This is a genomic window from Lactobacillus sp. YT155 (assembly GCF_030504545.1).
Lineage (GTDB): Bacteria > Bacillota > Bacilli > Lactobacillales > Lactobacillaceae > BQUT01.
Map to the genome: position 1 here is coordinate 173,014 of NZ_JAUKWP010000003.1, position 57,671 is coordinate 230,684.

51 protein-coding genes and 1 other RNA gene (2 of these 52 only partly in view) are annotated in these 57,671 nt (G+C 33.7%); 26 read left to right on the forward strand and 26 right to left on the reverse strand.

The window, feature by feature from the left end; translation table 11 throughout:
- From topA to Q2T76_RS04940, 5 genes are all read left to right on the forward strand, one after another.
- A protein-coding gene (topA, locus tag Q2T76_RS04920; RefSeq protein WP_302084415.1) for a type I DNA topoisomerase crosses the window boundary here: on the forward strand, positions 1-52 show its 3' end. Its footprint begins 2,027 nt before the window's first position; only the last 52 of its 2,079 coding nucleotides appear in the window; its start codon lies beyond the left edge, outside the window; the stop codon is at positions 50-52.
- Between the two features lie 79 nt (positions 53-131).
- Positions 132-1,019 (forward strand): tyrosine recombinase XerC, encoded by an 888-nt coding sequence (xerC, locus tag Q2T76_RS04925; RefSeq protein ID WP_302084483.1) that lies wholly within the window; start codon positions 132-134, stop codon positions 1,017-1,019.
- 17 nt (positions 1,020-1,036) lie between these two features.
- A complete protein-coding gene (gene hslV / locus Q2T76_RS04930) occupies positions 1,037-1,558 on the forward strand; it encodes an ATP-dependent protease subunit HslV (RefSeq protein WP_302084416.1) in 522 nt (173 codons plus the stop codon).
- Between the two features lie 14 nt (positions 1,559-1,572).
- Entirely contained in the window at positions 1,573-2,976 is a 1,404-nt protein-coding gene (hslU, locus tag Q2T76_RS04935; RefSeq protein WP_302084417.1) for an ATP-dependent protease ATPase subunit HslU, read from the forward strand.
- A gap of 9 nt (positions 2,977-2,985) precedes the next feature.
- Positions 2,986-3,867, forward strand: coding sequence for an aldose 1-epimerase family protein (locus Q2T76_RS04940; protein ID WP_302084418.1), 882 nt, complete (start codon positions 2,986-2,988; stop codon positions 3,865-3,867).
- A gap of 26 nt (positions 3,868-3,893) precedes the next feature.
- Here Q2T76_RS04940 and Q2T76_RS04945 read toward each other — a convergent pair whose 3' ends face one another.
- On the reverse strand, positions 3,894-4,625 hold the full coding sequence (locus Q2T76_RS04945) for an SDR family oxidoreductase (RefSeq protein WP_302084419.1): 732 nt from the start codon (positions 4,623-4,625) through the stop codon (positions 3,894-3,896).
- Between the two features lie 70 nt (positions 4,626-4,695).
- Between Q2T76_RS04945 and Q2T76_RS04950 the strand changes: the two genes are divergently transcribed.
- Complete coding sequence (locus Q2T76_RS04950; protein WP_302084420.1) at positions 4,696-5,160, forward strand: MerR family transcriptional regulator; 465 nt, start codon at positions 4,696-4,698, stop codon at positions 5,158-5,160.
- A 1-nt stretch (position 5,161) separates the two neighbouring features.
- On the opposite strand, the gene plsY is transcribed toward Q2T76_RS04950, so the two are convergent.
- Positions 5,162-5,788 (reverse strand): glycerol-3-phosphate 1-O-acyltransferase PlsY, encoded by a 627-nt coding sequence (gene plsY, locus Q2T76_RS04955; RefSeq protein WP_302084421.1) that lies wholly within the window; start codon positions 5,786-5,788, stop codon positions 5,162-5,164.
- A 112-nt stretch (positions 5,789-5,900) separates the two neighbouring features.
- Here plsY and parE point away from each other — a divergent pair, with 112 nt between their 5' ends.
- The 4 genes from parE to Q2T76_RS04975 all read left to right on the forward strand — a co-directional run bounded on the left by parE (position 5,901) and on the right by Q2T76_RS04975 (position 12,480).
- Positions 5,901-7,940: a DNA topoisomerase IV subunit B gene (gene parE / locus Q2T76_RS04960; protein ID WP_302084422.1), complete on the forward strand. Its 2,040-nt coding sequence runs from the start codon at positions 5,901-5,903 to the stop codon at positions 7,938-7,940.
- Between the two features lie 14 nt (positions 7,941-7,954).
- Positions 7,955-10,405 (forward strand): DNA topoisomerase IV subunit A, encoded by a 2,451-nt coding sequence (gene parC / locus Q2T76_RS04965; RefSeq protein WP_302084423.1) that lies wholly within the window; start codon positions 7,955-7,957, stop codon positions 10,403-10,405.
- 140 nt (positions 10,406-10,545) lie between these two features.
- Entirely contained in the window at positions 10,546-11,520 is a 975-nt protein-coding gene (locus tag Q2T76_RS04970) for a LysR family transcriptional regulator (RefSeq protein WP_302084424.1), read from the forward strand.
- Between the two features lie 36 nt (positions 11,521-11,556).
- The gene (locus Q2T76_RS04975) at positions 11,557-12,480 is read left to right on the forward strand and encodes a manganese-dependent inorganic pyrophosphatase (protein ID WP_302084425.1); all 924 of its coding nucleotides are present in this window, start codon (positions 11,557-11,559) and stop codon (positions 12,478-12,480) included.
- Between the two features lie 34 nt (positions 12,481-12,514).
- Here the strand turns inward: Q2T76_RS04975 and Q2T76_RS04980 are convergent, their stop codons facing one another.
- Positions 12,515-14,185: a DUF6792 domain-containing protein gene (locus Q2T76_RS04980; RefSeq protein ID WP_302084426.1), complete on the reverse strand. Its 1,671-nt coding sequence runs from the start codon at positions 14,183-14,185 to the stop codon at positions 12,515-12,517.
- Between the two features lie 126 nt (positions 14,186-14,311).
- On the opposite strand from Q2T76_RS04980, the gene Q2T76_RS04985 reads away from it, so the two are divergent.
- The 4 genes from Q2T76_RS04985 to Q2T76_RS05000 all read left to right on the forward strand — a co-directional run bounded on the left by Q2T76_RS04985 (position 14,312) and on the right by Q2T76_RS05000 (position 16,326).
- Positions 14,312-14,650 (forward strand): toxin-antitoxin system HicB family antitoxin, encoded by a 339-nt coding sequence (locus Q2T76_RS04985; protein WP_302084427.1) that lies wholly within the window; start codon positions 14,312-14,314, stop codon positions 14,648-14,650.
- Positions 14,651-15,481, forward strand: a complete 831-nt coding sequence (locus tag Q2T76_RS04990) for an SPFH domain-containing protein (protein WP_302084428.1) — start codon at positions 14,651-14,653, stop codon at positions 15,479-15,481.
- Between the two features lie 168 nt (positions 15,482-15,649).
- Positions 15,650-15,856, forward strand: coding sequence for a helix-turn-helix transcriptional regulator (locus Q2T76_RS04995; protein ID WP_302084429.1), 207 nt, complete (start codon positions 15,650-15,652; stop codon positions 15,854-15,856).
- 2 nt (positions 15,857-15,858) lie between these two features.
- Complete coding sequence (locus Q2T76_RS05000) at positions 15,859-16,326, forward strand: hypothetical protein (protein WP_302084430.1); 468 nt, start codon at positions 15,859-15,861, stop codon at positions 16,324-16,326.
- A 182-nt stretch (positions 16,327-16,508) separates the two neighbouring features.
- On the opposite strand, the gene Q2T76_RS05005 is transcribed toward Q2T76_RS05000, so the two are convergent.
- Complete coding sequence (locus Q2T76_RS05005; RefSeq protein WP_302084431.1) at positions 16,509-16,937, reverse strand: Fur family transcriptional regulator; 429 nt, start codon at positions 16,935-16,937, stop codon at positions 16,509-16,511.
- Between the two features lie 349 nt (positions 16,938-17,286).
- Here Q2T76_RS05005 and Q2T76_RS05010 point away from each other — a divergent pair, with 349 nt between their 5' ends.
- Positions 17,287-18,609 (forward strand): APC family permease, encoded by a 1,323-nt coding sequence (locus Q2T76_RS05010; RefSeq protein ID WP_302084432.1) that lies wholly within the window; start codon positions 17,287-17,289, stop codon positions 18,607-18,609.
- Between the two features lie 17 nt (positions 18,610-18,626).
- Here the strand turns inward: Q2T76_RS05010 and Q2T76_RS05015 are convergent, their stop codons facing one another.
- Positions 18,627-19,490 (reverse strand): DegV family protein, encoded by an 864-nt coding sequence (locus tag Q2T76_RS05015; protein WP_302084433.1) that lies wholly within the window; start codon positions 19,488-19,490, stop codon positions 18,627-18,629.
- Between the two features lie 115 nt (positions 19,491-19,605).
- Here Q2T76_RS05015 and Q2T76_RS05020 point away from each other — a divergent pair, with 115 nt between their 5' ends.
- Positions 19,606-21,285, forward strand: coding sequence for an NFACT family protein (locus tag Q2T76_RS05020; RefSeq protein ID WP_302084434.1), 1,680 nt, complete (start codon positions 19,606-19,608; stop codon positions 21,283-21,285).
- Here the strand turns inward: Q2T76_RS05020 and Q2T76_RS05025 are convergent.
- The 7 genes from Q2T76_RS05025 to Q2T76_RS05055 form a co-directional block, all read right to left on the reverse strand.
- Complete coding sequence (locus Q2T76_RS05025; protein ID WP_302084435.1) at positions 21,265-23,640, reverse strand: ATP-grasp domain-containing protein; 2,376 nt, start codon at positions 23,638-23,640, stop codon at positions 21,265-21,267. The two genes, Q2T76_RS05020 and Q2T76_RS05025, sit on opposite strands and share 21 nt — an antisense overlap.
- Before the next feature lie 13 nt (positions 23,641-23,653).
- Positions 23,654-24,721 (reverse strand): carbamoyl phosphate synthase small subunit, encoded by a 1,068-nt coding sequence (locus Q2T76_RS05030; protein ID WP_302084436.1) that lies wholly within the window; start codon positions 24,719-24,721, stop codon positions 23,654-23,656.
- Between the two features lie 7 nt (positions 24,722-24,728).
- Positions 24,729-25,238: a bifunctional pyr operon transcriptional regulator/uracil phosphoribosyltransferase PyrR gene (pyrR, locus tag Q2T76_RS05035; RefSeq protein WP_302084437.1), complete on the reverse strand. Its 510-nt coding sequence runs from the start codon at positions 25,236-25,238 to the stop codon at positions 24,729-24,731.
- 98 nt (positions 25,239-25,336) lie between these two features.
- Positions 25,337-26,248 (reverse strand): RluA family pseudouridine synthase, encoded by a 912-nt coding sequence (locus tag Q2T76_RS05040; protein WP_302084438.1) that lies wholly within the window; start codon positions 26,246-26,248, stop codon positions 25,337-25,339.
- Positions 26,248-26,703, reverse strand: a complete 456-nt coding sequence (gene lspA / locus Q2T76_RS05045; protein WP_302084439.1) for a signal peptidase II — start codon at positions 26,701-26,703, stop codon at positions 26,248-26,250. The genes Q2T76_RS05040 and lspA overlap by 1 nt, the downstream gene beginning before the upstream one ends.
- Positions 26,704-28,380: a formate--tetrahydrofolate ligase gene (locus Q2T76_RS05050; RefSeq protein ID WP_302084440.1), complete on the reverse strand. Its 1,677-nt coding sequence runs from the start codon at positions 28,378-28,380 to the stop codon at positions 26,704-26,706.
- A gap of 15 nt (positions 28,381-28,395) precedes the next feature.
- On the reverse strand, positions 28,396-28,773 hold the full coding sequence (locus Q2T76_RS05055; RefSeq protein WP_302084441.1) for an EbsA family protein: 378 nt from the start codon (positions 28,771-28,773) through the stop codon (positions 28,396-28,398).
- A 150-nt stretch (positions 28,774-28,923) separates the two neighbouring features.
- Here Q2T76_RS05055 and Q2T76_RS05060 point away from each other — a divergent pair, with 150 nt between their 5' ends.
- Positions 28,924-29,937 (forward strand): lipoate--protein ligase, encoded by a 1,014-nt coding sequence (locus tag Q2T76_RS05060; RefSeq protein WP_302084442.1) that lies wholly within the window; start codon positions 28,924-28,926, stop codon positions 29,935-29,937.
- A gap of 62 nt (positions 29,938-29,999) precedes the next feature.
- On the forward strand, positions 30,000-30,920 hold the full coding sequence (locus tag Q2T76_RS05065) for a CorA family divalent cation transporter (RefSeq protein WP_302084443.1): 921 nt from the start codon (positions 30,000-30,002) through the stop codon (positions 30,918-30,920).
- Positions 30,921-30,934: 14 nt separating this feature from the next.
- On the opposite strand, the gene Q2T76_RS05070 is transcribed toward Q2T76_RS05065, so the two are convergent.
- The 4 genes from Q2T76_RS05070 to Q2T76_RS05085 all read right to left on the reverse strand — a co-directional run bounded on the left by Q2T76_RS05070 (position 30,935) and on the right by Q2T76_RS05085 (position 33,660).
- Positions 30,935-32,047, reverse strand: a complete 1,113-nt coding sequence (locus Q2T76_RS05070; protein ID WP_302084444.1) for a class I SAM-dependent RNA methyltransferase — start codon at positions 32,045-32,047, stop codon at positions 30,935-30,937.
- Positions 32,048-32,133: 86 nt separating this feature from the next.
- Positions 32,134-32,491, reverse strand: an RNA gene (gene rnpB / locus Q2T76_RS05075) — RNase P RNA component class B.
- 63 nt (positions 32,492-32,554) lie between these two features.
- The gene (locus tag Q2T76_RS05080; protein ID WP_302084445.1) at positions 32,555-33,004 is read right to left on the reverse strand and encodes a DivIVA domain-containing protein; all 450 of its coding nucleotides are present in this window, start codon (positions 33,002-33,004) and stop codon (positions 32,555-32,557) included.
- Between the two features lie 98 nt (positions 33,005-33,102).
- A complete protein-coding gene (locus Q2T76_RS05085) occupies positions 33,103-33,660 on the reverse strand; it encodes a DUF1273 domain-containing protein (RefSeq protein ID WP_302084446.1) in 558 nt (185 codons plus the stop codon).
- 70 nt (positions 33,661-33,730) lie between these two features.
- Here Q2T76_RS05085 and recU point away from each other — a divergent pair, with 70 nt between their 5' ends.
- Both recU and Q2T76_RS05095 read left to right on the forward strand, forming a co-directional pair.
- Positions 33,731-34,351 carry a Holliday junction resolvase RecU gene (gene recU, locus Q2T76_RS05090; protein ID WP_302084447.1) on the forward strand — a complete coding sequence of 207 codons (621 nt, stop codon included), beginning with the start codon at positions 33,731-33,733 and terminating at the stop codon, positions 34,349-34,351.
- Between the two features lie 15 nt (positions 34,352-34,366).
- Entirely contained in the window at positions 34,367-36,523 is a 2,157-nt protein-coding gene (locus tag Q2T76_RS05095) for a transglycosylase domain-containing protein (RefSeq protein WP_302084448.1), read from the forward strand.
- 24 nt (positions 36,524-36,547) lie between these two features.
- On the opposite strand, the gene nth is transcribed toward Q2T76_RS05095, so the two are convergent.
- From nth to Q2T76_RS05130, 7 genes are read right to left on the reverse strand one after another with little or no spacing between them, the layout of a single operon-like run.
- Positions 36,548-37,183 carry an endonuclease III gene (nth, locus tag Q2T76_RS05100; RefSeq protein WP_302084449.1) on the reverse strand — a complete coding sequence of 212 codons (636 nt, stop codon included), beginning with the start codon at positions 37,181-37,183 and terminating at the stop codon, positions 36,548-36,550.
- Complete coding sequence (locus tag Q2T76_RS05105; protein ID WP_302084450.1) at positions 37,183-37,809, reverse strand: DnaD domain-containing protein; 627 nt, start codon at positions 37,807-37,809, stop codon at positions 37,183-37,185. Before Q2T76_RS05105 ends, nth begins: the two co-directional genes overlap by 1 nt.
- Before the next feature lie 52 nt (positions 37,810-37,861).
- The gene (gene asnS, locus Q2T76_RS05110) at positions 37,862-39,160 is read right to left on the reverse strand and encodes an asparagine--tRNA ligase (RefSeq protein ID WP_302084451.1); all 1,299 of its coding nucleotides are present in this window, start codon (positions 39,158-39,160) and stop codon (positions 37,862-37,864) included.
- Positions 39,161-39,174: 14 nt separating this feature from the next.
- On the reverse strand, positions 39,175-39,651 hold the full coding sequence (locus tag Q2T76_RS05115; protein WP_302084452.1) for a DUF5590 domain-containing protein: 477 nt from the start codon (positions 39,649-39,651) through the stop codon (positions 39,175-39,177).
- A gap of 42 nt (positions 39,652-39,693) precedes the next feature.
- Positions 39,694-42,492 carry a helicase C-terminal domain-containing protein gene (locus Q2T76_RS05120; protein WP_302084453.1) on the reverse strand — a complete coding sequence of 933 codons (2,799 nt, stop codon included), beginning with the start codon at positions 42,490-42,492 and terminating at the stop codon, positions 39,694-39,696.
- Positions 42,493-42,507: 15 nt separating this feature from the next.
- Complete coding sequence (gene addA, locus Q2T76_RS05125) at positions 42,508-46,107, reverse strand: helicase-exonuclease AddAB subunit AddA (RefSeq protein WP_302084454.1); 3,600 nt, start codon at positions 46,105-46,107, stop codon at positions 42,508-42,510.
- Positions 46,100-49,567, reverse strand: coding sequence for a PD-(D/E)XK nuclease family protein (locus tag Q2T76_RS05130; protein WP_302084455.1), 3,468 nt, complete (start codon positions 49,565-49,567; stop codon positions 46,100-46,102). The genes addA and Q2T76_RS05130 overlap by 8 nt, the downstream gene beginning before the upstream one ends.
- A gap of 130 nt (positions 49,568-49,697) precedes the next feature.
- On the opposite strand from Q2T76_RS05130, the gene mvk reads away from it, so the two are divergent.
- Genes mvk through fni form a run of 4 tightly spaced genes read left to right on the forward strand, consistent with a single transcriptional unit; the run spans position 49,698 to position 53,754 of the window.
- Positions 49,698-50,630 carry a mevalonate kinase gene (gene mvk, locus Q2T76_RS05135; protein WP_302084456.1) on the forward strand — a complete coding sequence of 311 codons (933 nt, stop codon included), beginning with the start codon at positions 49,698-49,700 and terminating at the stop codon, positions 50,628-50,630.
- A gap of 9 nt (positions 50,631-50,639) precedes the next feature.
- Positions 50,640-51,611, forward strand: coding sequence for a diphosphomevalonate decarboxylase (gene mvaD / locus Q2T76_RS05140; protein WP_302084457.1), 972 nt, complete (start codon positions 50,640-50,642; stop codon positions 51,609-51,611).
- A gap of 21 nt (positions 51,612-51,632) precedes the next feature.
- Positions 51,633-52,706, forward strand: coding sequence for a phosphomevalonate kinase (locus Q2T76_RS05145; RefSeq protein WP_302084458.1), 1,074 nt, complete (start codon positions 51,633-51,635; stop codon positions 52,704-52,706).
- Between the two features lies 1 nt (position 52,707).
- Positions 52,708-53,754 carry a type 2 isopentenyl-diphosphate Delta-isomerase gene (gene fni / locus Q2T76_RS05150; protein WP_302084459.1) on the forward strand — a complete coding sequence of 349 codons (1,047 nt, stop codon included), beginning with the start codon at positions 52,708-52,710 and terminating at the stop codon, positions 53,752-53,754.
- An 11-nt stretch (positions 53,755-53,765) separates the two neighbouring features.
- Here the strand turns inward: fni and Q2T76_RS05155 are convergent, their stop codons facing one another.
- The 3 genes from Q2T76_RS05155 to Q2T76_RS05165 are packed head-to-tail and all read right to left on the reverse strand — an operon-like array spanning position 53,766 to position 56,848.
- Positions 53,766-55,103: an RsmB/NOP family class I SAM-dependent RNA methyltransferase gene (locus Q2T76_RS05155; RefSeq protein ID WP_302084460.1), complete on the reverse strand. Its 1,338-nt coding sequence runs from the start codon at positions 55,101-55,103 to the stop codon at positions 53,766-53,768.
- Positions 55,100-56,083 (reverse strand): hypothetical protein, encoded by a 984-nt coding sequence (locus Q2T76_RS05160; protein ID WP_302084461.1) that lies wholly within the window; start codon positions 56,081-56,083, stop codon positions 55,100-55,102. Before Q2T76_RS05160 ends, Q2T76_RS05155 begins: the two co-directional genes overlap by 4 nt.
- Positions 56,084-56,092: 9 nt before the next feature.
- Positions 56,093-56,848 carry a hypothetical protein gene (locus Q2T76_RS05165; protein ID WP_302084462.1) on the reverse strand — a complete coding sequence of 252 codons (756 nt, stop codon included), beginning with the start codon at positions 56,846-56,848 and terminating at the stop codon, positions 56,093-56,095.
- Positions 56,849-56,938: 90 nt separating this feature from the next.
- Here Q2T76_RS05165 and lepB point away from each other — a divergent pair, with 90 nt between their 5' ends.
- Entirely contained in the window at positions 56,939-57,586 is a 648-nt protein-coding gene (gene lepB, locus Q2T76_RS05170) for a signal peptidase I (protein WP_302084463.1), read from the forward strand.
- 41 nt (positions 57,587-57,627) lie between these two features.
- Positions 57,628-57,671, forward strand: the beginning of a protein-coding gene (locus Q2T76_RS05175) for an LBP_cg2779 family protein (RefSeq protein WP_302084464.1). It continues 133 nt past the right edge of the window; 44 of the gene's 177 nt are visible here — the first part of the coding sequence; it begins with the start codon at positions 57,628-57,630; its stop codon lies beyond the right edge, outside the window.

Genomic DNA, 57,671 nt, shown 5'->3' on the forward strand with positions numbered 1-57,671 from the left:
CCGCCAAGTTATTTGTCCAAATGGTGACTATGAAGAAACAGTTCAAAAATAAAAATATTTAATAATCCATGAAACCTCTTGATACTTGTGGTAATCTAACAAGTAATCGGAGGTTTTTTATTTTGCAAAATATGATTGCCGAATTTTTAACTTACTTGGCGGCGGATCGTAATTATTCGCCAGAAACAATTAAAGCCTACCAAGAAGACATAAATATTTTCGTTGAGTTTTTAAAAAATAACGGAAACATTCAAGAATTAAAAGACGTGTCAAATATTGAAATTGATGATTACTTGGAATATATGGATCAAAAAAATTATTCAATTGACACTGTTCAAAGACGAATCTCGTCACTTAGATCGCTGTTTAAGTATCTACAACGAAATAATCAAATAACTAGTGATCCTTTTGATTTAGTCCAACTAAAACGAAAAGGACGAAAATTACCACGATTTTTTTATCAAAAAGAAATCGATATTTTATTCAAAGCAGTTGAAGGAGAGGATCCTTTGACATTAAGAAATTCTGTCATTCTGGAATTACTCTATGGAACGGGAATGCGTGTTAGCGAATTATCTAACTTAACAATCGAACAAATTGACTTAGATATGAACGTCATTCTGGTCCATGGTAAAGGGAATAAAGACCGTTACGTTCCGTTTGGTGAATACGCAAAAAAAGCAATTATTAAGTATTTACAAAATGGTAGAGGGTTTTTAGTTGAAAAAAGCGAAAAAAGTAGTAATTTCTTACTTATCAACAATAAGGGAACGCAGTTGAGTTCCCGAGGAATTGAATATGTGCTTGATCAGCTAATTAAAAAAACTAGTTTGACAGCCGATATTCATCCTCATATGTTGAGACATTCTTTTGCAACTCACATGCTAGATAATGGGGCCGATTTACGAACTGTTCAAGAATTGCTGGGGCACAGTAGTTTATCGACAACTCAGATCTATACGCATGTAACCATGGAACATCTGCAAAAGGATTACCGAAACTTTTTTCCAAGATCTTAAAAATAGGAGAGAATTAAATGACTACAATTTGTGCAGTTAAAAAGAATAATAAGACCGCAATTGCCGGTGATGGACAAGTTACGATGAGCGAAAAATTCATTATGAAAGGTTCAGCTCAAAAGGTCAGAAGAATTTATGATGACCAAGTAATTATTGGTTTTGCCGGTGGCGTTGCTGATGCCTTTACACTTCAAGAATGGCTTGAAGAAAAATTAAAAAGCTATTCCGGAAATCTCAAAAGAGCAGCAGTAGAATTAGCTCAAGATTGGCGTAAAGATCCTACTTTACAAAAACTTGAGGCACTATTAATTGCAATGGATAAAGACAATATCTTATTGATTTCTGGAAATGGTGAAGTGATTGAACCAGATGAAGATGTTATTGCCATTGGTTCAGGTGGCAATTTTGCTCAAGCAGCCGCCACTGCTATGATTAGACATACAGAAATGTCAGCTGAAGAAATTGCTAAAGAAGCAATTGAAGTTGCTTCAGGGATTGACGTTTATACAAATCAAAATATTATTACAGACAAATTTTAATAAAGGTGGAATAAATGAACGAACAAAAAACCCCCAAACAGATTGTTTCAGAATTAGATGAATATATTATTGGTCAAAAAGAGGCCAAAAAAGCCGTAGCGGTTGCTCTATATAACCGTTATCGTCGGACTGAATTACCAGTTAGTCAACAACAAGATATTACGCCTAAGAATCTGATGATGATTGGGCCAACTGGTGTTGGTAAGACAGAAATTGCTCGTCGTTTAGCAAAAATCGTCAAAGCTCCTTTTATTAAGGTTGAGGCAACTAAGTTTACCGAAGTTGGATATGTTGGGCGTGATGTTGAATCAATGATTCGTGATTTAACTGATGTGGCTGTGCAGATGCAAGAAAGTGAAGAATTCAAGCTAGTTCGCTCGGAAGCAACACAACAAGCGGATAAGAAACTAGTGAAAATTTTGGCACCTGGAATTAAAAAAGAAGTTCGTCAGAACAATATGGCCGATATGATGAGTATGTTAAATAACTTGTCTAGCGGTCAGATGGGTGAAAATAACGAACCTGAAGAAGAAGTAACTCCAGAAATTGAAGATAAAAGAATCACTGTTAGTGAACAATTAAAAAAAGGTTTACTTGATGACCATGAAGTAACAATTCAATTGGAAGAGTCTTCCAAAGTCGGCCCTATGAATGACACCATGGGAACTATGGGTGTGGATATGAGCTCGATGTTAAGTAATATCATGCCTAAAAAGAAAGTTACTCGGACTCTGCCTGTTAAGGAAGCTAGAGAGCTATTAATCACTGAAGAATCTAACAAAATCGTTAACCACGACAAGATTTATCAAAACGCCATTGATTTAGTTCAAAACAAGGGAATTATTTTCATTGATGAGTTTGATAAAATTGCCGCTGGGAACAAAAAGAATAGTGGCGAAGTATCTCGTGAAGGTGTTCAAAGAGATATTCTACCAATTGTTGAGGGTTCACAAGTTAATACTAAGTACGGTCCAGTCAATACTGATCATATTTTGTTTGTTGCTTCTGGTGCTTTTTCTGAAAGTAAACCAAGTGACTTAATAGCTGAACTTCAGGGACGTTTTCCAATTCGTGTCGAACTTGAAGAATTAAGTGAAGAAGATTTTGTCAATATTTTAACTGTTCCAAATAATGCCCTCGTTAAACAATATATGGCATTAATTAAAACTGACGGCATTAAATTAACTTTCACCAAAGAAGCTATTGAGGAGATTGCTAAGATTTCCTTTAGTTTAAACCGTGAAAATGAAAATATTGGTGCTCGTCGTCTTCACACCGTCTTAGAAAAACTATTGGAAGAAATTCTTTACGAAGCACCAGATATGCAAATGGGTGAGATTACTATCACGCAAAAATATGTGGATGAACAAGTTGGGGAAATTGTGGCTGATAAAGATCTTTCAAAATATATTTTATAGGAGAAAATAATGGATACTGTAGTATTAGAGAACGAAGAATTAAAGGCAACAATTAACCTTGATGGAGCAGAAATTGTCAGTGTTAAAGACATTGCAACTGATACTGAATACATGTGGCAAGCTGATCCAGAAGTTTGGAAAAGACATGCTCCAGTTTTATTCCCCTTTGTCGGTAAGTTAAAAGACGACCAGTTCAGTTATGATGGACAAGACTATTCAATGACTCAACACGGTTTTGCCCGTGATAAGAAATTTGAAGTTTCCGTTCAAGATAATAATTTTGTTTCTTTACTTCTAAAAAGTGATGCAGATTCAATTAGAAAGTATCCATTTGAATTTGAATTCTATATTAATTACACTTTGCAACAGCGTTCAATATTAGTTAATTACCAAGTAATTAATCCTAAAAATCAAGAATTATACTTCTCAGTTGGTGCACATCCTGGTTTCACTGTGCCATTAACAGGTGAAACTAAGTATGAAGATTACTATTTGGAACTGTCACCAGATGAAATTCGTTATCAAATACCTTTGATTAGTTCAAATATTGACCCTAAGAACCATTTTAAGACGAATACGTCTAAGTACCCAATTAACCATGAATTATTCAAAGATGATGCTTTAATTTTTGAATTAGAAGGATCAAATACAATTAGTATTAAAAGTGATAAAACAAACTATGGAATTAGTGTTTCCTCAGACAATGCGGAATTTGTTGGTTTATGGTCAAGTTATCCAACTGAAGGTAACTTTGTCTGTATTGAACCTTGGTGGGGAACTGCCGATACCATTGATGCTAGTGGAAAGTTCGAAGAGAAATTTGCCATTAAACATTTAAGTAAACAAGATGATGAGTTTAATGCAAATTACACAATAACTTTTGATAAATAAAAAAAGAGCCCTCAGGGCTCTTTTTATTATGATTCTTGGGCTGTGGTAGCAATATCAATTTCTCTAATATTAACTTCTTGTGGCATGTCATAGATGAACTTGACTGATTCAGCAACATGAACTGGATTCAAGGTAATTCCACCCATGGATTCTTTCCAAGAATTATAGTCAGACAAGGCATTTTTGTCTGTGACATGAGTAAGTAACTCTGTTTCGGCAGCGCCGGGAGCAACAAGTGAAACGCGGACATTACTACTTGATACTTCGGTACGGATTGTTTCACTTAGTCCATGGACACCAAATTTAGAAGCTACATAGGCTGCATGGTCGGCAAAAGCCTTGAATCCAGCAATAGAGGACATATTAATAATAGTTCCGTGTTTTCTAGACTTCATACCATCTAAGACAATCTTAGTTCCGTTTAGAACACCCATGACGTTTGTATTCAACATTGTTTGCCATTCATTAGGGTCTTGAGTAATGACATTTCCTAATAACATAAGTCCGGCATTGTTTACTAATAAGTCGGTCTTACCAAACTTGTCTTCAGCTTTTCTAATTGCTGACTCAAAGGAATTAAAATCTGTGACATCAACTTTTTCCACCATGACATTTTCAAAGTTCAAGGGAAGTTCTTTTATTTTTTCAACACGTCGTCCTAATAACAACATTGGATAACCATCTTTATTAAATAATTTGGCGATTTCCGCACCAAATCCCGAACTTGCACCTGTAATTACAACTAAACCTTTTTGCATTATTTTTGCTCCTTTTTTTAAATTATCTGTATAATAACAGTTAAACTTAACTTTAAGTCAAGGAGAAAGTATGAGTAATTATTCAATCGGTGAAGTTGCCAAAAAAACAGCGATGACACCATCCACAATTAGATATTATGAAAAAGAAGGACTGCTGCCGTTTGTTCAACGTGATACAGCATCTCGAAGAACTTTTAATGAAGTTGATTTAGGATTTTTGGAAGTTATTGATTGTATGAAAAAATCGGCCATTCCTGTTAAAGAGATAGCCGATTTTATGAATTTATGTGTTCAAGGTGATTCATCACTGGAACAAAGATTAGACTTTTTAACCGATCATGAGCAACAATTAGAAGAAAAAATTGCTGAGCTTGAAGATAATTTAGATTTCTTAAGATGGAAAAAGTGGTATTATCAACGAGCCCTAGAAGCTGGAACTGAAGAAGCTAATTTCTTAAAAGACTCTAGAGTAGTTGATCCGGAACTGAAAAAAGAATTCGAACGTGATGTCCTACATAGAAAATTGAAATATTGAGTTATTTCTTTTTATTTTTTAAGTAATGAACTAATCCGAAATTAAGTGTATTTTCATTTCCTTTGACTAAACGCTTGATGTTTGGAATATGTCTAATAAAAATAAAAATAGTTACAACCACAGCCACAGCTGAGAAAATTGGGTCATGGTACAAAAAACTAACCAATGATAAAATAGTTAAGGCTGTGAGACTTGAAATGCTGACGGTGCTGGTTAAAAGTACTAGAATAATGAAAGTGGCAAATGCCCATAAGAATAGTTCTGGACTGTATGCTAGAAGAATTCCGGCACTGGTGGCAACAGCTTTTCCACCTTTAAAATGAATAAAGATAGAGAAGCAGTGACCAATGACTGCGGCAAAACCAACCAGTAGCATTAGATGACGATTGTTAATTCCAAAAAAGACTGGCATAAAAGAACCAAGTGTTCCTTTCAAGATATCAATAATCATTGTGATAATTGCTGCAGTAGGTCCAAGAACACGGTAAGCATTTGTTGTACCAACATTTTTACTGCCTAATTGTAAGACATCTTTTTTGTAGAAAATTTTGCCAATTACATAGGCTGATGGGAATGAGCCAATAAGATATGATAAAATTATACTTATTGATATATTTAAGAAATTCAAGATTTTCACCGTCAATTTATTTATTTACTTAATTTGATTTGTAAGTATGCTATTCATTATAGAATAAATTGCGTAATTTTTGAAAGATTTTAAAAAGAAGGAATTATTTATTATGGCTAAAGCAAAATCATCTTATGATGATTCGTCCATTCAGATTCTTGAAGGATTGGACGCAGTTAGAAAAAGACCTGGTATGTACATTGGATCTACCGATGCCAGAGGATTACACCATTTAGTTTATGAGATTGTTGATAACGCAGTTGATGAAGCTCTATCTGGATTTGGTAAAGAGATTAATTTATCAATTAATGAAGACAGTAGTATCACTGTTCGTGACCACGGTCGTGGAATGCCAACAGGAATGCACGCTTCAGGAAAACCAACAATTGAAGTTATTTTGACAGTGCTTCATGCTGGTGGTAAATTCTCAGAAAATAACTATAAAACTTCCGGTGGATTACACGGGGTTGGGTCATCAGTAGTTAATGCTTTATCCAAATGGATGACGGTAAGAGTTGTTCGTGATGGGGAAGTTTTTGAAGAACGTTTTGAAAATGGCGGACATCCAGTAGGAACACTTGAAAAAACCGGAACAACTAAAGAGTCAAACGGGACAACGATTAGTTTTATGCCTGATGATTCAATTTTTTCTACTACTAAATTCAATTATGAAGTTTTAGCAGAAAGAATTCGTGAGTCCGCTTTTCTATTAAAGGGCGTTAAATTTACATTTTCTGATAAGCGTCCTGGTAAGGAACGCGAAGACGAATTCTTATTTGAGGACGGAATTCAATCATTTGTTAAGTATCTTAATGAAGGAAAAGACGTCTTAGGGCAAGTAATCTATTTCGATGGCGATAATCAAGGTATGGAAATAGAATTTGCTGCCCAATACAATGATGGTTATTCAGAGAACATTATTTCATTTGTTAACAACGTTCGAACTGTTGACGGCGGTACTCATGAAGCTGGTATGAAGTCTGGTTTAACCAAAGCCTTCAATGACTATGCTAAAAAAGTTGGATTGTTGAAAGAAAACAGTAAGAATCTTGAAGGTACTGATGTTAGAGAAGGTATCAGTGCTGTTATTTCAGTAAGAATTCCTGAAGAACTACTTCAATTTGAAGGTCAAACTAAGGGAAAACTTGGTACTCCTCAAGCTAGAAGTGCTGTTGATAATTTAGTCTATGAACAAATGAGTTTCTTCTTGATGGAGAATGGTGAATTTGCTCAGACACTGGTTAAAAAAGCTATCAAGGCTCGTGAAGCACGAGAAGCAGCTCGCAAAGCTCGTGAAAGTACCAGAAATGATAAAAAGAAAAAGAAAAACGATGGTTTACTCTCTGGTAAATTGACTCCAGCTCAATCAAAAAATGCTGCGAAAAATGAGTTATATCTAGTCGAGGGTGATTCTGCTGGTGGCTCTGCTAAACAAGGTAGAGATCGTAAATTCCAAGCAATCTTGCCGCTACGTGGTAAGGTATTAAATACTCAAAAAGCCAAGTTAGAAGATATTTTCAAAAACGAAGAAATAAACACTATGATTTATACAATTGGTGCTGGTGTTGGACCTGAGTTTAATATTGAAGATAGTAACTATGACAAAGTCATTATTATGACCGATGCGGATACCGACGGAGCTCATATTCAAACGCTGCTACTAACATTCTTCTACAGATATATGCGTCCTTTAATTGAGGCTGGAAAAGTTTATATTGCTTTATCACCTCTTTACAAACTCCAAAAAGGAACCGGAGCTAAGGCGAAGATTGAGTATGCTTGGACAGATGATGAACTTGCTCAAGGAATTAAAGAGATGGGTAAGGGTTATTCATTGCAAAGATTCAAAGGTCTTGGTGAAATGAATGCTGATCAACTCTGGGAAACAACTATGGATCCTGAGAATCGTACTTTAATCAAAGTTGTAATTGAAGATGCTGCATTAGCTGAACGCCGTGTCACCACGTTGATGGGTGACAAAGTTGAACCAAGAAGAAAATGGATTGAAGGAAACGTCCGTTTCAGTCTGGAAGAAGATGGTAGTATCTTAGATACCACAAATTCTGACGATGATGATATTCAAAAAAATGACGAAGTTGTCGATGATTTATTGAAACAAACTACACAGACTTCATTAGATTTAGACATATAAAGTGAGTAATTATTTTGGAAAAAACAAATAAAAAACAAAGAATTCAAGAGTTATCACTTGAAGATATTATGGGAGATCGCTTCGGTAGATACTCCAAATACATTATTCAAGAACGTGCATTACCTGACATTCGTGACGGTCTAAAACCCGTGCAACGTCGTATTTTGTACGCCATGAATCTAGACGGAAATACCTATGACAAGGGCTTTAGAAAGTCTGCTAAATCAGTTGGTAATGTTATGGGTAATTTCCATCCTCACGGTGATAGTTCCATTTATGAAGCGATGGTTCGCTTGAGTCAAAATTGGAAATTACGCGAGCCACTAATTGAAATGCACGGTAATAATGGTTCGATGGATGGTGATCCTCCAGCTGCAATGCGTTATACCGAGGCTCGACTTAGCAAAATTTCCGGGGAATTATTGAAAGATATCAACAAAGACACTGTTGATATGGTTTTAAATTTCGATGATACTGCTAATGAGCCAACCGTATTACCAGCTAAATTTCCTAATTTGCTTGTAAATGGTGCGACTGGTATTTCTGCGGGATATGCAACGGAAATTCCTCCACATAACTTGAAAGAAGTTATCGATGGCACAATTGCTTTAATCGATGACCCAGAAGCCGATCTTGCTAAATTGATGACTATTATCAAGGGTCCGGATTTCCCAACTGGGGGAATTTTACAAGGAATTGATGGTATAAAGTCTGCCTATGAAACAGGACGTGGAAAAGTAGTCTTACGTTCAAAAACTCAGATTGTTCCTTTACGTGGACATAAGAGCCAGATTGAAGTTAGTGAGATTCCATATGAAGTTAATAAAGCCGTTCTAGTAAAGAAAATTGATGAATTAAGAGTCTTGAAAAAAGTCGAAGGAATCGCGGAAGTTCGTGATGAATCTGACCGAAATGGACTTTCAGTTGTCATCGAATTAAAAAAAGATGCTGATGGTCAAGGAATTCTAAATTACTTATTCAAAAACACCGACTTACAAATTTCTTACAACTTCAACATGGTTGCCATTGATAATATGGCACCTAAGCAAGTTGGACTAATTCGTATTCTAAAAGCCTATATTGCTCACCAAGAAGAAGTGATTATCAGGCGTTCGAACTTTGACTTAGATAAAGCCAATAAACGTCTTCACATCGTTCAAGGTCTTATCAAAGCTTTATCAATTCTTGATGACGTTATTAAGACCATCCGTGCTAGTGAAAATAAGAGTAATGCTAAAGAAAACTTGGTGAAGAAGTTTGATTTTACTGAAGAACAAGCTGAAGCAATCGTTTCTTTACAACTTTATCGTTTGACTAATACTGATGTTACCGAATTAGAAAAAGAAGATGCTGAATTAAATAAGCAAATTAAAAAACTAACCAAAATTTTGAATAACAAAGCTACTTTAATGGACGTTATCAAAAAAGAATTGGAATCAATTCGTGATGTTTATGGTAACGACCGTCTAACTAAGATTGAAGAAGAAGTGGAAAACATTCAAATTGATAAAGCTGCCATTATTCCACACGAAAATGTACGTGTGTTGGTAAGTAATGACGGTTATATCAAACGGAGTAGCATTCGTTCATATACTGCTTCGGGTGATGATGACAATGGCTTAAAAGACGAAGATTTCGCAGTCTTTGATGCCGAAGTTGATACCCTGGATCATTTGTTTGTCTTTACAAATAGAGGTAATTTAATTTATCGTCCTGTTCATGAAATTGACGATGTTCGTTGGAAAGATACTGGAACTCACTTATCACAAGAAGTTGGACTTGAAAGTGATGAGAAAATCATCAATGTCTTTGCCTTTAATTCCTTGGATGAAAAGGGAAGCTTTGTCTTTGGAACAAATGATAGCTACATTAAACAGGTATTATTTAAGGATCTTGAACCTGGAAGAACTTATAAAACCAAAACAATTACAGCAATGAAAATGCATAGTAGCGATTCTAAGTTAATTCACGCTTATTATGTGAATTTTGAGCAAACTGGACAAACTGTGTATGCTTTCACAAGAAATTCTTATGCCTTAGCATTTGATCTTGAAGAAGTTCCGATTGTTGGAGCCAAAGCTGCTGGTGTTAAATTTGTGTCATTGAAGGAAGACGATATAATTGTCAATTTCGTTTTAAGTGATACAATTGATAATGAAAATCTGATTGCACTTGTGACACAACGTGGATCATATAAACAAATGAAACTTCGCGAAATTCCAATAACCTCCAGAGCCAGAAGGGGTGTGGTAACATTGCGTGAGCTAAAATCTAATCCACACAGAGTTCAATTGATTGAATTAGTCGATACTAATGCTATGCTAGAAATCACGACTGATAAAAACAATCTTATTGAAATCAATGTGTCTGAGCATTCGAGTGTTGATCGTTATTCAAACGGAACCTTCATCTTAGACACTGAAAGCGATGGATTACCTCTTCGAATGAAAGTAGTTCATAAATAAGTTAATTTGTTAGTATATTAAAAAAAAATAAATAAAACTAATTTTTTTTTGCAAAAAGTAATTGTTATAATAAAGTTATCGTTAAACAAATTGACGCTTTTGGGGGAAAGGTTGATTTGTAAATTTTAGGAGGATATATAATGACAAAGGAAAAAGGAACAACATCTGATATTTTTAAATCTAAGGCTTTAGTTTATTTTGTGGAGTTAACAAAGAATCTTAGTTATACCAGAACTGCTCAATTATTAGGTATTACACAACCAGCTTTGACACAACAAATCAAAAAAATTGAACGTGTGTTAGGAACCCCATTATTCTATTCAGTAGGGAAGAAAATTCAACTTACTGATGCTGGTAATTCATTACTAAAAGCAACAACTGATATTTTCCAAATGATTAATACAGCTAAGAATGAGATTCAACATTCTACAACTGCTACAAGCGGAAAAATTTCAATTGGTGTTTTAGCTTCTATGGAAGGTGCAGTAATTGAACAATTTGTAGAACATCATTTCAATCAAGTACCAGAAGTACAAGTTGATGTTTATCTATTAACAAGACGTGATATCTGGGAAAGACTTGAAAATAACAAAATTGATGTTGCTATCATGTACTTACCTGATGAAAACATTAAAAACTGGAAACCATATAAGATTAAGAAAATCATGGATGATGATATGGTATTCATCCATTCTAATGAAGATTTTGCTGGCAAGAAGAAAGTTAAGCTTAAGGATACAGTTGATGTTGACCACAAGTGGGTTGGCTACGTACAAAGCTACTACTTGAACGAATTAATTAAGACTTCATATACTAATGAATTACTTGATATTCCTCAAGCTGTTGCAAGATTCTCATCACCATACCAAATTTTGAAATTTGCTAATGACAATGATGCATACACAGCATTGCCAACAAGTTTTGTTGCGGTTAATGAAGAAAAAATTAACGGGTATCAATCAAAATTTGAGCCAAACATTTCAACAGAAATGGCTTTTGTTTACAGAACTGATAAAGAAAGAATTCCACGTATCAAGAACTTCTTTGATATTTGGGACGAATACATTAAAGAAAAAGATTATTTAACAAGATTAAAAGACATTAAGCCACTTTAATCATCAAAATTTCAAATAAAAATTGGAGGAAGCACCTTGACTAAAGAATTAGTTTTTGGACATAAAAATCCCGATACAGATGCTGTTGTTGCAGCAATTTCTTATTCATATTTCATGAATCAACAAGGTTTTGACACTGAAGCAGTTGCTTTGGGAGAACCTAACGAAGAAACTAAATTTGTTTTTGACAAATTTAATTGTGAATTTCCTCGAATTATTGAAACCGCTGATACAGATGCAGTTATGTTAGTGGATCACAATGAAGCCCAACAAAGTGTTGATAACATTAAAGATGTCGAAGTAACACATGTTGTTGATCATCATAGAATTGCTAACTTCGAAACTGCTAATCCATTGGTCTATCATGCAGAACCACTTGGATGTACCAGCACGATTATTTGGAAGTTATTTAATCAAGAAAAGATTGAAATTCCAGCTGAAATCGCTGGTTTAATGATGTCAGCTATCATTTCTGACACATTATTGTTGAAGTCACCAACAACTACTAATGAAGATAAAGCAGCACTTGAAAGTCTTGCTAAAACTGCCGGAATCGATTTTGAATCATATGGTTTGGAAATGCTAAAAGCAGGAACTAATTTAGCAAGTAAATCAGCTAAAGAATTAGTAGAAATTGATGCTAAAACTTTTGACATGAACGGTCATAAAGTTAGAATTGACCAAGTTAATACAGTTGATATTGAAGAAACTTTGGAAAGACAAAGTGAATTTGAAGCAGCTATTAAAGAAGAAATGACCAGTGAGAATGAGAACTTGTTCATCTTATTGATTACTAATATTCTAACAAGTGACACTAAGGCTATTATCATAGGTGATGATGAATCAATTGCTACCTTTGAAAAGACCTTTAATACAAAAATTGAAAACAATATTGCTTTCTTACCAGGCGTTGTATCCCGTAAGAAACAGGTTGTACCTCAATTAAACGAAAACTTTTAATAAAAAAAAGGCGAATACATTATTCGTCTTTTTTTTATTTGAAATAACGCGCGCCTTCGATGGTATGGAAGTAAATTACTGTTTCAACCATTTCATTGTTCAAGCTTTTAACAAATGGCCATTCATACTGAATTATTTGTAAAGCAAACTTTGGCTTTGAGAGTTCTCGTTTTAGATTATCTTTAACTACTGCCGGTTTATCAATAAAGATTTTCGCATCGTAGAGATAGGTAGCAAAGTCATTGAAGATCTTCTTAGCTTTATCTGAGTTTACGTACTTGTATAAATCTTTGAAGGTTTTAAATGAATAGGTGGTAATACTTTGAATGATTTGACGAGCCGAATTAGGATTAGCTTTCTTCAAATGCTTAATTAACCCACCGAAGAAACTCATGTAAGTTTGAATGTCTTCCTCAGTTAAGTAAGTGGTAATATTTGATTTGAAAGGGTAGTACCAGTTATTGGTGTTGAGATATTTAGACGTTCCAATATAGAAAGTATAAGGGAACGCGTAATATATCCGAGTTAAGTCATTTCTAAACCATTCATTTTGAATTTCATTGAAGTCTTCATTTAATGAATTACGAATTAGCAAGTCAGTAGTAATTTCTTGAGTATTGTAATAAGTAAGTGAGAACAATTTATTCCAGGTATCTTCAGTGAATAGTTCTGGCTTATTTTTTTTGATTTGCTTCAATTGAATTGGTGCCGAATTAAGGGTGTAGCCGTAGTCAAAAGCATGATCTAATAGTTGGATTGTTTGGACAAAGTGGCCACCTAATGAGTGCCCTAATGCGTAAATTGTTGTATCTTGATCCATGGTCTTAACATTTTTGATGACGAATTGAGCAAATTCCCGAGCAAGGGTTAGCTGGTCATCGTTGTCAGTGTCGCCAAAGAGCATCGCATCAATGTTGTAGGCCCAATCCTTGTAACTTTCTGAGATATAATTATTAAATCTTTTTGCTAAGGATTTTACTCGAGGGTCTTCAAGTTCACCTTCAGTACCTTTATATGAAATGAAACACTGAGGTTGCTCTTTGAATTTGAAATAATAAGCGACCGCAGAGAATCCTACATTTTGTGAGTCTAAAAGAATGTCTCTAGCATCATAGAATTTGATTTCTTTGACGACTTCGTCAGTATATTTATAAATCAAAAAACTGACATAATCTTGAAGCTCAGCGGTAGTAAAGAAAACGAAGAGATAGTTAAGTTCCATCAAGTCCATCTTGAAATCTTTACTAGCAAATAGATCCTCACTTGAGGTGTTAGGGTAGGTAGTAAGTAAGTCCTTTTTCAAAAGGTAGGCCAGACATTGACGAACTAATAATAGGCTCTCTTGAGTTTTTTCTTGCTGAATATCAAGCAACATTTGCTTCAAAGTGATTTTGTTAGAAGCAAGTGATTTACTTGTATTTGTAGTGCTTATGACGTCGTTTTTTCTAATTAATTGGATTTTATCAAAGAGATATTTATCTTCGGTAAGATTTTCAATGATTAGATTAAGCTGTTTTTTCTTGGCAATTTTTAAGTAGTTTAAACGCATCTTCAAGCGTTTATTTTTGGTATAAAGTTGACGTGTTTGGCTGTCATCAATTGCTAAAGAAATATAAGTATGTGCTTTAAAGTTTAAATGAGCCATATCACTTAAGATATGTTCTAATTTAGCTAAAGAAGCACTCAAAAGTTCATAATTATCCATACTTAGATTCCTTTCTATAAGATATGTATATTCTAGTTTACATCACAATTCAATTTTTCACTAAGATTTTTCATATTGCTAAAGTGATATCACTTTGATAACATAATAATTATCAGGAGGATAACATTGAAGAAATTTCTATTAAGACTAGATGACAATATGTATGATCAAGTATCACAGATTGCCGAGCACAAGAACATGAGTATCAATAAGTATATCACTAGTGTAATTGAACTTAAATTAAGCGAAGAATCAATGACTTTTGAGAATCGTAATATCATTGGGCAGCTAATTAAAGGTTCAAATATTATTGCAAATAAGAACTTAATTGAGATTTTTGGAATTTATTATCGCTATGAAATGGATGATAATAAGACCAATAAAGCTATTAAAGATGATGATTTTTTTAGAATTGTCAAAACTAATGGAAATGTTATTACGATTAAGAAAGAGGAGAACGTTTAAATGCCTGTAGGAATAACAATTGTTAAGCAAAATAATCAAGGACTAGTAGAAACTCTTGGAAAGTATAAACGTAGTGTCAATCCAGGAATGCATTTTTATATTCCTTTAATTCAAAAAGTTCGTAAAGTTAGTTTAGCAATGTCACCATTGTCATTACCGAACTATTCAATTATTACTAAAGATAATGCCGATGTTTCAGCTAGCGTTACCTTGAACTACCATGTAACTGACGCTGTTAAGTACACTTATGAGAATACTGACTCAGTCGAATCAATGTCACAGCTTGTACGTGGTCACTTACGTGATATTATTGGTCGAATGGAATTAAATGACGCCCTAGGCTCAACAGCAAAAATTAACCAAGAATTATCTTTAGCAATTGGTGATTTGACTAATACATATGGTGTTAATGTAGATCGTATCAATATTGATGAATTAACTCCATCTGCTTCAATCCAAGCAGCAATGGATAAACAACTAACAGCTGATCGTGAACGTGTAGCTGCCATCGCCAAAGCCGAGGGTGAAGCTCGTTCAATTGAATTAACTACTAAAGCTAAAAATGATGCTTTAATGGCTACTGCTAAAGCTGAAGCCGACGCAACTAAGACCCGTGCTGATGCTGAAAAATATCGAATTGATAAAGTTCAAGAAGGTTTGGCAGGTGCTGATGACAAATACTTCCGCAACCAATCAATTAATGCCTTTACTGAATTAGCAAATTCAGACGCTAATACCATTGTTTTATCAAAAGATGAAGTCAATAATCTTGGTGATGTTCCAGTTATTGGCGAATTACTTAAGCCTGGTGCTAAAAAGAAAACTAAATAGTTATTAATTAAAGTAATTCGCAAATTTGTGATATTTTAGAATTAAAAGCATACAAGTTTTATCTTGTATGTTTTTTTTAGAGACTTAATGAGTAGTTGACTTCTCTTCTTATAAAATATAGAATAAAATCAAATGAGAAGTCAACTACTCATTTCGAAGGGATTAATTATGGTCATTTTGAATAAGGTACAACAATTTCGTAAAGAAAAAAAATTAACCCAAGAAAAATTAGCTAGTTTAGTAGGGGTATCTCGTAAAACAATAGTTTCCTTGGAAAAAGAAAATTATACGCCTTCACTTTTATTAGCTTTTCGAATCGCTGAAGCATTATCAGTAGATATTACGGAAGTTTTTAGCTTAGAAAAAGAGGTTTAATCATGAGAAAAGTAGTTTTTGAACAAGTTGGAAATATAATTTTGTCTATTATTCTTACTATTGCATCCTGTCAAACAGTATTAACATCTAAATTTACTAGCCATGACAGCCAACTAAATTTTGGCGTTATGTGGTTCCTACTTATTTTATGTGCAATCGTGTTTTCAACTGGAAGATTTTTTTACGCAAAGAAATTCGGTATAAAAGATGGATACACTGAAAAAGATGGTGAATTAAGTGCTCAGGATGAACGAGAAAAAGTAGTCGGTCTAGAAGCTGCAAAAATAACTTATAGACTACTGACTTATTTTTTAGTGATTGTTCTAATATTATTTGCTTTGGCAACTTCATTTATTGAATCACCAATTACTTTACGATTGTTTATTATAGTTATTATTGGAAGTGGATTAGTAATGGCTTGTTTAACATTTTTAATTAGTTGGATCGTTTTTGATAATAGGAAAATATGAGACTAAGTTTTTCTATTAATCAATGTAACTTCGTATAATATATATTATGTAACCTTAGAACTAATTATAAAATTAGATGGCAATATTATCATATCTCTCTTCTATTTCTTAATCTCATTATCAGTCATCAAGTTAGAACAAATAAAAAAACTCACTGCAGAGTTGTGAGTTTAAATTGATTCTTATTTGTCTTTAAGTTTTTGACAATCTGGACATAATCCAAAAACTTCAATGCTAACACCAGTTACTTGATAACCAGTTTCTTTTTCAGCTGATTCTGGTAATTTAGAGAAATCAAACTGCTCAGCATCGACAATCTTACCGCAGTTCGTACATACTACATGGTAATGTGGTGTTCCAAAGTAATCATAATGCGTCTTATCGTCATTCTTATTATCAATTTCAATAACTAGATGTAATTTGATTAATATCTCTAACGTGTTATATATAGTAGAAACTGGTAAGTTTTTAACTTCTCGATGAATCATTTCAGCTGTGGGATGACTGTGTGTGCTGATCATGTATTCAACTATCTGTTTTCTTGGACTAGTGAGTTTATAACCATGTTCTTTTAAGGTATTAACTACCAATGTTAAGTCTTTATTTTCCATATTCTTGTCCTCATACTAATAAATAATATATTGGCAATAATTTAAGCGTGATTTCGCCAGTGTTCTAACAAATTTATTTGATTTAATTGTAGAATCCCGGTGTAATAGCATTTCATTAATTGATTAAGCTCAAAATTAATGTTAGAAAGCGAAACATCACTCGTTTAAAAAACGACTAATTAGGAATCGTTCTAAGTTATACTTGAAGTGTATATCTTTCTAACCCAAATGACAAGAAATAAGTTAAAAAAAATAAAAGTTATCATTAGTTTTATAGCGACCAATCGCCTATTGCTTTATACTAATTGAGATAGTTTTACGAATAAATTAGTTAAGGGTGAAATAATATATGAAGAACAGTAAAAAGGGATTAAAGAAATCAATTGGTTTTACGGCAGCCTTCTCTACAGTTGTCGGTACCGTTATTGGAACCGGGGTTTTCTTTAAAACTTCGGCAGTAACGCAATATACAGGTTCTGCGAGCTTAGCAATGTTTGCTTGGTTTCTGGCAGGATTAATAACTATTTGCGCCGGACTTACAGTAATTGAATTAGCTGCCATGTTTCCAAAAACTGGTGGATTAACAAGATATATCAGTCACTCCTACGGAAAATTTTGGGGGTTTCTAGCAGGATGGGCTCAAGCAATTGTTTATTTTCCGGCTAATGTAGCAGCTATGTCAATTGCTTTTGGAACACAAGTTGCTAATCTATTTGATCTTAATATTTCAGCAATTATTCCTATTGCTTTCTTGTGTGCCTGTTTAGTATTCGGAGTTAACTTTATTAGTATTAAGGTGGCTGGTCGAGTTACAACAGTGGCTTTAGTCTTTAAATTAATTCCCTTGGTAGCAATAATTATTTTAGGATTTTTCCATCAAGGTAGTGGAACAATCAGTTTCTTCCCTATCTCGACCACTGCGGATCACCCTTTCTGGACTTCTCTAGGTCAAGGGTTACTTGCTATCATGTTTGCTTATGATGGTTGGATTCATGTTGGTAACATTGCTGGCGAGATGAAAAATCCCAAACGTGATTTGCCAATTGCTATATCTGCTGGTATCGGGTTAATAATGGTTATTTATTTGCTATTTAATGCTGTTTCCTACTGGATTTTACCAGTTTCAGATATTGCTGGTAATATGAATGTCGCCGCTGACGTAGCGAAAGTTATTTTTGGAGATATTGGTGGAAAAATTATTACGATTGGAATTCTAATTTCCGTATTTGGTGGTGTTAACGGTTATGTGATGACCGGAATGAGAATTCCTTATTACATGGGTCAAAGAGATGAATTGCCATTTAGTTCTCGCTTTAAAAAATTAAACGATGCGGGTGTTCCTTTCTTTGCTGGTCTTGTTCAATTAGTAATTGCCGGTATTATGATGCTATCAGGGCAATTTGATGCGATTACTAATATGCTAACCTTCGTTATTTGGTTGTTCTATACGCTTGCTTTTGTTGCCGTTATTAAACTTCGTAGAACTGATGCGGAGGTTGAACGTCCTTATAAAGTGCCAGGATATCCAATAATTCCGGCAGTAGCAATTCTAGGTGGTCTGTTTATTCTAATAACAACCTTGATTACACAGTTTCAAATTACGGCAATTGGATTAGTTATCACTTTAGTTGGCGTACCAATTTACTTTTATATGCAAAGAAAAAAGAATTAGCAATTTGCTAATTCTTTTTATTTATCAATATCTTTTATCCAAGCAAGAGCAATGGCTTTCTCACCTAGGTGTGTTCCAATAACTGGTCCGAAATAACTAATTTCGACTGTTAGATCAGGAAATTTCTTACGCAAGTCACTTGCCCAGTTTTCAGCTTCTTCAGGATCGTTAGCATGAATGACAATTAATTTATAATCAAAATCAACTTTACTTTGATCTTCTTCAAAAGTCTTAATTGCGGCTGCATAAGCCTTTTTAATAGATCTTACTTTGTCATAAGCAACAATTTCGTGAGTTTGATTATCGAATGTTAATAATGGCTTTATATTTAATACACTACCAATCACTGCTGAAGCGTTTGAGAGACGGCCACCTTTGACCAAGTTCTTCAAATCATTTACGATTAAAACTTCGTTCATAGTTGCACGCATTTGGTCAAGACTTGCTAAGATTTCATCAACATCTTTACCATCTTGAGCCATTCGAGCGGCTTGAAGTACTAAGTTACCCATTAGAATAACGGTTATTTGTGAGTCATAAGGAATGACTTTTGTGTTGGTAACCATTTCTGCGGCTGTTGATAAAGAACCAACATATCCAGAAATTGTACTAGCTAAATGGATAGAAATAATTGTATCAAAGCCTTCGTCACCAAGTTTGGTATATAACTCAACCATTTGACCAATTGGTGGTTGAGATGTCGTTGGTAGCTCGTCAAGAGTTCTTAATTTGTCATAAAACTCTTCTGTAGTTATATCTTCATCTTCATGGTACTCTTTACCGTCAATCATTACAGGCATCGGTACAACGGTAATATTGTATTTTTCGACTTGTTCTTTAGGTAAGTAACAAGTACTATCGGTTACTACTGCTATTTTCATAAAATCACCACTGTTATCTATTAATAAATTGAATGTGTTGCAAAAATTACATAATAGAATTATATCATAAAAAATCTGTTAGAATAAATGAGATAAGAAATTTGAGGTGAACTAAATGTCCTTTGACGGTACTTTTACTCACGCCATGGTGGCTGAGTTACAACATAATTTAATTGGTGGAAGAATTTCTAAGATTCAACAACCATTTAAAAACGAGCTAGTGTTAACTGTTAGAAGTAATCGTACTAACTATCCTCTTCTACTGTCAGCTAATCCACTCTATTCTAGAATTCAAACTACTAATATTAGATTTGCTAATCCTGACAAACCAGCTAATTTTGTTATGTCATTACGAAAAAAAATTGATGGAGCTATCATCAGTGAAATAAAGCAAATCAATAATGACCGTATTGTTGTTCTTACTCTTGAAACAAAAGATGAACTTGGCTATTCAATTAGTTTTAAGCTAATTATGGAAATCATGGGAAGATACAGTAACGTTGTTTTAGTGGATCAAGATAACTTAATTGTTGATTTAATTAAACACGTTCCAAGTTCTTTGAATCGTTATCGGATTCTAATGCCAGGACAAGAGTATGTTTTCCCACCAACAACCGGTAAAAAGAATCCTTTTGAAGACTTTTCGGATACTGATTTACAAGACATTCGTGGTAACTTTGAAGGAATTGACAAAGATACTGAAAATGAGTTGAACTATCGACTTGATCATAGTGAGATTAAAAGAGTTGCTTTTCGTGAATTTTTCAAAGAGATTAATCAAAAGCCTTACCCTAATATTGTTAAAAATGATCAAAAACAAAAATTTTATCCAATTAAGTATTTGAGTGCTTCTGAAGATGCTGATCATTACCCTTCTTTGTCAGAAATGCTAGATAAATTCTATCAAGATAGAGCTCAGACTGACCGCGTGAAATCTAATGGCCAGAATTTACTTGCTGTAGTAAATGGTGTCTTAAAAAAAGACTATGCCAAGATTAAACATCTAAAAAAAGATCTAGCTAAGACTGAAAAAATGGATCAATATCGCCTTTATGGTGAGTTATTGACAACATTCATGCATGAAGTTAAACCTAATGCTAACAAGGTAGAATTAACCAATTATTACAATAATGAACAAATTGAAATTCCTCTGGATGTTCGTTTAACTGCTTCAGAGAATGCACAGAAGTATTTTAAAACCTATCAGAAACTAAAAAAATCAATTGCCCATATTGATGAGCAATTGACTCAAACTCAAGAAGAAATTGATTACTTAGAATCTGTTTTGTATCAAATTGGTGAATCGCAATTAGATAATTTGTTGGAAATAAAAGACGAGTTAATAGCTGGTGGCTATCTTAGCAAGAAGAGTCAAACTAAGAAGAAAAAGCAGTCTACTAAAGAAGTTGGAAATAAATATCTAAGTTCAACCGGCGATTTAATAACGGTTGGGCAAAATAACGTTCAAAATGACCAATTAAGTTTAAAAATTGCTAAAAAAGATTTTATTTGGTTACACGTTAAAAACATTCCTGGTTCTCATGTTATTATTTCTGATAATAATCCAAGTGAAACAACTCTTCTGGAAGCCGCTAATATCGCCGCTTTTTATTCAAAGGCAAAGAATTCAAGTAATGTAAATGTTGATTATGTACCAGTTAAAAAACTAAAAAAGCCCAACGGCGCAAAACCAGGTTTTGTCATCTACGAAGGTCAGAAAACCTTAGTAGTAACACCGGATTCACAGCTTGTTGAGCAGTTAAAACAAAATTATTTAGATAGTAAGGACAAATGAGTTATTCTTTAAAAGAATCTCTTTGTTCTTTTTTTCTGAGACAAAACCAAATTGATTAATTTTTAGTCCCATTTCTTTGAAGCCAATTCCAATAACCAACTTAATATAAGTGTCGATTAAATCGAATGAACTAACAATATCATGAGCCACAATATTTTCGCTAAAACCAATTGATACTTTTTTGATTTTAATTTCATTATTGATGAAACAAATTGTGAAGTTAAAGAGTTTGGCAAACTTCTTCTGTTCTTCGGTTAAATTCTTATTTAAAAAAGTATTGATAACCTTTTTAAGTTTCAATGAACGCTTAAAGTTAGCCGTAGCTTGGTAACTATCTTCCGAAGAACTGGTTTTGACGTAGGAACTCATCACCCATTTCTCACCATCTTTAAGTACACAGTACTCATATTCATCAGTGTTTTTGACACCATCATCTTCAAAAATCTTTGTCTCTCCCTCATCCAGTAGTCCATTTTTATCACGAAAATCATTATTTAAATTGATAGTGTGTTTAAAAATATCTTTTGGAAAGAGATTATATTTTTCAATTTCATCAAATGAATCAACTACTCGAGCAATCTTATTATCATCGATATTAACAGTTTCTCGTGTTGTCTTATCGAATAAAATTGCATTAAAGCCATTTTTATGACTTACCTGAGCAATTCGACTGATAATGTAGTTATTACGCACTTGTTCATATAAGGACATCTCAGGACTAGATTTTATCGCAATCGTCTCTTTTGAGTCGTTATAACTGAATTCATTGAATTTACCAGGTGAAACGATGAACTCTAAGCTCTTATCAGTATTAGTGATGAAAGTTGCATCTTTAAGTTGAAAATCAATTTTTGATTGAACCAGTAATTCTTTTAATTGTTCAGAATTGATTTCCCATAAAGTCGAAATTTCATCAATTGAAAAGCCACTGATGATGGCCGTTCGCAGAATTTCCAAATCACCTTTGTTTTGAACCAGTTTAATTTTTATCTTAGATAGTTTCTTTAAAGTAGCTAAGTAAACTGGATGTATTTTCGTGATTTTAGATAAATAAGGAATATCAAAGCCCCTATTTAAGGCAGTTTTTAAAACTGCTAATTGACGATTTGTCGGATGAACTATTTTTTCAAATAGCTCATCATCATTGAGATTCTTCAATCCGCTTGAATTTAATGCATTCGTTTGCGAAATTTTGGCGTTTAACGGACCTTTTTTTAAGACCTCTTCAATTGTTGTTCCTCTAATTAAAAAGGCACCACTAGAGGTTTTTTTAGGATTTACCAGTACTTCTTGAATGTTATCCCAAGTTGGCACACGCATTGTTAAAAACTCAATATTTGGCTCATAAGCAGCATTGATTTTCTCACCACGTGAATTTTGTAGTTTATCAATGTGTTTACCAATATTTAATTGTGCCGCAATTTCGGAAATTGGATAATTATAAGCTGTTTCTAGAAACTTAGTTTCTTCACTGATTCTAGGAATGATTTCGGTGATATAAAACTCATTTGATTTTTCAGCATTCAAGGCAAAATGTGTGGTACAAACACCAACAATGTTGAACGCTTTAGCAACACGGATGGCAGCACTTCTGAGCTCTTGAATTTGGCTATTTGTTAAAGTCAAAGTTGGAGTGACTAGTAACGAATCCAAATGATGAATGCCGATAGGTTGAATATCTTCGATTGACCCCACTACATTCACGTTATTAGCACTGTCACGTAAAGTGGTAATCGAAAATTCATGTTGACCATGAACACTTTTTTCAATTTCAACAGCATCTTTAAAATCAGGATCATGTTCAATAAAGTTATTTAAGTCATACAAGTTCTCAATAATCGTCCAACCTGATGACATACGATTCTTGAACCTACGTCTAACAATAACTGGAAATTCATTCTTACGTACGAAATCGTAAACATCATTTTCATTTTTAGTACTAATGTAATTGATTACGGGTAAATGATTATATTCTAGGTGTTTACTCAAAGCATCACGATTAATAGTTGCTAAAGAAGCTAGTTGATTAGTTCCTAAGACCTCTACCCCTTTAGGAATACCGTTAGAAGCGATAATACTCATGGCATTGCGGTCGCCTAATGTAGGAATAATAGCGTCAATTTTGTAATCTTCAATGACTTGTTTAACCGTATCACTAGTAACCTTACTAATAACTAAATTAGTAATAGCCTCAGATTTTGTAAGGATAGAAATTGGATTTTCCATCAACAAAGTAACTTTAAATTTTAGATTATTTAAAGTACGGCAAGTTCGATAGATGACATTAGTTAAGTCAACATTTGTCGGGCTATTGATTGAACCGAGAATTAAAATATTTTGAATATTTTTTTTCAAATTAATACCTTCTTTAAATGCGTTCGTAAGAGCTAATCATATCTAGGAATTCATCGAATAAGTAAGTCATATCTTGAGCACCAGGTGCAGCTTCAGGATCAAATTGCACGGAAATCGTCGGTTTGTACATATGTCTAATACCTTCAATAGTTCCATCAGTTGGGCAAATATGAGTAACGATAAAATGAGCATCCTTAATTCCACGATCACTAATAGCATAGATGTGATTGTGGTTCGTATATTCAATTTTGCCACTGGCAATTTCTTTTACAGGATAAGAAGTTGAATGATGACCTAGAGTCATTTTGATAGTTTGACAGTTATTAGCTAGTGCAATAACTAAATGACCTAATCCAATTCCAAAGATGGGGAATTTATCTTGAAGTTCTTGGACAGTCTCAATGGTATCGCCCAAATTGACGGGGTCTCCAGGTCCATTAGAAATAATGATGCCATCTGGATTTAATTCTTCAATTTCTTTAACTGAGTAGTTATAAGGAACGACAATTGAATTACAGTCACGATATGATAATTGTCTAAGAATTGAGTACTTCATTCCTAAATCAATAATGACAATCTTCTTACCCGAGTTTGGATTAGGATATGGTTGTCTGGTTGAAACTTGCTTTACCAAGTCTCGCTGAATAACCAAAGCCTTAATCTGATCAATGGCATGTTCATCATCAGTGTCCGAAATACTGGCCTTTAATTGACCAAATTCTTGAATATGCAAAGCCAAAGCCCGAACGTCAATATTAGTAATTGCGGGAATATCCTTACTTACTAAAAAGTCATCTAGGGATTGATTATGCTCATTATCGCTAGTTAAAGCCACTGAATTAAAGATAATTCCCTTACATGTCGGGTTAATTGCTTCGTATTCATTAGGATCAATTCCCGAAGCACCAATTGCTGGTGCCGTCATGGCAATTATTTGTCCGTTATAAGTAGCATCTGTAATAGTTTGTTCTAAGCCATATAAGTTATTAGAAATTACTAGTTGTCCGGCGGCAATCGTTGGTGCACCTAATGAGTCACCTTCGAGAGTGAAACCATCTTCTAATACTAAGTATCTCTTCATAATTCCTCTAATCTATTTCAATCTTATCTTCACCATCAATCTCGCTCATGGAGACATTGATTTTTTCTTTTCGAGATGTGGGAATGTTTTTACCAACAAAGTCAGCACGAATTGGTAATTCACGATGTCCACGATCAACCAAAACTGCTAAGGAAATTTTCTTTGGACGACCTGAATAAATAATGGCATCCATAGCCGCTCTGATAGTACGACCTGTATATAAAACATCATCCACTAAAATAACGTTTTTGTCTGTCAAATCAATATCTAAGGCAGACTTTTCTTGATTTGTTTCTTGGTCGTCTCTAAAAGCGGTAATATCTAATTCAGCAACCGGAACAGTAATGCCTTCTAATTGTTTTAGTCGAGATTCGATTCGATGAGCAATAAAGACACCACGAGTCTTAATTCCAACTAAGACCAAGTTATCTATGCCCTTATTTCTTTCGATGATTTCGTAAGTGATACGTGTCAAAGCACGTTGCATTGTTATTCCATCAATAATTTCTTTTGCCATTACTTCCTCCAAAAAAAGCCACTCAACTGTGAGTGGCTGTGTAAACTTTTTAGCCTCACAGGGCTCACTTAAAAGTCTTATATTAACTTCTTGTTATTTTACCTTCTATTTCGCAATGTGTCTAATGTTAGCCTAAAATTCTCTGGCGGATCAGCTGTAAATTCCATATATTCTCGAGTTCGAGGATGAACAAATCCTAACCGATAGGCATGAAGAAATTGTCCTTTTCCTGATAAAGTTTTTTTAGGTCCATATGTAGGATCTCCGGCAACTGGATGACCGATATATTTTAAATGAACACGGATTTGATGAGTTCGACCAGTTTCTAGTTGTAGAGATAGATACGAATAGTCGGTAAACTGTTCCAAAACTTTAAAATGCGTTACAGCATGTTTTCCGTCTTCAACAACCGCTTGTTTTTTGCGATCTTTTTTAGAACGTCCGATTGGCGCATCAATTTTTCCCGAACCTTCCGAAAAGTTTCCATGGACAATTGCTAAATACTCACGAGTATTTGATTTGTCCTTCAATTGTTGCATTAACGATTCCCGAGCCTGGTCGTTCTTGGCTACCATTAGTAGTCCAGAGGTATCTTTATCAATTCGATGGACAATTCCGGGTCTTAATAATTCTTTATCAGGTGCTAGATTAGTGTGGTACATCAATCCATTCACCAAAGTGTGATTAGGATGACCGGCCGAGGGATGAACTACTAGACCCTGAGGTTTGTTGACAACTAAGACGTCGTCATCTTCATAGACAATATCCAAATCCATCTTTTCGGGTTCAGCAGTAATTGCTTGCACTTCAGGGATGTTAATTGAAACTATGTCACCAGTTTTAACCTTAGTTCCTGATTTACTGGCAACTTCTTGATTTATTAAGACGCAATCAGTTTCTATTAAAGTCTTAATTTGAGAACGGCTTATTTCAAGTTGATCAGTTAGATATTTGTCTAATCGAGTATTATTGAAATCTGCTTTAACTTCTAGTTGATGAGTTTCAGTCATTAGCTATCACCCTTTTCAAAAAATAGTAAGTGAATGATAATAATAATTACTCCAAACGTAATGTAGACGTCGGCTAAATTAAAAATCGCAAAGTACATAAAATCTACATGGAACATATCAGTTACTGCTTGATTAGTGAATCTGTCGATGGCATTTCCAATGGTTCCCGCAAGTAAGAGAATTAAGCCACTGCGGTAAAATAAAGCATTCTTTTTGGCTTTGAAAATAAGAGTTAACAAAATAATTACGGCTATGATTGTTACCAAATAAAAGAAAATCATATTACCGGATAAGATACTCCACGCTCCCCCCGTATTGTCGATGTTAGTTATTGATAGGACACCGGGGATAAAAGTATGAATGCTCCCAAAATCAATGTTTCCACGAACAAATGCTTTTAAAACTTGATCTGCAACTACTAATAAAATTGCAATTAAAAAGAAAATGATTGTCATTTAAAAAATTCCTTCGATTACTCCGTCGTTATTAATATCAATATTTAATGCGGCGGGTTTTTTAGGCAAACCAGGCATAGTCAAAACTTTTCCAGTTTGCACAACAATGAATTGACTCCCTAGTCGAACTGAAATTGAACTTACGTGGAGTGTGAAGTTGCTGGGACGACCCAACAACTTAGGATCATCACTCAATGAATACTGAGTTTTGGCAATACAAATTGGTAAGTTACCCCAGTTGTTCTTTTCTATTGTCTTTAATTGAGTTTGAGCTTGAGTGGAAAGTTCGACATCTTTTGCACCATAAATTTTGGTAGCGATGGTGGTGATTTTATCGATAATAGAACTTTTATCATTATATAAGCGAGTGTAATTATTTGGTTCTTGAGTTGCTTTAACAACTGTTTCGGCTAAGTCAATTGCTCCATTTCCACCTTGTTCATGGACATCACTTATTTCTACTTGAACACTTTGTTTTTGACAAAGTTCTTTTAAGAGATTTAATTCGTTTGGTGAGTCCGTTGCGAATTTGTTGATTGCTACAACTACTGGTACTTTGTAAAGTAGCATGTTTTCAATGTGCTTTTGTAAGTTAGCAAAGCCTTTTTCAAGAGTTGCAAGATTTTCATCTTTTAGCTCGTCTAAAGTTGAACCGCCATTATATTTCAAAGCTTTTATTGTAGCGACAATAACGATTGTATCAGGTTTCTTATCGAGATTAGGTGTGACAATATCTAAGAACTTTTCTGCTCCTAAGTCAGCTCCAAAACCAGCTTCTGTCACCACATAGTCACCTAGTTTTAATGCTGTATTAGTTGCTAAAATACTATTACATCCATGGGCAATATTTGCAAATGGTCCACCGTGGATTAATGCAGGTGTTTTTTCTAATGTTTGTACTAAGTTAGGTTTCAGTGCATCTTTTAGTAAAGTACTGATAGCACCTTCAATTTTCAAATCTTTCACATAAATTGGCTGTGCTTGATAAGTGAAGCCAATCAAGATATTGCCAATTCGTGATTTGAGGTCATTGATGTCTGTTGCAAGACATAAGATAGCCATTAATTCGGAAGCAACGGTAATATCAAAGTGATCTTCACGTGGAATTGAAGAAGTCTTGCCACCTAATCCAATTACGATATTTCTTAGAGCACGATCGTTAATGTCTAAACTACGATGCCAAGTAATTGTTCTGGGGTCGATATTTAACTCATTACCTTGTTGTAAGTGATTATCAATCAAAGCAGCCAAAGTATTATTAGCACTAGTTAAAGCATGAATATCACCAGTGAAATGCAGATTGATATCTTCCATTGGAATAACTTGAGCTTGTCCGCCGCCAGTAGCGCCACCTTTCATACCCATGACAGGTCCTAACGAAGGTTCTCTTAAAGCCACAATTGATTTTTCACCAATTTTTCTTAAGCCATCAGCTAATCCAATTAATACCGTTGACTTACCTTCTCCGGCTGGGGTTGGATTAATCGAAGTTACTAGAATCAGCTTTCCATTTGACTGTTGTTTTAATTTTGAGATTGTAGAGAATTTTATCTTGGCTTTATATTCACCATATTGTTCAATATCGTCACCGGATAAGCCGACTGTTTCAGCAATTTCAGTGATTTTTTTCATTGATGATTTTTCAACTGCTTGTGCAATTTCTATATCTGATTTCATTGATAAAACCTCACTTTATAGTTTTATTTTGGTTGGCAATTTACTAATTATTTTTGGTGACGCAATAATTCTAATTGGAAAGTATTGAAGTGATTTGAAATACAAAACAAAATAGTATTTTCCAAATTCAACTTTACTCAATTCTGAAAACTGAATTTTTCGATTGGATTTTTTAAAGGGACTCTTGATAATAAGAGAATCCCTCTTGAGAATTATTTGTGACTTACCAATCAAATAAAGAGCAAATACTACCGTTGCGATGCTAACGATTGGTGCAATTATATTTAATTTAAAAATTTCCAATTGTAAAATTATCCCTAAGAGGAAGCAGACGAGAATTAAAGACCAAGTAATGATCCCCTTTTCGCCTCCAGGTTGATATTTGAATTTCATTTTCGCCCTCCAAGATTTAAGTTAACAATATGATAATTGTACAATGAAACGTGAAAAATTAATAATAAAATCTAAAGTTATAGCTTTTTTGCCTTGATATCCTTAATATATAAAGTGGATACAAAAATTAAATTATTTGGAGGCTTTATTGTGAAATACGTTTTGATGAAATCACGCGATATTAGAGAGAATTTAGCTACTGAACAATATTTAATGAACAACAAAGAGTTCAACGAACCATTGGTACTCTTCTACATTGAAGGGCCATGTATCATCGTTGGCCGTAATCAAAACACACTTGAAGAAATTAATCATGAGTATGTTGAAAAGAATAACATCGTCGTTACAAGAAGATTTTCTGGCGGTGGCGCGGTTTATCAAGACTTAGGTAATCTATGCTTCAGTTTCGTAGTCAATTCAGATGACAATAACTTTGGAGACTTTAAGTCCTTTGTACAACCTATTGTTGATGCTTTGAAAAAAATGGGTGCTGAATCTGCTGAAGTTTCTGGGCGTAACGATATTTTGGTTGATGGTAAGAAATTCTCTGGAAATGCTATGTATACCAAGAATGGTAAAACATTCTCCCATGGAACTTTGTCTTACGACGTAGACTTAGATGTCCTAACCGATGCACTAAAAGTTAATGCTGATAAGATTCAATCAAAAGGAATCAAGTCTATTCGTTCACGGGTGACAAACTTGAAGTCTCATCTACTACCTGAGTATCAAAATCTAACCATTGAAGAGTTCAGAAATATTTTATTATTGAAGCTCTTTGGTAAAGATTCTCTTGAAGAAATCAAAGATAATGAGTATATCATTACTCCTGAAGATCAAAAGCACATTACCGAATTAGAAGATAAATACTACAAGAATTGGGATTGGGTTTACGGAAAATCTCCTAAATTCACAGTTAACCAAAGAAAGCATTTTGATATGGGAACAATCGACGTTCGTTTCAATATCGAAAATGGTTTGATTCAAGAAGCTAAAATCTATGGTGATTTCTTCGGTTCCCAAGATGCAAGTGAAATTAGTGAAGCGTTGAAAGATACTAAATTTGATACTGCTGATATCAAGAAAGTTCTTGATCAATTCAACTTAGATGAATACTTTAAGGGAATTGATTCAGCTGAAATATTAAAATTAATGACCCCATAAACAAAAGGACTGCTAAGCAGTCCTTTTTTTGTGATATTCTTTAGCTTGTGAGGTAAAGAATTATGATAATGGATTATAAATTGAATGAAAAAATTGAACTAGTTTCAGTTAATGAACTATCTGAAGCGGACACTGATAAGTTGACTCAAGATTACAAAGTAACTCCTGAAGTTATTGAATATGCCACTGATATGAAAGAACGTCCCAGAATTGAGTATATTGAGAGTCTTGATTCATGGTTAGTGGTTTTTCAAGTTGTCTCTAGTAGTAGTCATATCAATAAAATTGTTCTCCCAATCACCTTTTTAATCTCAACTAATCGAATTATTTTATTTACGACTGATAAAACCTTGTATACTGAACAATACTTCAACGAAATGAAGAATAATGACCTTTCGAAATTAAGTGTCTGGGGAGTATTCTTTTCGGTAGTTGACATACTTTCGGAAGACTTTATTGATCGCATTGAAGAAATTTCTGATAAGCGCGCTTCTATTCAAAGAAGAATTGCAAAAAACAAAATTAGTGATAAAGAAATTCTTGAATTATCAGTGATTCAAGAAGAAATTTCATATATCTTGACCGCCGTTAATGGTGACTATTTAGTAGCCAAGGAATCACAACTCTACGCCAAAAGCTCCGAAATGAAGACAAAGATTTCCAAACAAGATATAGAAAATATCAATAATGCGACTATCGAATTTGAACAAATTCAAAAAATGGTTGAATTGCTTGGGGATGTTACTGATAAGCTATCAAACTCCTTCAATAACTTATTAAATAACCAAACTAATGCCACGATGAAAATTTTGACAATTTATTCTTTGATTCTATCAATTCCCACGATTATCTCAGGTTTCTACGGAATGAATATGTTCTTACCTATTGCCGATAAATCATGGTCCTGGATTTTTTCAGTAGTTTTAGTATTAGTTGGTGTTGGAGTAATTCTTGCCGACTTAAAAAGACGACACTTTATGTAAAGTATCGTCTTTTTTTATGCCCAATATTGGAAATAATCAGTTCTAATGGCACCGTTATAAAGTTTTCTACGTTTTGTAGCTTGTTTTCCGTAAAAACCTTGAAAATCTAAATCACTAGTTAGGTAATATTTGCTCCAATGATCTAATTTCTCAAATACATCACCCATTTGTTTATATAGTTGATGAACCTCTTCTGTGTCTTTCATACGTACACCGTAAGGTGGATTAGATATTAGTACACCATTAGACTCTTCAATTTTCAAGTCTTTCAATGCAATTTGCTTAAAGGTTATGTCATGCAGAACACCAGCATTATTGGCATTTAATTTTGCTACATCAATCATATTCTGATCAATATCAGAAGCGAAAATGTTCAAATTAATATCTTTTATCTGTTTTTTTGCTGTCTCTTTTGCTGATGATAAAAGTGAATCATCAAACCAGTCAAATTCTTCAAAAGCAAATTTTCGATTTAATCCAGGAGCAATATTCTTAGCAATTAGTGCTGCTTCAATAGGAATTGTTCCTGAACCAGTGGTTGGATCATAAAAAGGCATATCGGCATGCCAATTAGTCAACATAACCAAAGCGGCAGCGAAGTTTTCTTTTAAAGGTGCGCCACCATGTTCAATCCGATAACCACGCTTGAAAAGACTTTCGCCAGTTGTATCAAGTGTTATCTCCACGTTGTCTTTTACAATCCGAACTTCAATTGCATAGGTACTTCCCGATTCTGGCAAGATTCCACGACGGTGATAAATGTCAGAAAGTTTATTTACAATGGATTTTTTAGAAATTGCTTGAATATCACGAGTTGAGAACAGTTTTGATTTCACCGAACGGGCATTAACCGGAAAACTAGCATTCATAGGTAAATATTCGTCCCAGGCAATTTCATTGATTTTGTCAAATAACTCTTCAAACGAGGTAGCTTTGAAGTCAGCGACAATTATTTTAATTCGATCGGCAGTGCGTAACCATAAGTTCGAGTTAACAATATCTTCTTGAGTTCCAGAAAATAAAACCCGGCCGTTTTCTGTTTGGGTTTCATAACCTAAATTTTGTAGTTCTTTAGCAGTTAGTGATTCGAAACCACTAGCCATGGTTGCTAATAAGTTGTATATCATTTATTTCATCCTCTTAACTGTTTGAGTTTGTATATCTTAATAAAAAAAGCGAAGTAATTAAACTTCGCCATAACCTGAGAGTAAAATTCTATAAGCCATGTTCTGTTCATGTATTAAACCAGGTTATTTCTAATACAATCAGTAATCATCTATCTGCATAACTGCCTTCACACTAGATTCATTTACCGTTGTGAAGCGCCCCTACCAAAGTTTGGGTTGCTCGCTCGTGGGGTTTACCCGTTCCAATTTCACCATTTCTAGTGAACACGCGTTTCTGTGGCACTTTCAAACTACTAACACATAGCTTACGCCTTAGCGTTTTCGTTGCCGTTACTCGAGAGTACCTTGGCTTATTGGGCCAAGCACGAACACTACAAGCATCTCAGCTTGTGCGGGCATGGACTTTCCTCAGTGTATAAAAGTACACCGCGATTACTCGAATTTTACTCAGTAGTATTTAAACCATTAAGGATTATACTCTTAGCTTCCACTTGAAAGCAAATTAAATTAATTGTCATTTGAGTAAAAATCACTTGCAGCAGTAGTATTGTTCTTTTCTTCGCCGAAAACTTTTCTTTCCAAATTAGATAAACGACGCAAAATGTCATAGTTAGTAGTTGTAGGATAAGTATCATCTACCGGTGCATATGAATTATCAACTGTTGGAGCTGGTTGAGGTTGCACTGGTTCAGAAACTACTGGTTGTGAATATGCAGTATCATCAAAACTTGGAGTTGATGGTGTCTCAACTGGTTGAGCTTGAGAAACACTACTGTTTTGTTTCAATTGAGCATTTTCTTCTTCTAATTGTTGAATGTATTTAAACATTGCATCGTAGTCTTGGATAATGTTATCTAAATAACCATCAACTTCATCAGGATTGTATCCGTTTAGTTTTTTGGTATGAAATTCTTTGTTTAAAATGTCGTTTGGTTGTAGATTAGTATTAATATTCATGGTTGTAACCTCTCGTTTCGCTTATGTAGCTAATTATAGCAAAGACCAATTTAATTATAAAATCGAACTAGAAATCTGATGGATATTTTAAGAATAACTTAATTATTATCAGACATTTCTCGATAAAATTCGTCTAAATCTTCAAAAGTAATGGTTTCAACCGGATAGTCATGATTTTCTGAGTATGCCAAAGCAGCCTGATAATCATATTCTGGCTTACCTTTTTGTTCCTGCTCAGGATCATAAAGAATCAACATGCCATCAGTATGTTCCAACATGAACTGTTGCCAGTTCTTTAATTGACTAGGATTTTGATAGGTTTGCGAACTGACGAAGTTATAATAGTCGGCTTTGTTCAAAGAATTGTTTAGTTGACTAACATTATTTTCGTTCCAATTACTCCCAAAATCTTTAAAAGGCAACATTATTGCGTGTTTAATCGCATATTCATCGGCCTTCAATTTTGACGTTGCATCAACACTAAATTGTTCGACGCCTAATTGTACCCCCGATAAAACCCATTCTAATCCGTTTTCTGTATATTGTTTTATGCGATTTTCTAGAATATCTTTGATGACTTCGACTTTTTTGTCGTTGTTATTAAAAATACCGAGTTCGAATGACCGATAGCCGGTCACCCATAATCTACTAATCATTATCTATGCCTTCTTTTAATATATTTTATTAGTAAAAAAATGGTATAATTTTTGAATTAAGGAGAATTCTATGAGTATAAAATATCCTGATGGAAGTTCCTATAATAATGAAAATTCTTCAGATCGTTTGAATAACAGCACTAGTAATAAAGAAACTATTTTTGGCGATCGTGGGATGACTTTGGAACAAGAAATTAACCAAAGTAATATTTATTATAGAACTCATGATATTGCAGTTATCTATAAAAAGCCAATTCCATTACAAATTGTTAAAGTTGATTACCCTAAGCGAAGCAAGGCTGTCATTAGAGAAGCTTACTTTAGACAACCTTCGACAACTGACTACAATGGAATTTACAGAGGAAAATATATTGATTTTGAAGCCAAAGAAACGCGACACAAAACAATGTTTCCTTTCACTAACTTTCACGAGCATCAAATTGAGCATCTAAGAAAGTGTTTAAAGCTGGGTGGAATATGCTTTGTGATAATTCGATTTGTTACTTTAAATGAATATTACGTACTTCCTGCTTCAGTCTTGATTAAACATTGGGATTTGCAAAACACTAAAGACGGTAAGAAATCTTTGTCACATCAACTTATTGTTGAAAATGCTTATTCAATAGAACCTAGCTTTAACCCTACTCTTCCATATTTATCGGCATGTGATAAAATGATGAGTACTTCATAAGGAGATAAATATACCATGACAGAAAACACACGTGTTCAACGACGTGCCTCAAAAAAGAAGAATCTCAAACCTTTTATTAAATGGGGATTAATTACCCTTTTGGGATTGTTCATAGCTTTTGCCTCTATATTTACCTACTATGGTTTAAAAGCCCCTAAAATTAATCAACAAATTTTGCAACAAGCAGGATCTTCAACTTTTTATTCTAGCAATAATAAGCCCCTATTCACTCTGGGAAATGAAGAACGCGATTACGTCTCTATTAATAAAGTACCTCAAAAACTTCAAGATGCCGTAATTTCAATTGAAGATCATCGTTTCTACAACGAACCATTGGGAATTGATCCGATTAGAATTGTAACTACCGCCTTTGATAATGTTACATCTAATAGTATTCAAGGTGGTGGAAGTACTCTAACTCAACAGCTAGTTAAGCTCTCTGTTTTCTCAACGAATAAGTCTGATCAAACCATCAAAAGAAAAATGCAAGAAATCTGGTTGGCAGTTCAAGTTGAGCAGAAGTTTTCTAAAAAACAGATTCTTGAGTTTTATATGAACAAAGTCTACCTTTCAAACGGTGTTTACGGGGTCAAGACTGCTTCGAAATACTATTTTGGTAAAAGCTTAAACGAATTAACTTTACCTCAATTAGCTTTGATTGCAGGAATGCCTCAATCACCAAGTACGTATGATCCATATTTACATCCTCAAGCAGCCAAGAATCGTCGTGACAATGTTTTACGAGCAATGTATGACAATAAAAAAATTACTAAGCACGATATGACTGAGGCTATTAAAACACCGATTGATACTGGATTAGTGGCTAAGAGTAATCAAGCCGGCTCTGATGAAAAACGTTTGGTCTCTGACCCTTATCTAAAAGAAGCTATTAAAGAAGTTAAGAAAAAAGGCTACGATCCATATCGCGACAATTTAAAAATCACTACCAACATGGATTATGGTGCCCAAAAGAAACTTTACGATATTGTAAATACTAATAACTCAGTTTACTTCCCTAACGACCAATTACAAGTTGCTTCAACGGTTGTTAATCCAAAAACTGGACAAATTGTAGCGATGATTGGTGGTCGTAAATTAGGAAACGTTCAATTAGGATACAATCGAGCTGTCCAAACCTCCAGAAGTAATGGTTCGACCATGAAACCTATTTTGGATTACGGCCCAGCTTTTGAATATTTGAAATGGTCAACAGCTCAAACTGTTCGTGATACGCCGTATACTTATCCTGGGACAAATATTCCCTTGAACAACTGGGATAATACCTATAAGGGTACAATTTCAGTTAGAACTGCTTTGGCAACATCCCGTAACATTCCTGCTGTTAGAACTCTAAATGAAGTTGGTTTTTCAAAAGCAATTACTTTTGCCAGAAAATTAGGTATTGATGTGTCGTATAAAGATGGACTGTCTGCCGGAATTGGTTATGACACCTCTACTCTTCAAAATGCCGGTGCCTATAGTGCATTTGCCAACGGTGGATATTACCGTAAACCTTACTACGTTAAGAAAATCGAATTGTCCGATGGAACTACTCATAGCTATTCATCTCCAGCTAAAAAAGTAATGAAATCTTCAACCGCTTATATGATTACCGATATTCTAAAAGGTGTTGTTAGACCTTCTGGAATGGGCTCTAAAGCTTACGTTTCAGGAATTTATCACGCCGGAAAAACCGGTACTACTAATTATTCTAAAGAAGAATTACAGAACAATCCTAGCTTGAGTGGCTTAGCTCGTGATGCTTGGTTCAATGGTTACACGAAAGATTATGTAATTAGTACCTGGACTGGTTATGATAAACCTTCTCAGCAAGGTCTTCCTTATAGTCAGCAAACAATTGATCAGTCTATTTACAAGTACTTGATGAGTTACTTAAGTCAGGACAAAGAAAGCAGCGACTGGGAACAACCTGGTGATTTGACTAAAGTTGGTGGTGAATTATACTTCACCGGAACTGAGCCAGTGTATCAAGCTCCTGCTGAAGATAATTCTGAGGTAGTACCAAATAAAGACGAAGATGTTGAAGAAGAAACAACAACCACTACCGAAAGTACTACGACTGATAATTCTGGTGGTGATGGCCAAGACAACAATCAAAATAATAACAACAATAACAATAATAATAATGGAAATAATAATCCCGGAAATTAAAAAAATAGACATGCAAGTGCATGTCTATTTTTTATTCAATTTATCGCATTCAATGATTAATTGACAAACTTCCTTTTCTTTTGGAAGTTTCATCGAGTATTTACGACCGAACTCAATCATTGTATGATGAGCTTTGGTCCACTCCGCCTCATCTAAAACTGCAGTAATTTTATTTTCTATCTCAATTGGAGTAGCTGATTTTTTAACGAAATGCAGGCGTTTAGAGATTGCTGACACATGAGTGTCGACAGCAAATGCTGGCACATCGAAACGGTCACTTAACACGACATTGGCTGTTTTACGACCGACACCGGGTAAAGTCATTAAATCTTCACGATTTTGTGGAACTTGACCATCAAAATTTTGCACAACTTCTATGGCGCATTTTTTTATATTTTTTGCTTTATTATGAAACAACCCCACACTCTTTATGATTTCTTCAATATCTAAGACATCTGCTTTGGTAAAAGCTTGAGCATCTGGATACTTAGCAAATAATTTAGGCGTAACCTTATTAACGGAAACATCGGTTGCTTGAGCGCTCAACATGACAGAAATTAAATATTGAAAATCTGTTCGTGAATCAAGTGAAGGTCCTACTGGACCAATTTCATCCATCATTTGATGAATTGCCCAGACGATATCTTGATTTTTTAACATTAAAATTCATTCCTTTTTTTGTAGTCTTCTAATTGCTGAGCAGTTTTAATGTTCTGCTTTTCCCAGTTAATTAAAATGCGATCGATGTATTTTAATGAATATATTTGATTGAGTACTGCTTCTTTAAGTGCCAATTGAATTAGTTCCACTTCATAACCGTCTTCATTAATCCAAGAATGAATCGTTTCTTGTTCAATTGGTGATAATGCACGGCCAAGTTCTATTTCAAACATTTTAAATAGATTAGTAGTTTGATCTAATTTTGTTTGTTGCTGCTGTTCAATATTTTGATCTTGTTGAATTATGTCCAAGATATTATAAATGGGCGTTAAATCATAACTATCCTCTTGACGGTGATTATTATTGATAGTTGTTTTTATTTCTAAAAAATCTTTTTGAATCATGGATTGAATCAACATCATAACCGTATTTGAATCGATTGAAATAACCTCTGCCAGTTCAGTTGCAGATGGAAAAGTATTTCCTTGTTGTTGGAACATTAATAATTCCGAATATACTAAATATTCGTCAGCGGTCATATTAAGCTGTCTAAGATGTTTTAGAATAGTATTACTAATAACTGTAGTACCATCAGTTAAAAAACGTTTAAAGAAGTCTTCTGACATATTTTTACCTCAAAAAAGATTGGACTAAATTGCCAATCTTTTAAATTATTATTTATGGTTTTAAGCGGTTGATCATTCTTGGGAATGGAATTGCTTCTCTCAAGTGATCAAGTTTACAAATCCAAGTAACTGCACGTTCTAAGCCAAGACCAAATCCTGAGTGAGGAACTGACCCGTATTTTCTTAGATCTAAATACCATTCGTATTCAGAAACATCTAAGCCAGAATCCTTAATACGTTTCTCTAGTGCGTCATAATCAGTTTCACGTTCACTACCACCAATTATTTCACCATAGCCTTCTGGTGCAAGAAGGTCAGCACATAGATAAACATCATCACGTGTTGGATGTGGTTTCATATAGAAAGGTTTTATTGATTTTGGATAGTTTAAAATAAATACTGGTTGTTCAAATTGTTCAGAAATATATTGTTCATCGGGTGCACCGAAGTCGTCGCCCCACTTAATGTCTACTCCATTTTTTTGCAACATTTCAATTGCTTCATCGTAAGAAATTCTTGGGAATGGTAATTGAGTATATTTCTTTAGTTGTTCGATATCACGATCCAAAAGTTTTAATTCATATTGGCAATTATCAATAACACTTTGAACCAGATAAGCGATATATTTTTCTTGAATTTCTAAACTTTGATCTTGCTCTAAAAACGCCATTTCTGGCTCTATCATCCAAAACTCGGTTAAGTGACGTCTAGTTTTAGATTTTTCAGCACGGAATGTTGGTCCAAAAGTAAATACCTTGCCAAATGCCATTGCACCAGCTTCAGCATAAAGCTGACCACTTTGTGATAAATAAGCATCGTGATCAAAATACTCGATATGGAATAGCTCAGTTGTTCCTTCAGGTGCACTTCCAGTAAGAATTGGTGGGTCCATCTTAATAAATCCTTCTTTGTTGAAGAACTCATAAGTAGCACTAATCATTTGATTTCTGATACGCATAATTGCATATGGACGTCTAGAACGTAACCATAAATGACGATGATCTAGTAAGAATTCAATCCCGTGTTCTTTAGGGCTAATAGGAAAGTCTTCGCTTTCGCCGACTAACTCAATATCTGACACTTCGATTTCGTAACCGAAATGTGAACGGTCGTCTTGATGAATTGTTCCAGTTACCCAAAAACTAGATTCTTGTTTAAGTGATTTTGCTAATTCAAATATTTCTTCTGAAACATTGTTTTTTACAACTACACCTTGAAAAAATGCTGTTCCATCACGTAATTGAAGAAAAGATATTTTTCCTGATGAACGCTTATCGGTTAGCCATGCCCCTATTTTTACTTCCTCATCGACATGGTCTTTTGCATCCATAATGTTAATAATACTTGCCATAAAAAGCTCCTTAATTAAATGTTATTGATTTCTTGAATTATTTCACCTGTATGGTAATTGAAAGTTACATAATTAGTTAGATTATTCTTACCAAGATATGAAACTTCCCATGTAGGCTTATTTTTCACTAATCCGAGGTTAATATGATAGATTTTCTTGGGATTATATTTCTTGTTAACTTGCTTCAAGATATAGTTTCTTGAAAACTCATTAGAATTGAGTGTTTTAATCTTACCTGATTTTGCATTGATTACGACATACTTATATTCGTTTTTGTTATTAGTTCCGCCTACAGTATAGTAATCCTTCTTTCCTGTAAAACTTGAGAAGTAGTCAGGATTTTTTATGTTTTCAGATTTTAAAGCAATTCTATTTGCTTGTTCCTTTGCACTTGTGTATGGTTCCATAGCAATTGAAAAATACCAAAATGCTGAAATTAGCACAATCACTACAGTTCCAATGATAATCCACAATTTTACCGATCTTCGCATATAAACACCTCAAATTAATAGCTAGTAATATTATACCAAAAACTACTCTAAAAATTCTTCTAGATTTTTCTTTATTTCTTGTGACGATAGTTGTTTATCTATTATCTCTTCCGGGAATTCTGCCAACATATTTTTTCCATACTTAGTCTTAATAATTCGGTCATCCAGAATAATCATTACTCCTCGATCATTTTTAGTTCGGATTAGTCGCCCAAAACCCTGTTTAAGTTTTAAACTAGCACGTGGTAAAGCATCGGCACTAAAAGCGTTGATATTCAAACTAGTTAAATATTTGCTTCTAATCATGGTTTCGTTTTGATCAGGTGAATCAAATGGTAACCGGGTAATAATTACAATTTCGAGAATTTTCTTAGGAAAATCCACCCCTTCCCAAAAAGAATTGGATCCCAATAAAACTGAATTTTTACTATTAGAAAATCTCTTTTTAATTTTTTCGTTATTTCCATTGATTCCTTGAGCGAGAATTTCTTTTTGATCATTTAAAGTCGAGGTACTTAGTTTTTGATAAACACTTTGCATTGTTTGTAGTGAATTAAATAGAACCAAAGCTTGGTGGTCATTATCAATTAAGAACTTTTCGAGCATTTCACTTAAGTAACCACTATACGCATCGTCATTCATACTCTTGATATCTTGAGTATCATTAGGAATATAAATCTTGGCATTTTGTTTAATATCAAAATCATTTTGATAAATATGTCTTTGATCAATATATTTTGATTTGAGTTGCAAATCATTAATAAAGAAAGAAAAATTATCATTGTTGTCGATAGCGCCACTGACTAGCAAAATCTTTTTAAAAGCAGAGTTTATCTGCTGTAACTCAGTATTGGTATCAAGCTTGTACCAACTAATAATGCAGTTGTGCAATGGTGACCCATTATTAACTTGTAGTCCAATTCCTGAAATTTCACTGCTAGTAATTTTGGTGATTAAGTCCGAAGTATTAAAAACTTGATTACGTAAGTTATTGTTGTACATACTCAAATTCATTACGATACTTGAAATTTTGACCCCAGAAAAGTTTTCCTGTGCAAAATATGCACCCACTAATTCGTCAACTTTAATAATAATGTCACTTAAGTTGTCCTTTATGTTGGACAATAAATCAACCAATTTATTTTGTTCTTTCAAGTCCTGGTTAAGGAATTGTTCACTACTATAAGGTTGATTATTAATGGAGCTTTTTTCTTTAAAATAATTGTCATAAACATAGCTATTAATAGCTTCACTAGACTGTTGATAATTTTGAAATAGGCTTTCTAATTCACTGAGATTTTCGCGTCCCCAGTTTAATAAATAATCATCATTGAACGTAGACTTTAAGTCAGTCCTGTTTTGATAAAAAGTATCAGAAATCTTCTTAACTTCATTTGAAATTGTGGCAATATTCATTTCAGGAGAATTATTACTACGTAAATTTTGCGCAAAATGATGAGCTTCATCGATTACCAAATATTCAGCATTACTCCAAATCTTAGAATCTAAGTTTTTTGAAAAATATGCTTGATTGGTAATCAATATTTCAGCATTTCTGGCTTTATCTAAGTTAAATTTCCAAAAATCATCTTCACTGAAGTTGGTGTTTGTCTTGTCTTCGCCACGATGAGAAATCAAGGCTAAAAACGGATTTTTCCGATTACTTAGTCTTAATTCATCCATATCACCTGTTGTCGTCATAGTTAACCACACCAGAATTTTCATTTTTAGGATAGATGTATTTTTATGGCCGTGTAAATTTTGATACAGAGCATTATAGAAACGGTCTAAGTCTAAATAGTTATAGCTACTTTTAATTATTTGAACATTAAAACTATAGTCACTCAACCGGTTTAGAAGCGGAATCGCCTCATCTTGAATTTGATTTTGCAAAACCGTCGTTGTTGTGGCAACCACAACCTTCTTATCCAATGAGATTTTAAAAGTTAAAGGATATAAATAGCCAATAGTTTTTCCAATTCCAGTTGGAGCTTCCAGTAGTGACCATTTCTGTTTCTTAGAATGATTCAAAATATGATTAATATCATTCATGAGTTGAGCTTGTTGTTGACGAAAGTCTAGTGTGCCAAGAAAAGCAGATCTTTTTTCTGATTCACTGTTAGGAAAATGTCTTTTTTTAGTTTGATTTGAAGAAACTTCGATTTGTTTTTTTCTCAGGATTAACCCGTGTTTTTCATATAGGTAATCAGAAAGTATTTCAGCATGCTGTTCCCTACTCTGATAAATATTTTTGAATAACAAACTAGTTTGGCGAATAGTAGATTCAGAAATTTCACAAATGTTTCTCAAAGTTGTTAAAGGTAACATTTCAATGCGCTGAATCAGAATTAATAGCAGTTTCGCAGTCACTAAAGCATCATCGTCGGCACGGTGTGGATGGTCATGACTAATATTTAGATATTCAGATATATCTTGAAGTTTATAACTACTTAATTGTGGTAACAGAATTTGTGAAAGTTCAACGGTGTCAACAGCTGGAGCATCAAAATCTAATGATTTAATTGAATTTAATGCGTCTTTAATAAACGGGTAATCAAAGTTAACGTTATGAGCAACGAAAGTTCTCCCCTTCAAACATTGATAAATCTTTGAAGCTACTTCTTCAAACTTCGGTGCATCTGCTACCATTTCGTTTGAAATACCGGTTAATTCAGTAATTCTTTTATTAATTGGTTGCTCTGGATTGATTAGAATTGAAATTGATTCACCAATTTTTCCATCATCAATTAAAGTGCAACCAAATTGTATTATTCTGTCTTCATCTTTATTAGTTCCCGTTGTTTCAAGATCAACGACGGCAAATTTTCTGGTTATATTCATTTAAACCATTCTCACCTATATTTTTACGGCTTTATTGAGTTTTAAGAAATACAAGTATTTTCCAATAACTGGTCGGTTTTTAATATTTTCAACCGCAGCCGCATACAATTTTAATTGACCACTATATTTTTGCACAGCTTCTGGAAGTGTCTCTTCAGAAACATGATCAGTTTTGTAATCAAAAATGATAAATCCTTCATCTGTTTCTATCATTCCATCAATAATACCATGAATTAGCACACTATCGTCATCACTTACTTGACTAAATAATTCGTTTGCTGGAATAACCATTGAAAAAGGATACTCTCGTTGAGCGGTAGTTCTATTTGATAGCACTTCTTTTCCAAGCTCAGACTGGTAGAATTCAACAATTGAAGTAACGTCAATTCTTTGGGCAACTTCTTTTATTAAAATGCTATTATCTACCAAGTTTTTGATTAATTGATTAATATTATCTGCGGTAATTTCTTCTTTCAAATCTAGTTTTTGTAAGACTAAATGAGTCGCGCTACCGACTTCGGCTGCGCTTATGGATGTTCCACCAGTTAAAAATTTGGGCTTATTAAAATCTGCTTGAATGTATTTGCCGGCAGAAATTAAATCTGACTTAGGTAACTCATTTTCATCAGGATCAGCAAACAAGAACTTAATTTCTGAAACGGATTGATATGCCGTAGTTTTTGTTGATTCTTGGTAAGGATATTCCAGATTAAGAATTTGTTTTACTGTTGATAAGAACTTATCATCATATTCTCCCTCTGTTGATTGAGAAATTGATTCTGTAGAATTTGTATTAACGACATTAACATTAATTTCTGATGGATTAACAATATTAACTTTTATGTTAAGCTTTGCAATTTCAAAGTTTCCATCACTAACATCTACTGATGTGTCACTTAACAAGCTACTCATAATAATATCTTGATAGGATTGGAAGTTAAGTCTAGTAAATAAATCGATTTTTCCATCAGTAACATCTGTGCCTTCCCAACCAGCGAAATCTTTTTCAAGATTGTTTGAAGTACCGACAATAACTAATTTTTGTTGTGCACGAGTTAGAGCAACATACAAGAGTCGAAATTCTTCGGCAAGTAGCGAAACTCTCTTTCCAGTAGTAATCAAACTTCTTTGGGGAGTTGAATAAACTAAATGATTTTCTTCATCCAAATACTTGATACCTAATCCTAATTGAGTATCAATAATGTTAGCCGAAATGACATCTTGTTGGTTAAATTTCTTGTTAGCATCTAAAAGGAATACTACCGGAAATTCAAGCCCTTTACTTCCGTGAATAGTCATCACATTAACCGCATCTTCATCAGATTCAATACTATTTGGTTGTGACAAATCTTTGTCTTTTTTTTCTATACGCTCAACAAAATTTATAAAGCGATAAAGCCCTTGAAAATCCATCTGCTCAAACTCGTCTGCCCGATGATATAAGGCATGCAGATTGGCAGCACGTTGCTTACCTCCTGGCATTCCAGAAACAAAATCTAAAAAGCCAGTTTCTTGATAAATGTACCAAATTAATTCCGCAATAGAAATTTGATTGGCCTTAAAACGCAACTCGTCGAGTAAGTTTAAAAAGTCTTCTAGTTTCAAGGATAATTCGTCATTCGACATTTCCACATACTGCTTAACTGCTGTATAGAAATTAAATGAGCGTTGATTAATTCTAATCCGTGCTAATTCATCTTCATTAATTTGTACAATTGGTGATCTTAAAACCGCAACCAAAGCTATGTCTTGTTGAGGATTATCAATTAGTTTCAATAGTTCAACCATGACTTGAATTTCCATGGTTTGAAAGTAATTTTGTGAATCAGTGACTAAGACTGGAATGTTTTGTTTAGAGAATTCGGAAACTAAGTCGGTATTATTGTTTTTATTACGACTTAAAATTGCAATATCACTGTATTTTATTGAGTGATATTCCTGAGATTTAGTATCAAAAACTTGAAAGTTTTCTCTTACTAGCATTTGAATCTTTTGACTGATAAAACTAATTTGAGCCGAGCGTTTACTCATCTCAGCTTCGGCATCATCACTATCTTCGTTAAGGTCAATAATGTTTATTTCTGCTTGAGTGTCAACTTCTGAATCGAAAGAAGCTCCATACTTTAGTTTGGCTTCTTGATTATATTCAATTCCACCAATTTCATTGTCCATAATTACTTCAAAAATATGATTTACAAATTCAGTAACTGTTTTTGATGATCGAAAGTTATCCGACAGTAAAATTAGTTCATTATCGGGACTGGGTTGGTTGAACCTTTGATATTTACCGGCAAATAACTGTGGAGCTGCTTGACGGAATCCATAAATAGACTGCTTGATATCTCCTACCATAAAATAATTATTATTAGTGGCATTTAGCATCTGAGCAATCTGTTCTTGCATTGGGTTTACATCTTGATATTCATCAATCATGATTTCAGAGAATTTTTCTTGGTAAAAATCTCGTGCCACGAGAACATCATTTTCGATGGCATTAAAAATATCCATTGTAAAATGCTCTAAATCATTGAAATCAATTGCGTTATTAGCAAGTTTCAATTGATGAAATTCAAGCATAAATTCTTTTTCAATTTGAACTAATTTACTTACTAATTCATGTGAATCTTGAATAATCCTTGTTAAATTGGAATTTTGAGTAATTAAGACATTTTCTGGAATCTTTTTCAGAGCAGATTTAACATCATCTCTAATTGAGCAAACTGCATCAAATAAAGCCCCTTTTTCTTCTGCTTTGGTGCTTTTTGCTCGAGGCATTGAATAATTAACTAAAAAGTCCCCTAAATCATTATAAGAATACGTATTGAATTGACTGATGAATTGCTCTAAGTCTTTTCCAACCACTTCTAACTGAAGAATAAGATTTTCATCCTCATCATCTTGTGCCAGCTTCAAAGCCTTTTTAATTTGAAGAGTCTGATTTCTCACCTGCTCTAAAATATAATTTTTATATTCTGTTGTATAAAAACTTGAAGTTTCAAAACTATCAGTATCTAATTCATATTTATTGGTTAACTTATCAAGCCAGTCGTTGCTATTAGGATTGGTAATAGCAAAATTATACAACTGAAATACAAGTTCTTGGAGACCAGTATCGTCACGATCGTTAGAGAAATTGCGTGTCAACTTGATGAATTCTTTATCATCAGCTTCATAATATTTATCTCTAACATTTCCCCAGGCTTGTTCTTTGATTAATTCTTGTTCTACATCGTCAGTCATTAATCTAAAACTAGGGTCTAAATCAATTAAATAATAGAACTTCTTAATTACTTCCGAACAAAACGAGTGCAGTGTACTGATGTTTGCTGAAGGAATTTTCGCTAATTGCTGCTGTAAATGGACTTTAACTTGAGTGTCCTGAGCTTGATTGATTTGATTTCGCAATTCGGAAATAACACGATCTTTCATTTCCTTAGCTGCTAATTTTGTAAAAGTAACAATCAACAGATTATCAATACTTTGACCTGAAAGAATTTTCTTAATAACACGTTCAACCAAAACTCTGGTTTTACCAGATCCTGCGGCGGCAGAAACTAAGATGTCTAAGTCTTTATCTTCAATAGCTTGTTTTTGTGCTGGCGTTGGTTTAAACATTCTTATCTTCCTCCTTTGCAGTTAATTGATTTAATAGTTCTTTTTTGGTAATACTCTTTATTTCACGGTAATTGTTTTCTGGGAGCATAGCATCAAATTCAAAAATGGATTTGTAATTAGTATTTTGTAGAGCTGTCTGCTGATCATTTTTACGATATGGATTCAGATTAATTTCACCAGAAAGAATCTTCTCGCCTGCTTGGATGATTAATTCCTTGTTGTACTTAAGTAACTCTTTTAATTCAGACTCATTAATTTGCTCGGTAGACGATATTGTACCGTCTTTTTTTAATCTTAAATTATAAATATCAGAGCTATTTTTCTCGTCCAAACCGTCTGCAGTCAACAATTCTTGGTTTTTTTCGTTATTAATGATTAATCCTTTTAAGCGATAATCTTTATAGTTCTTATTTCCCAAATAAGTAGCATTATTTCTTGGTGAATAAATTTTCGAATAAAAAGCTCCAGCCAAATTAGCTTCAGGATAGTTATTTAAAATAGCTTGCATATAAGTCGTCAACTGCAACTGAATTCCAGCATTAAACAGACTATAGTCAAAGCTCTTTGCAGAGGATTTATAGTCAATAATTTGTAGAGTGTTATTTTTGGAAAAATTGTCTAAACGGTCAATTTTTCCACGAACATTAATTTTCTTATCACCGGTCTGATAAGCAATTGAAGAAATTTCTTTTTGATTTTTTAAGGAACCAAAAGTTAATTCACTTTGACGTGGACTGAAATTTAGTTGACTTCCCTGCTTTTGAATTGAATCGGTCAAACCAAGCAGAATGTTCTTCATTTGTTGAGCAACGTATTTCATTTGAGGACTCGAATTGAATAATTGATTTGCTGGTTGCTCGAGGTTTTTTTGAACTATTTCATTGGTTAACTCATCAACTTGCTGTTTATCAAATTGTGACAAATCAAGCTTGTGTTCGTTGATATATGAGACGAATTTGTCTAAACAATCATGGAAGAAACTTCCCATATTTGCTGGAGTTAATTCAAACTCATCACGTTGTCTTAATCTCAGACCATAGGTCAAGAAATACTCGTATTCATTCATATAGAATGTTTGCAGTTGTGAAATTGAAGCATTTAATGTATTGCCATATAAGTCGGCAACTGTTTGCTTAGAAAGATTCTGAGGAATATTTTTATAATTCAGTGCTTGATTAAAGAGTTTTTCATCTTCGTTGCTCTGCAGAACTATATTCTGAATTGATTGCCAATTAGGCGTCAATGTTCCTTGATAATCTTTTAATTGACGATTTAATCTAATTAAATAATTCAAAGTTGATTTACTTGATCCTACATATTCCAAAGCGTGTTGATTTGAAACATCCGGATTATTGGTAACTACCCGTTCCTCGATTTCAAAATGATCCTTGAGTCTTTGAAGATATGGTGAAATTTGTGCTTGAGCATCATCAGCAATAACTGGGTAAGTAAAGATTGTTCTAGTACTTGAACTAATAAACGATGCATTATGTAAATATGGCTCATCATTATTTATGATTTCAACAGAATCCGAGAAGTTACTTCCTGACTTTAATAACGGAGCAAATTTTTCTTTTTCTTCATCGCTAAGTAAGGAATCATTGGTAGTCGATTTAGGCATTTGATCTGATGTACTTCCCAAGATAATAGTTATCTTGCGGTCATTCATTTGCACCATACCAAGTTCAGAAATGTTAACGGCATCAAGTGTCGATGGAATCTGCGTATATTGAGAATTCAAAAAGCCACTATCTAGAACTTTTAAGAAGTCTTGACTGTCAAAAGTCTGTTCACCAAACACTTCTACAAATTCATCAAGAACATTATTTAAGGCTAAAACCACTTGTTCAGGTTTATTAGCATCTTCAATGTTTCCTGCATCGAGACTGATTTGTTGCCAGGTCTTTAAGTTTTCAAAAACTTGATTGTCAATCAAGAAATTATAAAGTCGTTCAACTACTTCTTTTGCCGGTGCAGTTTCCAAAACAGCTTGTAGTTGTTCATAGAGACTTTTAACAAAGTGTTTTACATTATTAATTTTGGCAAAATCATTAATAATTTTTTGTTGGTCGGGTTCTTTTAAATTCTTTAAATCAACATCAGGTGAAAAATCTTGCCCCTCTAGCCATTGATATTTCAATAAGCCATGTGCTAATGAATAGTTCTCGGCAAGGTCAATGAAATCACTGTATTCATTTGTTGAAATATCAGTTGGTGTCACTAAATTAAGTTTTAATAGTTGAAAAATTGTCTCATGATTCAAGTTTCCTTTTGCGAATGCAAATATGTAATCAATCAAGAGCTTTAAAGGATGCTTGGACATGTTTTTTTGAATATCAAGAAAGATGGGTACTTCTAATTCTTCAAACATGGGATTAATAAAGGCTTGATAGCTTGAAAGATTACGAGTCAAAATCAAGAAGTCTTTGTAGCGGTATTCTTGAGTAGCGACTAGTTGGCGAATATATGTGGCTACTGACTTAATTTCAACATGAATATCAGAACATTGCCATATTTGTAAGGTATTCTTGTTCTCTAGAGAATCGTTAGAAATAGTTTTAGCGAGTGAATTTGAGGCAATCCAAAAGTCTTCTATCTTCCTCAAATCATTTGCAACTCTATCCACCTGAGCATAGTTATTGTTTACAGGAATATTATTCTCACGTGCAAATTTGTATAAATTCTCATATGTACGTGAAGGACGGTAATAAAAATCCGTTGGTTCTGGCAATTGGATGTACGGTTGATCTAGTTCCAGACTAATATTAGTTTCGCTTTGTAACATAATGGATTTTATTAAGGCAAATTCATTGTTTTTAAAACTTGAGAAACCATAGAAATAAAAATGGGTGTTTTTTAAAAAATCCTTATTATTGAATAGATTGATTAGTTGGTCATTTAAATATTCGTTACTGAGGTATTCTTGATTATTTAGTTGATAGTAATCAGCATAAATTAATTTTAATTCCGTAAACTTTTGTTTTTCAAAATTGGATTCTGAATTATTAATGAAGTTTTCTAAATCCTCAGGCTGAATATTGCCTTCAATGAATTCGTCGAATTGACTTGTTAATTCATTGATAAAACCATTGGTTCTGACCTCTCCTTTAAAAATCGAGAGTTCATCTATGTGTTGTAATAGAATATTTTTAACAATCATCGATTTCTTGGTAGTGGTTAGACTAGGACGTATTAAAGCGTTGATATTACGAAGAAAATACCACGCTAAACGTGATAAAGAAAAGATCTGTAAGTTGCTAGTCGCAACATAATCTTTACCTTTTTTGAATTTATCCCTGAATTGCTTTATAATCTTAATCTCTGATTCGAATTTTATATGATTAGGAACAATAAAAAAATATTGATCATCAGGATTTTCTTGATAATCAGTTAAAAATTGATCCACAATTTGTTTTTCGTGATCTTTTTGACTCTTTCCTAATATAAAGTTCAAAGACATACTTACACTCCCTTGTGTAATTAAACACTAACTTAATTAATATTGCTTGTGTATAATAATAGTTGATGACCAGTTATTTTTTATACTTTAAACTGATTTAATTATACCTTTAAAGTGAGGATAAAACATTATGAGTGGTATTGGCGCAAGTCATGCAAAAATAATTATCATTGGCGAGCATTCAGTTGTCTACGGATACCCTGCCATCACCATTCCTATCAAAAACATTCCAGTTATTGCAAGAATGCAGATAACTGATGAAGAATTTTCAACAATTGAATCAAGATTTTTCTCAGGAAATATTCAAGATTTACCTGAAGAATTAACTGGAATCAAAGAATTAATTTTTAGTTTAGATAAAAAATTAAATTTAAACAACTCGCATTACAATCTACGCATCGAAAGTGAAGTTCCAATTGAACGTGGTTTAGGTTCTTCAGCAGCAACATCGGCAGCAATTATTCGCTGCTTCTATCAATTTTTCCAAAAAAGATTAACTCACGAAGAGTTGATTCAAGAAATAAATATCTCGGAAAAAATTATTCATGGTCAACCAAGTGGTGTTGATGCGGTGTCAGTAGTTGCTAACTCACCTCTACAATTCGAAAAAAATCAAATGCCAAAAAATATCGATATGAATATCACCGGCTATTTCGTAATTGCCGATACCGGTATTCAAGGAAAAACTGGCGAAGCCGTTAAGGATGTTAGAGATTTGGTTGAGAACGACTCATCCTTTGAAACTTACCTGGAACAATTAGGTCAATTAACTAATCAGACCAGTCAAGCTCTAGCAATCAATGACTTAGATCAATTAGGAATAATTTTTAATCAAGCCCAACAAATTCTAATGAAGCTCACTGTTTCCTCTCCTGAAATTGATCATCTAGTTAAAATTGCCAACAATAATGGAAGTTTAGGAACAAAATTAACTGGCGGTGGTCGTGGTGGTTGCGTTATTGCCATTACCAAGACACTTCCACAGGCACAATTGCTTTCCGAAATACTGGAAACCAAAGGTGTCACGAAAACTTGGATTCAACCATTAAATACTTATAATTAGGGGTCGAATATGAATCAAGCTACTGCAATTGCTCATACCAATATTGCATTAATCAAATATTGGGGTAAAGCAAATGAAGAATTACGTCTACCATATACCGATAGTCTCTCATTAACATTAGATGAGTTTTTCACTCAAACCACTGCTATTGTTAACTCTGAAAAAGAAGATATTTTTATTTTAGATAATCAGCTTCAAACTCCAGAAAAATCACAAAGAGTTTTCAAATTTCTAGACTATTTTCGAAAACAATACGGAATTAATGAACATTTTAAAATTGAATCCCAAAACCATGTTCCTAACTCGGCTGGACTTGCCTCTTCTGCCTCAGCTTTTGCCGCATTGAGTGGTGCTCTAAGCAAAGCGGTTAAATTAGATACGGACTTGACGGAACTTAGTCGCCTTGCTCGTGTAGGTTCAGGATCGGCTAGTCGTTCAATCTTTGGCGGTTTTGTCCAGTGGCATGCCGGAACAGACAACCAAAGTTCTTATTCTGAACAACTCTCAACCGCCAGTGAAAGTGATATTAGTGTTGTTTCTGTTATTATAAATAGTGATAAAAAAAGTATTTCTTCAACAAGTGGTATGATTTTAACTAAGCAAACTTCCCCATTTTATAAATTATGGCCCGATATCGTTAAGCAAGATCTCACCGATATCAAGCAAGCAATTGCAGTCAATGATTTATCAAAAATTGGTGAAATTGCTGAACATAATGCAATGGAAATGCACGCACTGACGCTTAGTGCTAACCCACCTTTTACCTACTTTGAACCGGCAACAATCAAAATTATAAATTATGTTCAAGAATTACGAAAAAAAGGAATTCTTGCTTATTACACAATTGATGCTGGACCAAATGTTAAAATCATCTGTTCAAAAAAAGATGCTCCACTAATCAAACAAAAAATTTCCGATAATCTTGATGAGGTAATAAAAGTTATTATTACTCAACCAGGACCAAGTATTACTTTTAAATAATCGCATGGAAGGTTTTATATTTTGATAACTGCTAAAGCTTCAGGAAAACTTTATTTAGCCGGTGAATATGCCGTCGTTGAAAAAGGCTACCCTGCTATTATTGCTTCCTTAAATAAATTTGTAACAGTAAGTCTCACTCAAACAAAAAACGAAGGAACTCTTAATTCTAATCGTTTCACTGATACATTAATTCACTGGACTCGTGAAAACGACAAATTTCAAATTGATGTACGTGATAGTCAATTAGAGTTCATTATTTCAGCAATTAATTGTGTTGAAACCTATGCTAAACAATTAGGTAAAGAATTAAATTTCTATGACATCGATGTAGAAAGTGAACTTGATTCTGACGAAGGTAAAAAATACGGCCTTGGTTCATCTGCAGCCGTTACAGTCGCTACAGTTCGTGCACTTTGCAAGTATTATGGACTAGAGGTTGATAATAGTATTATTTTCAAAATTTCAGCTATAGCCCATCTCAAGGTTCAAGGAAATGGCTCACTTGGTGATATCGCTTCAAGTACATACGGCGGAATTATTTATTACATTTCCCCAGATAAAAACTGGATTCTCGAAGCACTTCATAGTGAAGAACTAAACAAAATTATTCATGAGCCTTGGCCTAATTTAGTGATTGAAAAACTTAATCTACCAACAACTTCTCGCCTACTAATTGGCTGGACTGGTAGCCCTGCTTCTACTTCAATTTTGGTAGAACAGATTGCCTATTCAAAATCACAGCAAAAAGAACTATATAGCAATTTCTTAACTGAAAGTAAGCAATGCATTAATCATATGAAACAAGGATTTATTAATAATAATCTAAAAGTAATTCAAGATGAAGTCATTAATAACCGCCGTTTATTAAATGAATTGTCAACTTTTACCAATGTAACTATTGAGACTCCTACTCTAACTCAATTATGTGATATTGCCATCAAGTACGGAGCAGCTGCTAAGATTTCTGGTGCCGGCGGTGGTGATTGTGGAATTGCAATCGTTGAAAATGATGATTCAAAAATTCAACAAATAACAAATGAATGGAAAACCAATAATATTACCTTGTTAGATCTGAAGATAACTGATTGGAGTTAATATGCCCAAACAACCTGAACAACTGCAAAGAAAAAATGAGCACCTTTTTCTAGCAGAAAAATTCTATTCTGATGAAGCTAAAAATGGATTAGAACAAATCCGTTTTATTAATAATTCACTTCCTGAAATTTCGCTATCTGAGGTGAACTATCAAACTACTTTCTTTGATAAGACGATAGACTACCCCATTTATATCAATGCTATGACTGGTGGCTCTGAACAATCGAAGAAAATCAATGAACGTCTAGCAAAACTAGCTCGTGATTTGCATCTCCCAATGGCTGTTGGTTCAATGAGTGCTGCCTTAAAATATCCTGAAGTTAAAGATAGCTATACCATTGTGAGAGAAACTAATCCTGATGGAATTGTGATTGCGAATATTTCTGCTAAATACACCCCTCAACAAGCTCAAAAAATTATTGAAATGATTGCCGCCGATGCATTGCAAATCCATTTAAATGTTACTCAAGAATTAGCAATGGCTGAAGGTGATCGTGATTTTTATTGGTTAGAAAATATTAAAAACATCGTTAATCAGGTATCAGTCCCTGTTATTGTTAAAGAAGTTGGCTTTGGCATGAGCCAAGAAACAATTGCAAAACTTACTAAAATCGGTGTGAAGTACATTGATATTTCAGGTGCTGGTGGAACTGACTTCGTTCAAATTGAAAATGCTAGAAACCATGAAGTTGATACCGATTTTCTTGATGAATTGAAAATTTCTACTGCAGAATCATTACTCGAAAGTCAGTTAATTAATTCAGAAGTAACCATATTCGCTTCTGGAGGAATTAGAACTCCACTTGACGTTTTAAAAGCACTGCGATTAGGTGCGAGTTACGTTGGAATTTCAGGTTTTATTTTGCATCAAGTTTATCAAGGTGATCACGAACAAGCTCTTACCTATATGAAAAAATGGTTAAACAACATCAAAATTGCTTCTTGTGCAATTGGTGCTAGAAATATTAAAGAATTACGTGAACAACCAATAGTTTTGAGCAGTGAACTAGAGAATTATTTAGAACAAAGAAAAAAGTTGGAATATTAATTCCAACTTTTTTATTGTCTTAATCCTTTCGGATAAAAGTTTTTAATGGTTTGATTGACTAACTTACCCCAAGAAAAGAGTTTGGATTGATATGAAACTCCAATCCACGAGTTTTTAGCGTCGGTTTTGACAATTACCGTTTCACCGTGTAGATACTTCTTGTATTGCTCTTCGGTTAGCTCAATCACGGTTGTTAAGTCATTTTTTCGTATTGCCAAAATTAGCGCATGATCGGGCTCAAACCGATTCTTCTTAAAAGTTCCTAATCTAAGACCATTTCTCAAAATTTTTACTTTTTTGTCAATCTGACTTGTCGCTATAACCGTTGCTTCTAAATGATCGTTATTTCTTTTTAAATTTGAAAAACTAGTCTTCAAATTATCTCTTGAAAAATCATTGAACAGTTGAATATCATCTTTAGAAGTTACTGCAGTAGATTCTTGTGAATTTTTGAGTTCTCCAGATTTTACGAATTTACTAATAAAATGCCCTTCTCCGGCAAATTGATCAGGAAACATTCTTAGGAATTTAGTAGCACGTTGATCATTGTCACACCAATCAGGTCTGCCGCCTTCCATTCCAAAATACTTTTTTATATCTTGAATCCTCAAGTCGAAGTTATCTGCAAACCACATGGCGTTTTTTTCATCTTCTTCAGGAGCAAAAGTACAAGTTGAATAAACTATCGTTCCACCCGGTTTCAATAATTCAAAAGCAGTCTTAAGAATTTCTCTTTGGCGATTTGCGCATTGTTCGACATAATCTAACGACCAATAATCTATTGCGTCAGGATCTTTTCTAAATAATCCCTCTCCAGAACAAGGAGCATCAACGACAATTTTGTCAAAATAGCCACTAAAATCTTTGAGCAACTGATCAGGGCGATTGTTTAAAACTACTGTATTTGTAATTCCCATTCTTTCGACGTTATAAGAAAGAATCTTAGCTCGACTAGTATTTATCTCATTTGCCACTAAAAGTCCCTTATTTTGCATTTTAGAGGCTAAATACGTTGTCTTGCTTCCTGGTGCAGCACAAAGATCAAGAACTCGTTCTCCTGGTTGTGGATTCAACACCTCACCAACATACATTGCACTTGGATCTTGACTATATAAATAACCGCTTAGATGTTCGAGACTATTACCGTTAATTTTTCCAAAATAGCTAAAGTCACTGTATTCAATTTTTTGAGATAAATCATTTTTCACATCTTGAAAGTTTTCTTTCAAAGGATTTAGGCGAAAACCTTCGACAGCACTTTGATTCAGAGCTTCCTGAAATGTTTCGTATCTGTCACCAAGTAGTTCTTGATATTTGTTCTGAAAGTCAGTTGGTAAATTTAAGGTCATTGTTTAACTGTTCTCCTTTTTTTGGCAAAGAAGATATATCCTGCAAGTCCAATTGAAATAGCAATGTTAATTGCGAAAAATGCCGAGAACTGCCCCAGATTAATAATGACAATAAAGCGACGAATGAAGGCATATGAAGCCCCGAAAGAGATTAAATTATAAAGAATGTATTGAAAAACAATTCCTACTTGAAAATCTTTTCTTAAGTCTCCTTCTAGTTCTGAGTGATTAATTAAATATTTCATTGGAACAAGCAGATTGAAGTTCAAAATAGCAATAATTACCGTGACAAGTAGTAAAAGTAAGAATAAGACACTATTTTTTTCAATGAGTTTTTGTTTAACGTTATTGATTTTATTGGCTGAACTAACAGTCTTTTTGGAACTAAAAGCTGTTTTAACAGTTCTAGTTAATGCTCGTTTGTTTTGATACACGCCATCTAAAATTATTTTATAATCTTTTATTTTTTCTTTGTAAGCAGTTGTTGGAAAATTAGGAGAAATTGAGACAAAGATATGGTTGTTTATCTTGCTGTTGGCATCTGCCTCTAGGGTTCCAATAACCGGCAAATAGCTGCCATTCAATTGATAATAGGCCTGTTCTTGTGGTTTATAGATATTCTTCACGTTATTTCCAGCAATTACAAAGGGAGTTACTCCTTGAAAGTCCATTTGTGAGAAGTTTCTTCCCGAAGTAATTGGTAATTTGAGGTTTTCATTTTGACTATAGAAATAAGAGAAATTGGGATTCTTTTTACTAATAAAATGCAATCTAAAACTCAGCTCTGGGTGTTTAGCAAGCTGATTTAATCCATCAATTAGGGTGTCCTTAGACGAAGTCTTAAGAATGATTGCTTCTTCAGATACTCCATTACGATTCAAAACACTCTTATATTTAACTGTATCATGCTTAGAAAAAAATACTCCCGCACAGATTAACAAAAGTGCGATAAAAAATGTTAGTGTGATTTTTCTTTTCAAAATCTTCTCCTAGTCAATCAAATATAACTGATCCTCAATAATATCATAATTAGAATAGTTTTTATTTACTTCAGAGACACATAATGAATCAATGATATTTACTGAATTCCAAAATTTCTTACTATTGGTTGCTCCATTTTGCTCACCAATAATAAAAAACTTTGGTTTCGATTGTTTTATTTTACGATACTTTTCTAAAATTTGATAATCTATTTCATCAAAGTCTGGGCTCCACGCGAGAAAAATTACGTCAACCTTGTCATAGTACTTCTCAAATGCAGCAAGTGCATCTAGTTTTTCAATTGGTATTAACTCTTTTTTTCCAGTTTCACTTTCTTTGGACCAAGCCATTGAATCAGTTGCATAAGCCGTGATACCTTGGTCATGTAAATATTTGGAAATATAGCCATTGCCAGCCATCAGTTCTAAAGAAGTTTCAAACGAAAAATTTTGAGTTAGCGATTTTAAGAATGGTTCCGTAATAGTCGCCCAATATCCATATTTTTCCTGTAAGTATTGGCGAAAATAGCTTAAATAATAATCTAAATCTTCAATTCTTTTAAGATCAAAGTTTATTTCCGCTAAAGAAATTATCTCTGATTCAGAAAAAACCAGTTTTGTTAAGTTTTGTGTAGGAATTTTTTGCTTTTTCAACTGCTGATCGAAGTTGGTAATTAAGTTGATTCTAGAACTAACGATTGAAGATTTTGAAAAAGGTTTTGCCAGTTCTAAAAGATCAGTTAAATATTGATCAAAATTAATCATATAAATTTCCTTTATGTTTTGATAGTAATATTATACGCATAATTTCTTTAAATGTTATAATTAGAAATATTAATTTATAGGAGTCACGTCATGTCCAACGAAAAAAAAGCTCGAAAAGAAAAGAAAGAAGAAACCCCACTTCATTTTTGGGTTACCACAATTATTGGTGTATTAGTTGCACTAGTCGCCGTCTGGGGAATAAAAACCTTTTTAATTGCTAACGACCAAGTCTTAGGACCATCAATGCAACCAACTTTTGAAAACAAAGATCGAATAATTGCAACTCGTCAAAAAAGTGCCACTCGAAATGATATTGTCATTTTCAACGCTCCTGATCAAAAAAATGCCCAATACATTAAGCGAGTAATTGGATTGCCTGGTGATACTGTTCAATCAATCAATGATGTTTTGTATGTGAATGGAAAAAAAGTCGCTGAACCATATTTAAATAATAAATATAAAGACGCCCGGCATAAGCAAGGTTACACTTATACAAATAACTTTTCTCTAAAAACACTTGCCGATGGGTCCTACTACTCTTCAATTTATCGCGATGATCAAGAACTCTTAACCGAAGTTAAGAAAACTGGGAAAGTTCCCAAGGGTTACTACTTCGTAATGGGAGATCATCGAAATGTCTCTAAGGACAGTCGAATGATTGGATTCATTAAAAAAGACAGTTTGATTGGTGTTGTTAAATTAAGATACTGGCCACTTAATGCCTTAAAAACATTTTAGTTGATTACAGTATGTTAAGATAGAATAAAGGAGCTGATATTATGGATTTATCACATGAAATTATTGAATACCAAAAGAAAACAAA

What these genes read in the sequence shown, in the direction of transcription:
- Q2T76_RS05000 (WP_302084430.1), top strand. Translation starts at nt 15,859, where the DNA reads ATGAGAAAAGTAGTTTTTGAACAAGTTGGAAATATAATTTTGTCTATT.
- Q2T76_RS05005 (WP_302084431.1), bottom strand. Translation starts at nt 16,937, where the DNA reads ATGGAAAATAAAGACTTAACATTGGTAGTTAATACCTTAAAAGAACAT.
- Q2T76_RS04980 (WP_302084426.1), bottom strand. Translation starts at nt 14,185, where the DNA reads ATGGATAATTATGAACTTTTGAGTGCTTCTTTAGCTAAATTAGAACAT.
- pyrR (WP_302084437.1), bottom strand. Translation starts at nt 25,238, where the DNA reads ATGGCAAAAGAAATTATTGATGGAATAACAATGCAACGTGCTTTGACA.
- Q2T76_RS05010 (WP_302084432.1), top strand. Translation starts at nt 17,287, where the DNA reads ATGAAGAACAGTAAAAAGGGATTAAAGAAATCAATTGGTTTTACGGCA.
- Q2T76_RS05165 (WP_302084462.1), bottom strand. Translation starts at nt 56,848, where the DNA reads ATGATTAATTTTGATCAATATTTAACTGATCTTTTAGAACTGGCAAAA.
- Q2T76_RS05020 (WP_302084434.1), top strand. Translation starts at nt 19,606, where the DNA reads ATGTCCTTTGACGGTACTTTTACTCACGCCATGGTGGCTGAGTTACAA.
- fni (WP_302084459.1), top strand. Translation starts at nt 52,708, where the DNA reads ATGCCCAAACAACCTGAACAACTGCAAAGAAAAAATGAGCACCTTTTT.
- Q2T76_RS05095 (WP_302084448.1), top strand. Translation starts at nt 34,367, where the DNA reads ATGACAGAAAACACACGTGTTCAACGACGTGCCTCAAAAAAGAAGAAT.
- Q2T76_RS04945 (WP_302084419.1), bottom strand. Translation starts at nt 4,625, where the DNA reads ATGCAAAAAGGTTTAGTTGTAATTACAGGTGCAAGTTCGGGATTTGGT.
- Q2T76_RS05030 (WP_302084436.1), bottom strand. Translation starts at nt 24,721, where the DNA reads ATGAAGAGATACTTAGTATTAGAAGATGGTTTCACTCTCGAAGGTGAC.
- asnS (WP_302084451.1), bottom strand. Translation starts at nt 39,160, where the DNA reads ATGGCAAGTATTATTAACATTATGGATGCAAAAGACCATGTCGATGAG.
- Q2T76_RS05085 (WP_302084446.1), bottom strand. Translation starts at nt 33,660, where the DNA reads ATGATTAGTAGATTATGGGTGACCGGCTATCGGTCATTCGAACTCGGT.
- addA (WP_302084454.1), bottom strand. Translation starts at nt 46,107, where the DNA reads ATGTTTAAACCAACGCCAGCACAAAAACAAGCTATTGAAGATAAAGAC.
- Q2T76_RS04970 (WP_302084424.1), top strand. Translation starts at nt 10,546, where the DNA reads ATGACAAAGGAAAAAGGAACAACATCTGATATTTTTAAATCTAAGGCT.
- Q2T76_RS05040 (WP_302084438.1), bottom strand. Translation starts at nt 26,248, where the DNA reads ATGACTGAAACTCATCAACTAGAAGTTAAAGCAGATTTCAATAATACT.
- Q2T76_RS04995 (WP_302084429.1), top strand. Translation starts at nt 15,650, where the DNA reads ATGGTCATTTTGAATAAGGTACAACAATTTCGTAAAGAAAAAAAATTA.
- lepB (WP_302084463.1), top strand. Translation starts at nt 56,939, where the DNA reads ATGTCCAACGAAAAAAAAGCTCGAAAAGAAAAGAAAGAAGAAACCCCA.
- xerC (WP_302084483.1), top strand. Translation starts at nt 132, where the DNA reads ATGATTGCCGAATTTTTAACTTACTTGGCGGCGGATCGTAATTATTCG.
- Q2T76_RS05105 (WP_302084450.1), bottom strand. Translation starts at nt 37,809, where the DNA reads ATGTCAGAAGACTTCTTTAAACGTTTTTTAACTGATGGTACTACAGTT.
- hslV (WP_302084416.1), top strand. Translation starts at nt 1,037, where the DNA reads ATGACTACAATTTGTGCAGTTAAAAAGAATAATAAGACCGCAATTGCC.
- Q2T76_RS05130 (WP_302084455.1), bottom strand. Translation starts at nt 49,567, where the DNA reads ATGTCTTTGAACTTTATATTAGGAAAGAGTCAAAAAGATCACGAAAAA.
- hslU (WP_302084417.1), top strand. Translation starts at nt 1,573, where the DNA reads ATGAACGAACAAAAAACCCCCAAACAGATTGTTTCAGAATTAGATGAA.
- lspA (WP_302084439.1), bottom strand. Translation starts at nt 26,703, where the DNA reads ATGACAATCATTTTCTTTTTAATTGCAATTTTATTAGTAGTTGCAGAT.
- Q2T76_RS04940 (WP_302084418.1), top strand. Translation starts at nt 2,986, where the DNA reads ATGGATACTGTAGTATTAGAGAACGAAGAATTAAAGGCAACAATTAAC.
- mvaD (WP_302084457.1), top strand. Translation starts at nt 50,640, where the DNA reads ATGAATCAAGCTACTGCAATTGCTCATACCAATATTGCATTAATCAAA.
- Q2T76_RS05070 (WP_302084444.1), bottom strand. Translation starts at nt 32,047, where the DNA reads ATGATATACAACTTATTAGCAACCATGGCTAGTGGTTTCGAATCACTA.
- recU (WP_302084447.1), top strand. Translation starts at nt 33,731, where the DNA reads ATGAGTATAAAATATCCTGATGGAAGTTCCTATAATAATGAAAATTCT.
- Q2T76_RS05050 (WP_302084440.1), bottom strand. Translation starts at nt 28,380, where the DNA reads ATGAAATCAGATATAGAAATTGCACAAGCAGTTGAAAAATCATCAATG.
- mvk (WP_302084456.1), top strand. Translation starts at nt 49,698, where the DNA reads ATGAGTGGTATTGGCGCAAGTCATGCAAAAATAATTATCATTGGCGAG.
- Q2T76_RS04950 (WP_302084420.1), top strand. Translation starts at nt 4,696, where the DNA reads ATGAGTAATTATTCAATCGGTGAAGTTGCCAAAAAAACAGCGATGACA.
- Q2T76_RS04990 (WP_302084428.1), top strand. Translation starts at nt 14,651, where the DNA reads ATGCCTGTAGGAATAACAATTGTTAAGCAAAATAATCAAGGACTAGTA.
- Q2T76_RS05015 (WP_302084433.1), bottom strand. Translation starts at nt 19,490, where the DNA reads ATGAAAATAGCAGTAGTAACCGATAGTACTTGTTACTTACCTAAAGAA.
- Q2T76_RS05080 (WP_302084445.1), bottom strand. Translation starts at nt 33,004, where the DNA reads ATGAATATTAATACTAATCTACAACCAAACGACATTTTAAACAAAGAA.
- Q2T76_RS05120 (WP_302084453.1), bottom strand. Translation starts at nt 42,492, where the DNA reads ATGAATATAACCAGAAAATTTGCCGTCGTTGATCTTGAAACAACGGGA.
- Q2T76_RS05055 (WP_302084441.1), bottom strand. Translation starts at nt 28,773, where the DNA reads ATGAAATTCAAATATCAACCTGGAGGCGAAAAGGGGATCATTACTTGG.
- nth (WP_302084449.1), bottom strand. Translation starts at nt 37,183, where the DNA reads ATGTTAAAAAATCAAGATATCGTCTGGGCAATTCATCAAATGATGGAT.
- Q2T76_RS05065 (WP_302084443.1), top strand. Translation starts at nt 30,000, where the DNA reads ATGATAATGGATTATAAATTGAATGAAAAAATTGAACTAGTTTCAGTT.
- Q2T76_RS05155 (WP_302084460.1), bottom strand. Translation starts at nt 55,103, where the DNA reads ATGACCTTAAATTTACCAACTGACTTTCAGAACAAATATCAAGAACTA.
- Q2T76_RS05115 (WP_302084452.1), bottom strand. Translation starts at nt 39,651, where the DNA reads ATGCGAAGATCGGTAAAATTGTGGATTATCATTGGAACTGTAGTGATT.
- parE (WP_302084422.1), top strand. Translation starts at nt 5,901, where the DNA reads ATGGCTAAAGCAAAATCATCTTATGATGATTCGTCCATTCAGATTCTT.